At 68.4% G+C, this 55,632-nt stretch carries 56 protein-coding genes and 1 tRNA gene (2 of these 57 cut by a window edge); 33 read left to right on the top strand and 24 right to left on the bottom strand.

The annotated features are described in order from the left end of the window. The 4 genes from G6N35_RS14410 to G6N35_RS14395 form a co-directional block, all read left to right on the top strand. Positions 1-1,227, top strand: the 3' portion of a protein-coding gene (locus tag G6N35_RS14410) for a HAMP domain-containing sensor histidine kinase (protein ID WP_163804871.1). Its footprint begins 315 nt before the window's first position; only the last 1,227 of its 1,542 coding nucleotides appear in the window; the start codon falls outside the window, past its left edge; its stop codon occupies positions 1,225-1,227. A gap of 62 nt (positions 1,228-1,289) precedes the next feature. Continuing rightward, positions 1,290-2,789, top strand: a complete 1,500-nt coding sequence (locus tag G6N35_RS14405; protein WP_163804870.1) for a S1C family serine protease — start codon at positions 1,290-1,292, stop codon at positions 2,787-2,789. Between the two features lie 23 nt (positions 2,790-2,812). Then, positions 2,813-3,367 (top strand): MogA/MoaB family molybdenum cofactor biosynthesis protein, encoded by a 555-nt coding sequence (locus tag G6N35_RS14400; RefSeq protein WP_163807680.1) that lies wholly within the window; start codon positions 2,813-2,815, stop codon positions 3,365-3,367. 681 nt (positions 3,368-4,048) lie between these two features. Further along, positions 4,049-4,687, top strand: a complete 639-nt coding sequence (locus G6N35_RS14395) for a porin MspA (RefSeq protein WP_163804869.1) — start codon at positions 4,049-4,051, stop codon at positions 4,685-4,687. Positions 4,688-4,767: 80 nt separating this feature from the next. On the opposite strand, the gene mscL is transcribed toward G6N35_RS14395, so the two are convergent. Continuing rightward, a complete protein-coding gene (mscL, locus tag G6N35_RS14390) occupies positions 4,768-5,223 on the bottom strand; it encodes a large-conductance mechanosensitive channel protein MscL (RefSeq protein ID WP_163804868.1) in 456 nt (151 codons plus the stop codon). Between the two features lie 105 nt (positions 5,224-5,328). On the opposite strand from mscL, the gene G6N35_RS14385 reads away from it, so the two are divergent. Further along, positions 5,329-5,541 (top strand): hypothetical protein, encoded by a 213-nt coding sequence (locus tag G6N35_RS14385; RefSeq protein ID WP_163804867.1) that lies wholly within the window; start codon positions 5,329-5,331, stop codon positions 5,539-5,541. Here G6N35_RS14385 and G6N35_RS14380 read toward each other — a convergent pair whose 3' ends face one another. Further along, positions 5,542-6,195: an SAF domain-containing protein gene (locus G6N35_RS14380; protein WP_163804866.1), complete on the bottom strand. Its 654-nt coding sequence runs from the start codon at positions 6,193-6,195 to the stop codon at positions 5,542-5,544. A 180-nt stretch (positions 6,196-6,375) separates the two neighbouring features. Between G6N35_RS14380 and G6N35_RS14375 the strand changes: the two genes are divergently transcribed. Continuing rightward, positions 6,376-7,539: a sensor domain-containing phosphodiesterase gene (locus G6N35_RS14375; RefSeq protein ID WP_163804865.1), complete on the top strand. Its 1,164-nt coding sequence runs from the start codon at positions 6,376-6,378 to the stop codon at positions 7,537-7,539. Here G6N35_RS14375 and G6N35_RS14370 read toward each other — a convergent pair. After that, positions 7,536-7,862, bottom strand: a complete 327-nt coding sequence (locus G6N35_RS14370; RefSeq protein WP_163804864.1) for an FmdB family zinc ribbon protein — start codon at positions 7,860-7,862, stop codon at positions 7,536-7,538. The genes G6N35_RS14375 and G6N35_RS14370 overlap by 4 nt on opposite strands. 171 nt (positions 7,863-8,033) lie before the next feature. Further along, positions 8,034-8,648, bottom strand: a complete 615-nt coding sequence (locus G6N35_RS14365) for a 5-formyltetrahydrofolate cyclo-ligase (protein WP_246224309.1) — start codon at positions 8,646-8,648, stop codon at positions 8,034-8,036. Between the two features lie 44 nt (positions 8,649-8,692). Between G6N35_RS14365 and G6N35_RS14360 the strand changes: the two genes are divergently transcribed. From G6N35_RS14360 to G6N35_RS14340, 5 genes are all read left to right on the top strand, one after another. After that, on the top strand, positions 8,693-9,616 hold the full coding sequence (locus tag G6N35_RS14360) for a UTP--glucose-1-phosphate uridylyltransferase (protein WP_163804863.1): 924 nt from the start codon (positions 8,693-8,695) through the stop codon (positions 9,614-9,616). A gap of 47 nt (positions 9,617-9,663) precedes the next feature. Next, a complete protein-coding gene (gene glp, locus G6N35_RS14355; protein WP_163804862.1) occupies positions 9,664-10,911 on the top strand; it encodes a molybdotransferase-like divisome protein Glp in 1,248 nt (415 codons plus the stop codon). 5 nt (positions 10,912-10,916) lie between these two features. After that, positions 10,917-11,570 carry a GNAT family N-acetyltransferase gene (locus G6N35_RS14350; protein ID WP_163804861.1) on the top strand — a complete coding sequence of 218 codons (654 nt, stop codon included), beginning with the start codon at positions 10,917-10,919 and terminating at the stop codon, positions 11,568-11,570. A gap of 145 nt (positions 11,571-11,715) precedes the next feature. After that, complete coding sequence (gene sepX / locus G6N35_RS14345) at positions 11,716-12,843, top strand: divisome protein SepX/GlpR (protein WP_163804860.1); 1,128 nt, start codon at positions 11,716-11,718, stop codon at positions 12,841-12,843. A 52-nt stretch (positions 12,844-12,895) separates the two neighbouring features. Next, positions 12,896-12,968: transfer RNA gene (locus tag G6N35_RS14340), tRNA-Ala, on the top strand. 47 nt (positions 12,969-13,015) lie between these two features. Here the strand turns inward: G6N35_RS14340 and G6N35_RS14335 are convergent. Continuing rightward, positions 13,016-13,498, bottom strand: coding sequence for a hypothetical protein (locus tag G6N35_RS14335; protein WP_163804859.1), 483 nt, complete (start codon positions 13,496-13,498; stop codon positions 13,016-13,018). Positions 13,499-13,533: 35 nt separating this feature from the next. Beyond that, positions 13,534-13,992 carry a hypothetical protein gene (locus G6N35_RS14330; protein WP_163804858.1) on the bottom strand — a complete coding sequence of 153 codons (459 nt, stop codon included), beginning with the start codon at positions 13,990-13,992 and terminating at the stop codon, positions 13,534-13,536. Between the two features lie 410 nt (positions 13,993-14,402). Here G6N35_RS14330 and G6N35_RS14325 point away from each other — a divergent pair, with 410 nt between their 5' ends. Both G6N35_RS14325 and G6N35_RS14320 read left to right on the top strand, forming a co-directional pair. After that, positions 14,403-15,656, top strand: a complete 1,254-nt coding sequence (locus G6N35_RS14325) for a cytochrome P450 (protein ID WP_163804857.1) — start codon at positions 14,403-14,405, stop codon at positions 15,654-15,656. Further along, complete coding sequence (locus G6N35_RS14320; protein WP_163804856.1) at positions 15,649-16,323, top strand: TetR/AcrR family transcriptional regulator; 675 nt, start codon at positions 15,649-15,651, stop codon at positions 16,321-16,323. The genes G6N35_RS14325 and G6N35_RS14320 overlap by 8 nt, the downstream gene beginning before the upstream one ends. On the opposite strand, the gene G6N35_RS14315 is transcribed toward G6N35_RS14320, so the two are convergent. The 3 genes from G6N35_RS14315 to G6N35_RS14305 form a co-directional block, all read right to left on the bottom strand. Then, positions 16,277-17,482 (bottom strand): cytochrome P450, encoded by a 1,206-nt coding sequence (locus G6N35_RS14315; protein ID WP_322790607.1) that lies wholly within the window; start codon positions 17,480-17,482, stop codon positions 16,277-16,279. The two genes, G6N35_RS14320 and G6N35_RS14315, sit on opposite strands and share 47 nt — an antisense overlap. Positions 17,483-17,545: 63 nt before the next feature. Continuing rightward, the gene (locus tag G6N35_RS14310; protein ID WP_163804855.1) at positions 17,546-18,388 is read right to left on the bottom strand and encodes a pyridoxamine 5'-phosphate oxidase family protein; all 843 of its coding nucleotides are present in this window, start codon (positions 18,386-18,388) and stop codon (positions 17,546-17,548) included. Between the two features lie 29 nt (positions 18,389-18,417). Continuing rightward, the gene (locus tag G6N35_RS14305; RefSeq protein WP_163804854.1) at positions 18,418-18,987 is read right to left on the bottom strand and encodes a TIGR03086 family metal-binding protein; all 570 of its coding nucleotides are present in this window, start codon (positions 18,985-18,987) and stop codon (positions 18,418-18,420) included. Between the two features lie 102 nt (positions 18,988-19,089). Between G6N35_RS14305 and G6N35_RS14300 the strand changes: the two genes are divergently transcribed. Next, positions 19,090-19,686 carry a CGNR zinc finger domain-containing protein gene (locus G6N35_RS14300; protein ID WP_163804853.1) on the top strand — a complete coding sequence of 199 codons (597 nt, stop codon included), beginning with the start codon at positions 19,090-19,092 and terminating at the stop codon, positions 19,684-19,686. 116 nt (positions 19,687-19,802) lie between these two features. Next, positions 19,803-20,411, top strand: a complete 609-nt coding sequence (locus G6N35_RS14295) for a hypothetical protein (RefSeq protein ID WP_407664622.1) — start codon at positions 19,803-19,805, stop codon at positions 20,409-20,411. Positions 20,412-20,413: 2 nt separating this feature from the next. On the opposite strand, the gene G6N35_RS14290 is transcribed toward G6N35_RS14295, so the two are convergent. After that, positions 20,414-21,148: a GAF and ANTAR domain-containing protein gene (locus G6N35_RS14290; protein ID WP_163804851.1), complete on the bottom strand. Its 735-nt coding sequence runs from the start codon at positions 21,146-21,148 to the stop codon at positions 20,414-20,416. A 189-nt stretch (positions 21,149-21,337) separates the two neighbouring features. Here G6N35_RS14290 and G6N35_RS14285 point away from each other — a divergent pair, with 189 nt between their 5' ends. Beyond that, positions 21,338-22,813, top strand: coding sequence for a multicopper oxidase family protein (locus tag G6N35_RS14285; protein ID WP_163807677.1), 1,476 nt, complete (start codon positions 21,338-21,340; stop codon positions 22,811-22,813). Position 22,814: 1 nt separating this feature from the next. On the opposite strand, the gene G6N35_RS14280 is transcribed toward G6N35_RS14285, so the two are convergent. Together G6N35_RS14280 and G6N35_RS14275 are read right to left on the bottom strand one after the other, a co-directional pair. Beyond that, positions 22,815-23,180 (bottom strand): heme-binding protein, encoded by a 366-nt coding sequence (locus G6N35_RS14280; protein WP_163804850.1) that lies wholly within the window; start codon positions 23,178-23,180, stop codon positions 22,815-22,817. Positions 23,181-23,277: 97 nt separating this feature from the next. Then, the gene (locus tag G6N35_RS14275) at positions 23,278-23,865 is read right to left on the bottom strand and encodes a hypothetical protein (RefSeq protein WP_163804849.1); all 588 of its coding nucleotides are present in this window, start codon (positions 23,863-23,865) and stop codon (positions 23,278-23,280) included. A gap of 200 nt (positions 23,866-24,065) precedes the next feature. Here G6N35_RS14275 and G6N35_RS14270 point away from each other — a divergent pair, with 200 nt between their 5' ends. Next, positions 24,066-25,364 carry a histidine phosphatase family protein gene (locus G6N35_RS14270; protein ID WP_163804848.1) on the top strand — a complete coding sequence of 433 codons (1,299 nt, stop codon included), beginning with the start codon at positions 24,066-24,068 and terminating at the stop codon, positions 25,362-25,364. A gap of 64 nt (positions 25,365-25,428) precedes the next feature. Here the strand turns inward: G6N35_RS14270 and G6N35_RS14265 are convergent, their stop codons facing one another. Then, positions 25,429-26,181 (bottom strand): O-methyltransferase, encoded by a 753-nt coding sequence (locus G6N35_RS14265; RefSeq protein ID WP_163804847.1) that lies wholly within the window; start codon positions 26,179-26,181, stop codon positions 25,429-25,431. A gap of 44 nt (positions 26,182-26,225) precedes the next feature. On the opposite strand from G6N35_RS14265, the gene G6N35_RS14260 reads away from it, so the two are divergent. From G6N35_RS14260 to G6N35_RS14235, 6 genes are all read left to right on the top strand, one after another. Further along, the gene (locus tag G6N35_RS14260; protein WP_163804846.1) at positions 26,226-26,969 is read left to right on the top strand and encodes a methyltransferase family protein; all 744 of its coding nucleotides are present in this window, start codon (positions 26,226-26,228) and stop codon (positions 26,967-26,969) included. An 81-nt stretch (positions 26,970-27,050) separates the two neighbouring features. Further along, positions 27,051-29,345, top strand: coding sequence for an MMPL family transporter (locus G6N35_RS14255; RefSeq protein ID WP_163804845.1), 2,295 nt, complete (start codon positions 27,051-27,053; stop codon positions 29,343-29,345). 31 nt (positions 29,346-29,376) lie between these two features. Continuing rightward, a complete protein-coding gene (locus tag G6N35_RS14250; RefSeq protein ID WP_163807676.1) occupies positions 29,377-30,447 on the top strand; it encodes a type III polyketide synthase in 1,071 nt (356 codons plus the stop codon). A gap of 10 nt (positions 30,448-30,457) precedes the next feature. Then, entirely contained in the window at positions 30,458-30,967 is a 510-nt protein-coding gene (locus G6N35_RS14245; RefSeq protein WP_163804844.1) for an isoprenylcysteine carboxyl methyltransferase family protein, read from the top strand. After that, positions 30,964-31,980, top strand: a complete 1,017-nt coding sequence (locus tag G6N35_RS14240) for an NAD(P)/FAD-dependent oxidoreductase (RefSeq protein WP_163804843.1) — start codon at positions 30,964-30,966, stop codon at positions 31,978-31,980. Before G6N35_RS14245 ends, G6N35_RS14240 begins: the two co-directional genes overlap by 4 nt. Before the next feature lie 20 nt (positions 31,981-32,000). After that, the gene (locus tag G6N35_RS14235; RefSeq protein ID WP_246224308.1) at positions 32,001-32,834 is read left to right on the top strand and encodes an SDR family NAD(P)-dependent oxidoreductase; all 834 of its coding nucleotides are present in this window, start codon (positions 32,001-32,003) and stop codon (positions 32,832-32,834) included. Position 32,835: 1 nt separating this feature from the next. Here the strand turns inward: G6N35_RS14235 and G6N35_RS14230 are convergent, their stop codons facing one another. Further along, entirely contained in the window at positions 32,836-34,326 is a 1,491-nt protein-coding gene (locus G6N35_RS14230; protein WP_163804842.1) for a cellulase family glycosylhydrolase, read from the bottom strand. 158 nt (positions 34,327-34,484) lie between these two features. On the opposite strand from G6N35_RS14230, the gene G6N35_RS14225 reads away from it, so the two are divergent. Beyond that, the gene (locus G6N35_RS14225; protein WP_163804841.1) at positions 34,485-35,531 is read left to right on the top strand and encodes an acetyltransferase Pat; all 1,047 of its coding nucleotides are present in this window, start codon (positions 34,485-34,487) and stop codon (positions 35,529-35,531) included. Position 35,532: 1 nt separating this feature from the next. Next, entirely contained in the window at positions 35,533-36,354 is an 822-nt protein-coding gene (locus G6N35_RS14220; protein WP_163804840.1) for a shikimate 5-dehydrogenase, read from the top strand. 9 nt (positions 36,355-36,363) lie between these two features. On the opposite strand, the gene G6N35_RS14215 is transcribed toward G6N35_RS14220, so the two are convergent. The 3 genes from G6N35_RS14215 to G6N35_RS14205 form a co-directional block, all read right to left on the bottom strand. Next, positions 36,364-37,692 (bottom strand): HNH endonuclease signature motif containing protein, encoded by a 1,329-nt coding sequence (locus G6N35_RS14215; RefSeq protein WP_163804839.1) that lies wholly within the window; start codon positions 37,690-37,692, stop codon positions 36,364-36,366. A gap of 76 nt (positions 37,693-37,768) precedes the next feature. Next, positions 37,769-38,584, bottom strand: a complete 816-nt coding sequence (locus tag G6N35_RS14210) for a hypothetical protein (RefSeq protein ID WP_163804838.1) — start codon at positions 38,582-38,584, stop codon at positions 37,769-37,771. 10 nt (positions 38,585-38,594) lie between these two features. Continuing rightward, positions 38,595-39,293 carry an envelope biogenesis lipoprotein LpqN gene (locus G6N35_RS14205; RefSeq protein ID WP_163804837.1) on the bottom strand — a complete coding sequence of 233 codons (699 nt, stop codon included), beginning with the start codon at positions 39,291-39,293 and terminating at the stop codon, positions 38,595-38,597. A 298-nt stretch (positions 39,294-39,591) separates the two neighbouring features. On the opposite strand from G6N35_RS14205, the gene G6N35_RS14200 reads away from it, so the two are divergent. The 5 genes from G6N35_RS14200 (at position 39,592) to G6N35_RS14180 (ending at position 44,594) form a co-directional block, all read left to right on the top strand. Then, on the top strand, positions 39,592-40,998 hold the full coding sequence (locus tag G6N35_RS14200) for a PE-PPE domain-containing protein (RefSeq protein ID WP_163804836.1): 1,407 nt from the start codon (positions 39,592-39,594) through the stop codon (positions 40,996-40,998). A 76-nt stretch (positions 40,999-41,074) separates the two neighbouring features. Then, positions 41,075-41,551, top strand: coding sequence for a TspO/MBR family protein (locus tag G6N35_RS14195; RefSeq protein WP_163804835.1), 477 nt, complete (start codon positions 41,075-41,077; stop codon positions 41,549-41,551). A 64-nt stretch (positions 41,552-41,615) separates the two neighbouring features. After that, positions 41,616-42,242, top strand: coding sequence for a DUF5642 family protein (locus tag G6N35_RS14190; protein WP_246224604.1), 627 nt, complete (start codon positions 41,616-41,618; stop codon positions 42,240-42,242). A gap of 30 nt (positions 42,243-42,272) precedes the next feature. Further along, positions 42,273-42,941, top strand: a complete 669-nt coding sequence (locus tag G6N35_RS14185; RefSeq protein ID WP_163804834.1) for a DUF5642 family protein — start codon at positions 42,273-42,275, stop codon at positions 42,939-42,941. A gap of 198 nt (positions 42,942-43,139) precedes the next feature. Beyond that, positions 43,140-44,594, top strand: coding sequence for a DUF7159 family protein (locus tag G6N35_RS14180; protein WP_163804833.1), 1,455 nt, complete (start codon positions 43,140-43,142; stop codon positions 44,592-44,594). Positions 44,595-44,596: 2 nt separating this feature from the next. Here the strand turns inward: G6N35_RS14180 and G6N35_RS14175 are convergent, their stop codons facing one another. Both G6N35_RS14175 and soxR read right to left on the bottom strand, forming a co-directional pair. Beyond that, positions 44,597-45,190, bottom strand: a complete 594-nt coding sequence (locus G6N35_RS14175; protein ID WP_163804832.1) for an alpha-ketoglutarate-dependent dioxygenase AlkB — start codon at positions 45,188-45,190, stop codon at positions 44,597-44,599. Between the two features lie 34 nt (positions 45,191-45,224). After that, a complete protein-coding gene (gene soxR / locus G6N35_RS14170) occupies positions 45,225-45,656 on the bottom strand; it encodes a redox-sensitive transcriptional activator SoxR (RefSeq protein WP_163804831.1) in 432 nt (143 codons plus the stop codon). 45 nt (positions 45,657-45,701) lie between these two features. Here soxR and arcA point away from each other — a divergent pair, with 45 nt between their 5' ends. Further along, a complete protein-coding gene (arcA, locus tag G6N35_RS14165; RefSeq protein ID WP_163804830.1) occupies positions 45,702-46,910 on the top strand; it encodes an arginine deiminase in 1,209 nt (402 codons plus the stop codon). Between the two features lie 15 nt (positions 46,911-46,925). Here the strand turns inward: arcA and G6N35_RS14160 are convergent, their stop codons facing one another. Beyond that, positions 46,926-49,229 carry a CaiB/BaiF CoA-transferase family protein gene (locus G6N35_RS14160; protein WP_163804829.1) on the bottom strand — a complete coding sequence of 768 codons (2,304 nt, stop codon included), beginning with the start codon at positions 49,227-49,229 and terminating at the stop codon, positions 46,926-46,928. A gap of 180 nt (positions 49,230-49,409) precedes the next feature. On the opposite strand from G6N35_RS14160, the gene G6N35_RS14155 reads away from it, so the two are divergent. After that, positions 49,410-50,339: an LLM class F420-dependent oxidoreductase gene (locus G6N35_RS14155; RefSeq protein ID WP_163804828.1), complete on the top strand. Its 930-nt coding sequence runs from the start codon at positions 49,410-49,412 to the stop codon at positions 50,337-50,339. 23 nt (positions 50,340-50,362) lie between these two features. Here G6N35_RS14155 and G6N35_RS14150 read toward each other — a convergent pair whose 3' ends face one another. Beyond that, a complete protein-coding gene (locus G6N35_RS14150; RefSeq protein WP_163804827.1) occupies positions 50,363-51,913 on the bottom strand; it encodes a dolichyl-phosphate-mannose--protein mannosyltransferase in 1,551 nt (516 codons plus the stop codon). 24 nt (positions 51,914-51,937) lie between these two features. Here G6N35_RS14150 and rsmI point away from each other — a divergent pair, with 24 nt between their 5' ends. Continuing rightward, the gene (gene rsmI / locus G6N35_RS14145; protein WP_163804826.1) at positions 51,938-52,777 is read left to right on the top strand and encodes a 16S rRNA (cytidine(1402)-2'-O)-methyltransferase; all 840 of its coding nucleotides are present in this window, start codon (positions 51,938-51,940) and stop codon (positions 52,775-52,777) included. Here rsmI and G6N35_RS14140 read toward each other — a convergent pair. The 3 genes in view from G6N35_RS14140 to G6N35_RS14130 are tightly spaced (at most 42 nt apart) and all read right to left on the bottom strand, a layout consistent with a single transcriptional unit that may run on beyond the window. Next, positions 52,699-53,979 (bottom strand): aminodeoxychorismate synthase component I, encoded by a 1,281-nt coding sequence (locus tag G6N35_RS14140; RefSeq protein ID WP_163804825.1) that lies wholly within the window; start codon positions 53,977-53,979, stop codon positions 52,699-52,701. The two genes, rsmI and G6N35_RS14140, sit on opposite strands and share 79 nt — an antisense overlap. Before the next feature lie 42 nt (positions 53,980-54,021). After that, positions 54,022-54,915 (bottom strand): RNA polymerase sigma-70 factor, encoded by an 894-nt coding sequence (locus G6N35_RS14135; RefSeq protein ID WP_163804824.1) that lies wholly within the window; start codon positions 54,913-54,915, stop codon positions 54,022-54,024. Next, positions 54,912-55,632 carry the 3' portion of an NAD(P)/FAD-dependent oxidoreductase gene (locus G6N35_RS14130; RefSeq protein WP_163804823.1) on the bottom strand. 473 nt of this gene lie beyond the right edge of the window, so 721 of the gene's 1,194 nt are visible here — the last part of the coding sequence; the start codon falls outside the window, past its right edge; the stop codon is at positions 54,912-54,914. Before G6N35_RS14130 ends, G6N35_RS14135 begins: the two co-directional genes overlap by 4 nt.

Below are 55,632 nucleotides of genomic sequence, written 5' to 3'. Positions count from 1 at the left end.
AATCAGCAGGGCCAGACCCTGCCCGTCGGACAGCCGGAGAAGGCGGTGATCCGCGGTGAGTTGTTCATGTCGCGGCGCACGGTCTCCAACCAGCGGGTGCTCGCGGTCCATCTGCCCAACGGCAGCTCACTGCTGATCTCCAAGAGCCTGGCGCCCACCAACGCGGTGATGACCAAACTGAAATGGGTGCTGCTCGCCGTCGGCGGGATCGGCGTGGTGGTGGCCGCGATCGCCGGTGGCATGGTGGCCCGGACCGGGCTGAGACCGGTCGGGCGGCTCACCGAGGCCGCCGAGCGGGTGGCCCGCACCGACGACCTCCGGCCCATCCCGGTGTTCGGTAGCGATGAGCTGGCCCGGCTCACCGAGACGTTCAACACGATGCTGCGCGCGCTGGCCGAGTCCCGGGAGCGCCAAGCCCGTCTGGTCGCCGACGCCGGCCACGAGCTGCGCACGCCATTGACGTCACTACGGACCAATGTCGAGCTCCTGATCGCGTCGTCGACGCCGGGCGCCCCGCAGTTGCCGGACAACGAGATGACCGATCTGCGTACCGACGTCATCGCTCAGATCGAGGAATTGTCCACTCTGGTAGGCGATCTGGTGGATCTCACCCGTGATGATGCCGGCGGCGTTGTCCACGAGGCGATCGACATGAGCGAGGTCATCGACCGCAGCCTGGAGCGGGCCCGCAGGCGGCGCAACGATGTCCAGTTCGACGTCGACGTGATCGGTTGGCAGGTATTCGGCGACGTCGCCGGGCTGTCCCGTGCCGTGCTCAACCTGCTCGACAACGCCGCCAAGTGGAGTCCGTCGGGCGGGCGTGTGGGGGTGCGGCTGCGTCAGGTCGACGCCGCGCATGCCGAACTCGTGGTCTCCGACCAGGGTCCTGGGATTCCGCCCCAGGAGCGGGGGCTGGTGTTCGAGCGGTTCTACCGTTCGGCCTCGGCGCGTGCGATGCCCGGTTCAGGGCTGGGACTGGCGATCGTGAAGCAGGTCGTGGTCAAACACGGCGGCATGATCCGGATCGCCGATACCGTCCCGGGCGGACAGCCACCGGGTACCTCGTTCTTCGTGCTGCTGCCCGGCCAGCCGATCGCCCCGTCGACGTACCCGGACTCCGCTGAGAGCGAAATCACCAGCCGGATACCGAATCCGAACGGCCACATGGGCGCATCGGAGAAAAAACCCTCGACTGTGCCGAGTGTTATCTCAGTCGATTCTCAGTAGTACAAGGCAAGCTGAGAACAACGTTTTGTGCGTCTCGTGAAGAGAAAGAGCGACCTGACATCATGACCGACCCCTCGAGGTACACGCCGCAGCAGCAGCCCGGCCACACGACGCCGAATCCGCATGCGGCCCCTGGGTATTCCCAGGCACCCCAGGCCGGTTACCAGCAGCCCTACGACTGGCGTTACGCGACGCAGCAGTCGCACCCGCAGTACCGCCAGCCCTATGACCCGTATGCCGCTGCGCGCCAAGGAAACCCGGCTGGAAACCTGGCTGGAAACCCGGCCGGTGGCCCGGTGCTCATTCCGCCGCCCCCGCCACGTCAGCGGTCGCGGGCAGGTGCCCTGACCGCCGGTGCACTGGCGATCGCCGTGGTGTCGGCCGGAATCGGCGGCACCGTGGTGCTGCTGGCCCACCCGGACCACCAGCCGGTCACCAGCATCACCAACGCTGGACCCAATGGCCCGGCCAACGTCCCCGCCGCCAACCTGCCTGCCGGTTCCGTCGAACAGGTCGCCGCCAAGGTGGTGCCCAGCGTGGTGAAGCTGGAGACGGAGTTCGGCCGTCAGTCCGAGGAGGGCTCCGGCATCATCCTGTCCTCCGACGGCCTGATCCTGACCAACAACCACGTTGTGGCAGCGGCCGCCGACAAGGGCCAGGGCGGCGCCCCCGCCGCCCCGCCGGTCATCCCCGGCCTGCCGGGTGCGCCCGGCGCCCCCGGTGACCCCGGTATGCCGGGAGCCCCCGGCGGTTCGGGTGGCCCCGGCGGTCCGGGAGGGCCCGCTGGTGCGGGCGGTGCCCCGACCACCACGGTCACCTTCGCCGACGGACGTACCGCACCGTTCACCGTGGTGGGCACCGATCCCGCCAGCGATATCGCGGTCGTGCGGGTGCAGGGCATCTCCGGTCTGACCCCGATCACCCTGGGCTCCTCGGCGAACCTGCGGGTCGGCCAGGACGTGGTCGCCGTCGGGTCGCCGTTGGGTCTGGAAGGCACCGTCACCACCGGCATCGTCAGCGCGCTCAACCGTCCGGTGGCCACCGGCGGCGACGTTAAGAACCAGAACACCGTGCTCGACGCCATCCAGACCGACGCCGCGATCAACCCCGGAAACTCCGGTGGTGCGTTGGTCAACATGGCCGGTGAACTCGTCGGCGTGAACTCGGCGATCGCCACCATCGGCGGCGACTCACCGGATGCCCAGAGCGGTTCGATCGGGCTCGGCTTTGCCATCCCGGTGGATCAGGCCAAGCGCATCGCCGACGAACTGATCAGCACCGGTAAGGCCTCCCATGCCTCGCTGGGCGTGCAGGTGAGCAACGACGCCACCACCCACGGGGCCAAGATCGTCGACGTCACCAAGGGCGGGGCGGCCGACACCGCCGGTCTGCCCAGCGGAGTGATCGTCACCAAGGTCAACGACCGCATCATCGGTAGTGCGGACGCCCTGGTGGCTGCCGTCCGATCGCGGGCGCCCGGCGACAAGGTCACCCTGACCTACACCGCGCCGTCCGGCGGTGACAAGACGGTGCAGGTCACCCTGGGCAAGGCGACCCAGTGATCCGCGTCGTGGGTGAACTTCCGATGACGCTGGCCGATGCGGGTGCCGCGATGTCGGCCGCCGGATATACGGTGAGTTCCATGGAACAGCCAGGGGAGCTGGTGGGCCGTGCCCTCGTCGTCGTGGTCGACGACCGCACCGCGCACGGCGATGAGGAGGACCACAGCGGACCGTTGGTCACCGAGCTGCTCGCTGAGGCGGGCTTCGTGGTCGACGGTGTCGTGGTGGTCGCGGCCGACGAGGTGGAGATCCGCAACGCCCTCAACACCGCCGTCATCGGGGGTGTTGACCTCGTGGTGTCGGTCGGCGGCACGGGGGTGACCCCCCGCGACGTCACTCCGGAGGCCACCCGCACCATCCTGGACCGCGAACTCCTCGGGATTGCCGAGGCGCTGCGGGCCTCCGGGCTGTCGGCGGGCATCACCGACGCCGGCCTGTCCCGCGGGCTGGCGGGCATCTCGGGCAGCACCCTGGTGGTCAACATCGCTGGGTCCCGCTACGCCGTCCGCGATGGCATGGCGACGCTCAACCCGCTGGCCGCCCATGTCATCGGCCAGCTGTCCAGCCTGGAGATCTGACGCGCCGTTTGGCCATTCCACGGTTGCCGCTCGTTCGGCGTACCGTTTCTTAAGGTTGTTCCAATCCGCTGGGAGCTCTTGTGTTACAAGTCTGTGAACTGCGCAAATGGGCCGATTGTGATCTTAATCACAAATCTTGCGGGCTGTGATGGGTGCCGGACGCCGCGACCGCGACACAGTTAACAAGATCTTCGGTACCGAACTCCCGCAGGAGTCTTCTGACGAACGGGATCCGAACGACCGGCGGGACGACTCGGACCGCGATCAATGGCTTCGGGACAACGTTCCGCCGCATCATCAGTGACGGCTTGCCGGTGGTAACACGGGAGCTCATTGCTTCCAGCTGCACTCGGGGTCGCGGGCGCCGCTCATCAGGTCTTGGTGTGGATGGTGGGGGTGGATCGGCACCCCTGCGGATTCCGACGGTATGAACCCCGGCGTCCAGCAAACTTTGTCTCGCGGATCGGCATTCGACGCACCGCGCTTCTATGCGTTGCCGCCTCGATGCGGTGCCGTTATGTTCCTCGTGTCAACGATGAGCAAAGCGTAAGAGCAGAGTGTGAGGACTCTCATTTGATCTGCTCCACGCAGTGTCCGGTGTCAGCATGTTGTGACCCCGCGCACGGACCACACATTCGGTGATCCTTCTCCGGGGTCATCGACGACATAGCTAGGGAGAACATGAAGGTAATCGGTCGGGTACTGGTGGCCCTCGTCGCCGCCGTCGCGGCGATGTTCGTCGGGACAGGTACCTCTCACGCAGGTTTGGACAATCAGCTGAGTCTGGTCGACGGCGGTGGCCGCACGTTGACGGTTCAGCAGTGGGACACCTTCCTGGACGGCGTGTTCCCCCTGGACCGCAACCGGCTGACCCGGGAGTGGTTCCACTCCGGCAAGGCTGTCTACAGCGTCGTCGGCCCCGGCGCCGACGAGTTCGCGGGCACCTTGGAGCTGGGCTACCAGGTCGGCTTCCCGTGGTCCCTCGGTGTGGGCATCAACTTCAGCTACACCACCCCCAACATCCTGCTCGACGACGCCAACATCTCCCCGACGGGCTTCAACCCGCTGGGCTCGATCATCACCCCGAACCTGTTCCCGGGTGTGTCGATCAGCGCTGACCTGGGCAACGGCCCCGGCATCCAGGAAGTGGCCACCTTCTCGGTGGACGTCTCGGGCCCCAACGGCTCGGTCGCCGTGGCCAACGCCCACGGCACCGTGACCGGTGCGGCCGGCGGTGTGCTGCTGCGTCCGTTCGCCCGCCTGATCTCCAAGGCCGGTGACTCCGTCACCACCTACGGCGAACCCTGGAACATGAACTGACTCCCTGAGCACGTCAACACAATGGCCCCCGGCGCTAGCCGGGGGCCATTGTGCATGTGTGGAGAGGGTGTTCCGGTGCGTCAGTCCCGGTCGGCGCTGGTGTGGGTAGCGGTATCGGGGCTCGGGCCGGTGCCGGGGCCGGTGACCTTCTTGGTGGCGCCGTTGGCGTCGGCGAGCAGATCGCGGATCTCGGTCAGCAGGCTGAGCTGGGTATCGTCGGCCTGTTCGACCTCGCCCTTCTTGCGCAGCCGGTTGTAGGGCACCACGACGAGGAAGTACACGACGGCGGCGACGAGCACGAAGTTGATGGCCGCCGACAGCACGACGTTGAGGTCGATCGTCTGACCGCCGCCGATCCCAATCTGCAGAATGCCGTACTCGGTGTTCTTGTCCGCCCCGATCCGATTGATGAGCGGCTGCAGGATGCTGTCGGTGAACTTGGTGACCAGCGCGGTGAACGCGGTACCGATCACCACCGCGACCGACAGGTCCACGATGTTGCCGCGGGCGAGGAACTCCTTGAAGCCTTTCAACATGAGCGTTGCCTTTCTGGTGGCGAGGGTTTTCGACGAGACCTCGAAGGGTAGTACCTGCTAGCTTGGCCGCAGCAGACCAATAGCCGAGTTCAGCGGAGGTTTTCCATGCGCAGCTGGTGCCGTCAGGCCGGTCTGGTCGCCGGCTCGGCCGCCGTCGTGCTCGGGCTCGCCGGCGCAGCGCACGCCGCACCCACGCCGGCACCGGCACCCGGTCCGCCTGCAACGTCGAGCACCGACGAGATCACCGACATGGTGATGGGTGCGATCGCCCGCTCGGGCGCCCCGAGCACCACACCGGTGCCCGCGCCGCCGGGCTGACTAGTGGATCGTCAGTGTGACGGCCTGCACCAGCGTCGCACCGGCCAGCGCGGTGGCCGCCGGGGCCGGTAGCGCCACCAAGACCACCCGGTCGTCAGCCGAACCCACACCCTTCGGTTTCGGGGACACCAGCACCACGATGGCGCCGGCGGCGACCATCCGTGGCTGGGAGTCCGGTTCTGCCGACACCGCACCGAGTACGTCGACCACATCGCCGGGCCGGATCAGGTCCAGGACCGCCGCGTCGGCCAGGTGCAGGGGGACCACCCTGGCCTCAGGTCCGGCCGTCAACCCGGCCAGTCGCGACCCCAGCACCCGCACATCGGTGAGAACCTCGCCCCGACGGACCGGGCCGGCCAGTGTGGAGCCGACCAACTCGGTCATGGCCCGCTGATAGCCGTCGGGAAGTGATGCCGCAGAACGGCTTTCGACCCTCATGTCATCGGCGGTCAGGGTGATGCCGGGGCTGAGGTCATGGGCCGCGACGAGCACGTCGGTGTGGGCCCGACCAGGGTCGGGCCGCAGGGCTGCCACGCCCGCCAGCACTACCAGCACCGCGGCGGCAATGCGGCGGGCCAGGACGGTGCGCGCGAAGTCGGGTCGCAGCGCGCGGGAAAGACGGTCCAGCAGTGTCGGATTGAGCGACTCGCCCATGCCGTCACGGTAGGTGCAACGCGCGCGGCCGTGGGCTCAGCACCAGCCGGCGCTGTGGATAACTCGCTGACAGTGATGACATTTTTGTTCGTTTCATGGCTACCCCCGCATCCCGGAGGGTACGTTGAAGCCAGGATAAGCGGGCTTATGGACAGTCCCGCGATGCCGGAGGGGGGTGCTGTGACCGCTGACAAACTGCTCGCGGAGCAGCTGTCGACCGCCCTCACCGTCGGTCACGTGGAGCCGTTCTTCCAGCCGATCGTGTCGCTGACGGACGGCCGCATCGTGGGCTTTGAAGTCTTGGCCCGGTGGTTCGACCCGGTTCGCGGCCACATCAGCCCGGAGCAGTTCATCCCGGTCGCCGACCGGTTCGGTCTGCTCGACCGGCTGCTGGATCAGCTGATGCGCTCGGCGTTCGTGGCCGCCGTCGAGTGGCCGCACACGATTTTCCTCGGGTTCAACGTGTCACCGAGTCAACTGCGCGACGACGATCTGGCGACCCGGGTGGCCGCCGCGGCGACGGATTCGTCGTTCCCGCTGAGCAGGGTCCACATCGAGGTCACCGAGAACGGGTTCATCGACGATCTGGACCAGCCCCGGCGCACGCTGGAGCGGTTGATGAACCTCGGCTGCATGATCTCGATGGACGATTTCGGCACGGGCTACTCGAGCTTGACCTGGCTGAGCACGCTGCCCTTCTCCAAGCTGAAGATCGACGCCAGCTTCGTCTCGGAGATGGTCCGGCATCGGCAGAGCCGCAAGATCGTCGCGGCTGTGGTCGGGTTGGGGCACAGTCTGGGACTGGCGGTCGTGGCTGAAGGTGTCGAGACCGCCGAGCAGGTCGACGCGCTTCGGGTGATGGGCTGCAACCTTGCCCAGGGCTTCCTGTTCGGCCGGCCCACTCCCGCCGGTGCGGTGCCGGCCGTGTTGGCTGGACAGCCGCAGGCGATGGCGGACTTCACTGGGTCAGTGCCCCGGCTCACGGAGTCGCTGTCGGCTTGGCGCGCCGAGGGGTGTGCCCAGGAGGTCGCGATCGCCTTCATTGATCCGGCGGGCACGGTGGTGGCGTCGAGCGCCTTGTTCGACCGGGCGCTGGCGATCCCGGCGGGACAGGCGACCGGACGGCACATCGGCGAACTCGTCGGCTTCACGCCGGAGACCTTCGCCGAGATCCGCGCGACTGACCTACTCGGCCAAGCCTTTTCGGTGTTCGAAGAGTCGAACGGGAACGGCGACGTCACCCCGGTGGTGATCCGGCCGGTCAAGGATTCCAGCGGCGAGCTGCTGGGCTACACCGTCGAGTATGGTGACCCGGCCCCGGTGGTGGCTGTTCCGCGCAACTAGCTCGACGCTGCCGCGGCAGGTGTCGACGAGCTGGAGCTCGAACTCGAGCTGGACGACTCGCTGCTGCTGCTCGAGGACTTCTCCGAACTCGACGACGAGGACGACGAAGACGACGAGTCGGACTTGCCCGAGCTCTTCGAGGAGGAGTCGCGGCTGTCGGTGCGGTAGAACCCGCTGCCCTTGAAGACCACGCCGACCGAGTTGAACAGTTTGCGCAACCGACCGGAGCACTTGGGGCAGGTGGTCAGCGCATCGTCCGTAAAGGCCTGCACAGCATCGAAGCGGTTGTCGCACTCGGTGCACGCATAGCTGTAGGTCGGCACATGAACCTCCGGGAAGTAACCAAAGCCTGTTAGCACTCTACCGTGCCAAGTGCTAGAACCGCCATCCGGTGGGTATCATTCCCCTCACGCCGCGCACGGGGAGTGGACGTGGTGAAATGCCGCGAAAGCGGTCCAGGGGGGAGCCCACCGGTGCAAGGTATGTGCGTGGTGTCAGGACCCTGCGGCAAGGGTGACCAGGCCGCCCCGCGGCGTGAGCGCGTGCGTCATCCGCACGTCGTGGGGTTCGCTGGGCAACTCGTCGACCAATTCCTCGTCGCGGACCACCGCCACCAGCCGCGCGCCCGGCGCGCGCAGCGGCAGCGAGCGGTCGTAATACCCGCCGCCACGACCCAGTCGCACGCCGCGCCGGTCGACCGCCAGCGCGGGCACCAACACCACTGCAGCCTGGGCTATCGCCTCGGCGTCGAGCCACGGCCCGGCCGGCTCGAGCAGGCCGAACCGGCCGTCGACCAGCGCCCCGGGCCGGTACTCGCCCCACAGCAGCGCCGCCGGATCACCGGGGCGGGTCACCGGCAGCAGAACCCGCGCGCCCAGGTCACGCAGCCGGTCGACGAGCTCTGGGGTGCCGGGCTCGGGACCCACCGGGACGTACGCACACACCGTGTCACCGGGTCCGGCCACCGCGGCGAGGTGGCTGCACAGCGCGCGGGCCTCGGCGGCGCGCACCGCAGGGTCGGCGGCGCGGCGCGCGGCCGACAACGCGGCCCTGTGTTCAGCTTTCGTTCCGGCGAGCACGACGTCCACCATGACAGTGGGCGCAGCCATTGCGCCATAGGGAAGGGCCACCACGTGCGGATAGGGTGTGAACGATGACGACGCCGCCTGAGATCCCGATTCCCCGCACGGCCATTGTGCCGGCGGCGGGTTTGGGGACGCGTTTTTTGCCGGCGACCAAGACGGTGCCCAAGGAGTTGCTGCCGGTGGTCGATACCCCCGGCATCGAGCTGGTGGCCGAAGAGGCTGCCGAGGCTGGTGCCGAGCGGCTGGTGATCGTGACGTCCGAGGGCAAGGACGGGGTGGTCGCGCACTTCGTGGAGGACCTGGTCCTGGAGGGCACCCTGGAGGCCCGCGGCAAGAAGGCGATGCTGGAGAAGGTGCGCCGTGCCCCGGCGCTGATCAAGGTCGAGTCGGTGATCCAGCACGAGCCGCTCGGGCTCGGGCATGCGGTCTCGTGTGTGGAGCCGGTGCTCTCGGCCGACGAGGACGCGGTGTCGGTGCTGTTGCCCGACGACCTGGTGTTGCCCACCGGTGTGCTCGAGACGATGGCCAAGGTGCGGGCCAAGCGGGGCGGCACGGTGTTGTGCGCGATCGAGGTCGGGCCCGACGAGGTCAGTTCCTACGGTGTCTTCGACGTCGAGACGGTTCCTGATGCGGTCAATCCGAATGTGTTGCGCGTCAAGGGGATGGTGGAGAAGCCCAAAGCCGAGGATGCGCCGTCGCTGTTTGCCGCGGCCGGCCGCTACCTGTTGGATCGGGCGATTTTCGATGCGTTGCGCCGGGTCGATCGTGGGGTGGGTGGCGAGATTCAGCTCACCGACGCCATCGAGCTGTTGATCAAAGAAGGCCATCCGGTGCATGTCGTGGTGCACCGAGGGTCTCGACACGACTTGGGAAATCCCGGCGGCTACCTCAAGGCTGCGGTTGACTTTGCGTTGGATCGTGACGACTATGGCCCGGACTTGCGGCGATGGTTGGTCGCGCGGCTGGGCCTGACCGAGAAGACCGAACAGTAGGAGCTGCGGCGGGCCCGCGATCGGGGCTCGAGGCAGAAAGGCGCGCTGTGCGTTCGGTAGAAGAACAGCAGGCCAAAGTGGCGGCTGCCGCGGTGGCGCCACGCCCGGTTCGGGTCGCCATCGCCGAGGCGCAGGGGTTGATGTGCGCCGAGGAGGTCATCACCGAACATCCGCTTCCCGGCTTCGACCAGGCCGCCATCGATGGATACGCGGTGCGCAGCGTCGACGTGCTGGCCGTCGGCGACGACGACGAGCAGGGTGGCGAGATCAGCCTCCCGGTGATGGGTGTCATCGAGGCGGGCACCCGCACCCCGAGCCGGCTGCAGCCCAAGCAGGCCGCGCGGGTGCAGACCGGGGCGCCGATGCCCACGCTGGCCGACGCGGTGCTGCCGCTGCGGTGGACCGACGGGGGCCAGAACCGGGTCCGGGTCCTGCGCGGGGTCCGCTCCGGCGCCTACGTCCGGCATGCCGGTGACGACGTGCAGCCCGGTGACGTAGCGGTGCGGGCGGGCGCGATCATCGGTGCCGCGCAGGTCGGTCTGCTGGCCGCGGTGGGGCGCGAACGGGTGCTGGTGCACCCGCGGCCGCGCGTGACGATCATCAGCGTGGGCGGTGAACTCGTCGACATCAACCGCACCCCGGGCAACGGTCAGGTCTATGACGTCAACTCCTACGCCCTGGCGGCGGCCGCCCGTGACGCCGGTGCCGAGGTCAACCGGATCGGCATCGTCACCACCGAGCCCAAGGAACTGCGCGAGGTGGTGGAGGGCCAGCTGAGCCGGGCCGAGGTGGTGGTGATCGCCGGTGCGGTCGGTGGCGCGGCCGCCGAGGGCGTGCGCACGGTGCTGTCCCAGCTCGGTGACATGGAAGTCAGCCGCATCGCCATGCACCCCGGCTCGGTGCAGGGCTTCGGCCAGCTTGGCCGCGACGCGGTGCCGACGTTCCTGCTGCCGGCCAACCCGGTGAGTGCGCTGGTGGTGTTCGAGGTGATGGTGCGCCCGCTGATCCGGCTCTCGCTGGGTAAACGGCAGCCGATGCGGCGTGTCGTGCAGGCTCGGGCGTTGTCCCCGATCACCTCGGTCGCCGGGCGCACGGGATTCCTGCGCGGGCAGCTGATGCGCGACCAGGACACCGGCGACTACCTGGTGCAGGCCCTCGGTGGTGCGCCGGGCGCTTCCAGCCATCTGCTGGCCACGCTGGCCGAGGCCAACTGCCTGGTGGTGGTCCCCACCGAGGTGGAGCAGGTGCGCACCGGTGAGCTCGTCGACGTCGCCTTCCTGGCTCAGCGCGGCTGAGCGCGGTGAACCTGTGGCGCAGCAGTTCGCTGCATCCGGGCTGGCCGACCCCCGTCGGCCCGCTTCGGGTGCCCGCCGGTCTGGTCCGGCTGCGGCCGGTGCGGATGCGCGACGCCGCCACGTGGAGCCGGATCAGACTGGCCGACCAGGCCAAGCTCGAACCATGGGAACCCACCGCTGAGGTGGATTGGACTGTGCGCCATGCAGTTTCATCCTGGCCGCCGGTGTGTTCGGGGCTGCGGGCCGAGGCACGCAAGGGTCGGATGCTGCCCTACGTGATCGAGCTCGACGGCAATTTCTGCGGTCAGCTGACCATCGGCAACGTGACGCACGGTGCCCTGCGCTCGGCCTGGATCGGCTACTGGGTGTCCAGTACGGTGACCGGCGGGGGGATCGCGACGGGGGCCCTGGCGCTGGGACTCGATCATTGCTTCGGGCCGGTGACCCTGCATCGGGTGGAGGCCACCGTACGGCCGGAGAACCTGGCCAGCCGGGCGGTGCTGGCCAAGGCCGGGTTCCGCGAGGAGGGGCTGCTGAGGCGCTACCTCGATGTCGACGGGGCGTGGCGCGATCACCTGTTGGTGGCGATGACGGTCGAGGAGGTCGAGGGCTCGGTGGCGGCCCGATTGGTCGACCGGGGACTCGCCCGCTGGAGCTAATTGCCGGGTCGCCTGTTACTAATGTGACATTTGTGGCTGTTGGTGCTTGTCATGGCCTAATTACACGTGTGTAATTGAGTCCGGCGCGCCGTCGCGGGTTGCGTAGGTCACGGACCTAGCCTGGACGGGAAAGGAGCAGGCCACCATGCCCAGCATCCCCCAGTCATTGCTCTGGATCTCACTCGTGGTGCTCTGGTTGTTCGTGTTGGTGCCGATGTTGATCAGCAAACGCGACGCCGTGCGCCGCACGAGTGACGTCGCACTGGCCACCCGCGTGCTCAATGGCGAGGACAAGTCGCGTCTGCTCCGGCGCAAGGGCCGCCCGGCGGCCGGTCACCACCACGATCCCGACTGGCAGCGCGCCGACGACGAGTTCGACGACTACGACGAGTCCGACGAGTTCGACGAGGATTCCGAGGCTGTCGCCGAGCCGGTCCGTGCCCGCACGATGGTCGTGATGGCCGCTGTCACCGAGGAGATCCGGCCCGAGCCGGACTACCTCGACGTCGACGTCGTGGACGAGGATTCCGGAGCCCTGCCCGTCGGTGGTGGCACGCTGCGTGCCGACACCGCCCAGCCGACGTTGTTCGACGACACCGCCGAGCCGGTGGCGCAGCCCGCTGAGGCGGCCAAGCCGGCGGCCAAGGCCGAGCCCGCGCCGGAAGTGGCCCCTGCGCCCGAGCCCGAGCCGGTGGCCGAGCTCGACGCCACCCAGGAGTTCGACGCCGTCGCCGACGAGCAGGACGACCCGCAGGACGGCACCGCCGACGAGTACGAGTACGTCGATGACACCTCCGGCCTGGAGGCCGAAGGCGAGCCGGCCACCTCGGCGACGCCGCGGGCGATGCGTTCGCGCCGGCTGGAGTCCAGCACCGCCGCGGCGGTAACGGCACGCAAGTACCGGTTCCGCAAGCGCATGCTGACCGCGATGTCGGCGATCATGATCCTGACCGCCCTGCTGGCCTTCACGGTCAGCCGCGACCTGTGGTGGGTGTGCGCCAGCACCGCGGTGGTGACCATCCTCTACCTGGGTTACCTGCGCCGTCAGACCCGCATCGAGGAGCAGGTGCGCCGTCGTCGACAGCAGCGCATGGCGCGGTCGCGACTTGGCGTGGAAAACACCGAGGACCACGAATTCGACGTGGTGCCCTCGCGGTTGCGCCGGCCCGGTGCGGCAGTGCTGGATATCGACGACGAGGACCCGGTCTTCGAGCACCTCGACGAGGTGCCCTTCGCGCGGCACTACGACCTGCCGCGCGCGGCGGGGCAGTAGAGCGGGCGGTTTCAGCCAGCGGGCGTTCGACTGATAACCTGCTAGCGACCAAGGGGCTATAGCGCAGTTGGTAGCGCGTCTCGTTCGCATCGAGAAGGTCAGGGGTTCGATTCCCCTTAGCTCCACTCAGTTTGACCGGTGAACACCGGTTGACCAGTGAACGCGCGTGCGTTCACCGGAACAGCGGGATCAGTGCGCCGGGATCTGTCTCCCACATCATCGTGCGGTCGTCGGCCTTGACATGGACCGTGATCTCTTGAGGATCCCCACCATTGGCAGTCATGGTCGCCATGCCTTCGTACTGGTTCTCGGCGCTTTTCACCAGCCCGACTTTGAGCACCTTGATGCCCAGATCGACCCTGTGGTTGGCGGGATCGTCGAAGAAGTCCTGCATCGACCTTTGCACTTGGATTTCGAGGTCCGCGAGGTTGGCAGCTTCTTCGGCGGCTTTGCGGTCGGCCGCAGCGGCGGCAACAGCGTTCGGATTTGCGGTCGGCATGCCGGTGATCGCGGACTCGGTGGTCAGGTGACCACTCGCGGCCAGCGACCCGACCGTGGCGGCAATGCACAGCAGGCCGGCGCTTGCGAGCAGGATCAGAGTGGGCTGTGGCCGCGACGGTCGTGCCGCTGGACGAGGTCCTTCAGTGATGTCCATGTCGATTCCTCGGGACCGAAGAACGTGCGCGCCACCTAGCTGTTCTTCGCAAGTTTCATCCTCACTCCGCAGTAGCTGCACTCCATGCTGGGGACATCGGGCACAACCTGGACTTCTCGGCAGTTGAAGCACCGGACTTTTCGGGTGCTTGTCGTCATGGGCGCCGCAGGCTGCGCCTCCCACTGTGCTAGCGCCTGAAACGCCGGTTCGAACCCGGGCGCCGCGTTGGTGATGTGGCACTGCCAGCACTGGTATCGCGGTTGCCCCGCCGACACATTTTGTACTGCGTTACAGCGTGGGCATTGCAGGGCGATCATCCCGGGCGGGGCTTTGGGCAGCTCGCTGGGCAGGCACACTGTGATGACAAGACCGATGATCCCCAGCAGGCCGCCCAGTGCCAACCCCTCACCAACGTTGCGGTTCTTCGAATGGCAGATTGCTGCGCCGATGCCAGCGCACACGATCCAGACGATGACCGCGAAACTCCAGCTCATGTCCGCAGACCGCCCATCCGGCGTGCTACTTCGGGGACGCGAACACACGGTGGGAGGATGCGGGATCCTACTGACAACAATGAGCTGCCTCTCGTTTCATGCCTGCTCAATGACCATTGGTGCACTTCAGGGCGTTAGCCGACGCGGGCAATACCGCGATATTGTCGAACCCGTAAGCAGCATTCTCAAGAGATTCCCAGGAATGCGCAAGCGGGAGGCCCGGTGTAAGGGGCCGGCATGGACTCGGCCAGCTTTCGGTCGGAGGAGCCAGCCAGTGTTTACGCTTCTCCTCAATTTGTATGACCACGACATGCTTCCAGCGAGACATATTGACCGATGGCGATCAATGGTCATACGCTCGGTGCATAGACGTCTAACCGCGGATTCAGTCCATCCGAGAGGACAAGCCGATGACGATCACCAGCGCCGCCCGGAATATTTTTGACGCCGGGCTGCCCACGTTCAGCTACGGCCTCGACGCCACCCCGCACGACGTGATCGACGATCTCCGGCTGGCCCAGTCGCAGGCGCCGATCGCCATCGGGCCACTGGGCCCGGAAATCCTGTCCTACGAACTGGCGCGGGAGATGCTGCGGGACAACAGGTTCCGCATGCCGCCGGGAATCACGCTGGCGGCTCAAGGCATCACCTCCGGTCCGCTCTACGACAAGCTGATGAGCAGCCTGCTGGGGCTCGACGGCGCACCGCACATACGGCTGCGCAAGCTGGTCTCCAAGGCGTTCACCCCCCGCGCCACCGCACGTCTGCACGACACCATCCACGAGGTGGTCAACGGCCTCATCGACCGGCTGCCCGACGCCGGCCGGTGTGACGTCGTCACCGATATCGCGCGCCCGTATCCCACCCCGATCATCTGCGCGCTGCTGGGCGCCCCGAGCGAAGACTGGCAGCTGTTCTCCGACTGGACCGAACAGGTCTTCAAGGCCTTCAACTTCCAGCCCGACGCCACCTTCGACGAGTCGGAGATCCTGCGGGCATGGGGTGAACTCGACGACTACGTCGACGACATGGTGGCAGCCCGCCGCGCCACCCTCACCGATGACCTGCTCTCCGAGCTGATCCGCGCCGAAAGCGACGGAGACCGGCTCGATCTCGACGAACTGCGCAGCCTGGCCGCCGGCTTCCTGATGGCCGGCACCGATACCACGCGCAATCAGCTGGCAGCGTCGGTCCAGGTGCTCTGCGAGCATCCCGACCAGTGGGCGGCCCTGCGCGACCATCCGGACATGGCGATGCAGGCGGTCGAGGAAACCATGCGTCACTCACCCGCGGCCTGCATCGTGCCGAGGGCCGCGATCGAGGACGCCGAGTTCGGCGGCTATCTCTTCCCGGCCGGAACCTTCGTCCTGGTCAACACCTTTGCCGCGAACCGGGATCCGGCCATCTACGACGATGCCGACCGGTTCGACATCTCACGCAAGGACGTTCCACCCATTCTGACCTTCGGCGGTGGGGCGCACTACTGCCTCGGGGCCAACCTGGCGCGGCGCGAACTCGCCGAGGCGCTCGTGGTCCTCACCCGCCGCCTTGCCGCCCCGCACCGCGCCGGGCCGGCCCCCTGGAAGTCCCTACTCGGAATGACCGGTCCCACAACGCTTCCGATCGAGTTCACCAGTGAGAGCCTGGTGACGACGGATGCGTAGCCGTGGCTGGGCGGGTTCGACGCCGTCGTCGGACGAGGACGCCATCGCGCGGATCCTGACCGCGGTGGACGAGGAGGTTGCCGAGCACGGCGCGGCCATCCGCCTCGCCGATGTCGCGCGCAGGCTGGGCGTCACCCGCCAGACCGTGTACCGCTACTTTCCCAACGCCGACGCTCTGCTCATCGCCAGCGCGATGCGAGCGGTCAACGGATTCATCGACCAACTCCTCGACCATGTCGCCGGCGTCAAGGACCCCGCCGTCGCGGTCGTCGAGATCGTGTCGTTCGGCATCGAGAATCTGTCCGGTGATCCGCAGCTGGAGAAGTTGCTGACCCGCCGGGACGACGGCGACGCCGTCGCATCGCTGACCTCCGACACCGCCATGACGTTCTGCTTGTCGGTGTTCCGCCGCCTCGACGTCGATTGGGGCCTGCACGGTTTCGACGAGGACGGCCTTCGTGATCTCGCCGAGATCACCACGCGCACAGTGCAATCCATGTTGACCGATCCGGGACCGGCGCCGCGCACCGGAACTGCGCTGCGCGGCTTCGTCGCGCGCTGGCTCGGTCCGGCCATCGTCTACCCGCGCTGGGCGACGCTGTCTGGCATTGCGGCGAAGACTAGGCCGCGACGAGCCGAATCGGCAGGTGCTCGTGGCGTCGAATGATGTTGTTGTGGATCCACGTCGGGGCGCCCGCCGGCTCCAGGCGCTTCACCCGTGCCATCAGGGCGCGGAGGAACGCCGTGGCCTCCAGCCGGGCCAGCGCCTGGCCGGCACACGCGTGCGCGCCCTGCCCGAAGCCGAGATGACGCCCGGCGTCGCGGGTGATGTCGAAGGTGTCCGGGGCTTCCCACTCCCGTTCGTCCCGGTTCGCCGAGGCGTACATGACCAGGACCTGGGAACCGGCCCGTAGGGGTGTGCCCGCGATGTCGGTATCGACCGCGACGCGGCGGGCGAACGCGCGGATCGGTGACTCGAAGCGCACGATCTCGTTGACGGCGTTGGGCAGCCGGTCGGGTTCCTCACGTAGCAGCTGCCATTGGTCCGGGTGCGCCGCGAACAGGCTGAGCGCGTTGGAGATGGCACTGATGGTGGTGTCCAGCGCAGGGCCGAGGTAGTCGACCAGCAGCGCCGGGCAGTCACTTCGGTCGATCTCGCCCTTCTCCGCCGCGTCGAGCAGTTCGGCCGCCATGCTGCCGGGCAGTACGTTGCCCTCACGGACGATCCGCCGGGCGAACAACAGCATCTGCACAGTGCGGGGCGCGGCTCGAACCGACCGCCCATTGAGCGGGCCCAGACAATCGAATGTCGCTGCGGCCCAGTCCATCAGGTGGCCGCGGTGCTCGACCGGCCAGCCCACCAAGTCCGGGACCAGGGCGAAGGGCAACGCCTCGGCGAGCGCAGCGCCGTCGACTCGCCCTCGTCGCACGGCGGTGTCGATCACCTCGGTGGCCAACGTCTGCACCTGGTCGTTCAGCGCATTGAGCGCGCGGGGAAACATCCGATGTGCCACCAGCTTACGGCGGCGGGAGTGCTCCTCCCCGTCACTGGCGATCGTGGTTCCGGTGGACAACCGGTTGCTGACGGCATTGAGCGCGACGCCGTTGGCCGAGGCGAAGGTGGCGTCGTCACGAAGGACGGCTTTGCATTCGGTGAAGCGCGGGAGTGCATGGACCTTGTGCCGTGCAAGCCACACGACGGGGCCCAGCTGCCGGAGCCTGGCGTAGTGCGGATAGGGATCGAGGATGGCCTCGGTGCGGTAGAGGTCCGCACCATAGGTGGGGGTACCGGGAGCGCGGCTCGCCGGCGACAGACGCGTTCTCACCGTGTGACCTCCTCGACGCCGGACCTCTAATGACGAAATCGTCACACACGATGTAATCCTCAGTCAAGGTGTCCGGGTGACCACCACCCGTTCCGCCGTGAAGCCCACGCCGCGACCGGTGTAGCCATCGTCGGCCGGCTGATCGTCCCAAGTGAGGGCCGCCCGCCCGGAGAGTTGAAGCGTTGTGCCCGTGGTGAAGTCGACGAAGAGCAGGGCGGCGCTCGGGTCGACGGCGATATTGCCCAGGCTGTTGAACAGGTTGTTGCCGGGATAGTCGGGGAACCACACCCGGTCATGGGCGGTGAGGACGAAACCCGGCGACCCGCCCCGGTGTGACGCGTCGGCTCCCGACGCGGGATGCGTCGTCCCCAGGAAGAAGGTGTCGGCGTGCTGAATCAGGCGGCGGTCCTCGGCGCGGAGCCGATCCCCGGTGAAGACCAGCTCGCGGTCCGCCGCGCTGGCACCGGCCGGGCTGTTCGACGTCTGGATGTACTTCGGGCAGTTCCCGTAGGACTGGTCGACCTCGATCACCAGGTTGCCCGCGGGCTCCGTGGTCAGCATGCCGTTGATGCGCCAGCGCCGCCGGGTGGCGAAGTCGATCACGATCGCACCCGCGGGCTGATGGTTCGGCATGGCGTAGAGGGGGTCGGCTTCCGGCAGCGGGCTGTCGAGGCGCAAGGTCGTGGCGTCCGCGGCGGTGAGGAAACCGGGTTCGCCGAACAGCGGCGAGGTCCACAGCCGGCCCGCGGCGTCGCGTGCCGTGACGACGGCCAGCCGGGCGCTCGACAGGAAGTCGGCGGTCGCGGAGCGGAGCTGGCCGCGTGCCACCATGCCGGACAGTCGCCCGGCCTGCCCACTGACTCCGGCCCGGTCCTGTACGGCGAGTTCGCCGCTGTGAAATCCCACAGCGGCGTCCCCGTGCCGGTCGGCCATCATCACAGTGGGTGCCTGCCGGCGAAGGCGACCACCCGCTGGGTCGGCGTTGCGGTTGCGGTGGTGACGATCTCCGGGCCGAAGAGATTCTGCGGCCGCAGGGCCGGGACGAGTTGCGCACCGACGGCCTCGGCCACCGCGGCCTCGGCGGCGTCGAATTCGACGGGCCGGTTCACCGCGATCGCGAGATCCCAGCTGTGCACCAGCGTCGAGTAGGTGACGATCCCGAGGGCCTGCTCGGCGGGCATCTCGCGGAGCACCGTCGAGATCGGGGCCTGCCAGTCGGTGACCGAGGACCACGCGCGATGCGAACGTTCCACCGCGCGCTGCACCACCGCCAGCGGTGCCGCTCCCAGGATGTCGGCACCGCCGAACAGGTCCTCCTCGGTCGGACCGGGCTGACCGTCGATGCCGGCGGCGAAGGCGTCGATCGAGGCCACGGTATGGCTCAGCAGTGATCGGACGTTCCACCCGGCGCAGGGGCTGGGCAGGTCAAGCTCCGCGGCGGTCAGGGCGGCGGTGAGGGCGATGAGGCGCTGATCGGCGCTGGACAGGACGTCGAGGGCGGGCATGGCGGATCCTTTCGAGTGGCTAACGCTTATTACAGCGATTTGACGTTAGGCATCATGCGCACATTCTTCTAACGTTGTCAAGTTCCTGCTATCGTTAGAACGGTGAATCCCGAGTCCCGGCTCCACGACGCCCAGGCCGCCGGCTTCGTCGTCGCAGGGGAGCCGCTCGCGGTGGATCTCGCGGATACATTGATCACCGTCCACAGCCCGCCCACCGACCTCTTGGCCGACGAGCAGACCTGCCGGCTGTGGTGGGAGCTGCAGGCCGATCGGCTGCCGCCGGGAGCGCCGGCACCGCCGCTGGACGCCACGATCGCGGTGCGCGCCGCGATCCGGGGCATTCTCGATGCCCGCCTGGCCGGGGTGCCGCCCGGGGATGCTGCCGTGGACCAGGTCAACCAGATCCTGGCGCGGGTGCCCTCGACGCGTCAGCTGGTCCACGCCGCCTCAGGGTGGTCGATCGTGACCTCCCGGCATGCATCCGCTGAGCGCCCCTATGACCTCGCCCTCGCCGCGGTGGCGGACAGCCTGGCCGACCTGCTGGTCAGCCCCGCCGCCGATCGTCTTCGCCAATGCCAGAACCCGGTGTGCAGCATGCTGTTCGTCGCCACGGATGCGCGCCGCAAGTTCTGCACCCAGAACATCTGCGCCAACCGGACCCGGGTGGCCCGGCACTATCGCCGTCATCGCGCGGATTGATGCTCGCCAACATCCCGCCAACATCTCTGCGCGCGTTGTCGTTCTGGCACCCGAACGTTATGACTTTCTGCTCGTTGCGGTGATCCGGCCGTGTCAAGGTCTATGCCGTGGCTTTCATGGACCCGATGCGGATCGACAACCGCCTGTCCGCGCGCTGTGCAGCGGTCGCGTCGATCGGTGCAGCTGTCATCCACATCGGCGTCGCGCCGGTGCATTGGCGGGATTGGGCACCCTCGGGGGTGTTCTTCGCCGCGATCGCGGTGTTCCAGCTCGTGTGGGGATTCCTGGCCTGGTCGCGCCCGACGGCGATGGTGCTCAGCGCCGGAGTCGCGGCCAACGCCGCCCTGGTCGGGCTGTGGATCGTCTCCCGCACCGTCGGACTACCGCTGGGCCCCAATGCCGGTCAGCCGGAAGCGGTGGAGGCCGCCGGGATATGTGTACTGCTGCTGCAGTGTTACGTGATCATGGGAGCGACCTGGACCTGGCTGAAAAGCTCACGGGCGCAGCAGGTTTCCGGTAAGGGGCGCGTGCTGGTCCTGCTCGGCGCCAATGCGGTGATGGCCGTGGCGGTGACGGTCGGCCTGGCATCGGGCCTGCAGGGCCACCGTCATCACCCCGAGTCGCTGGCCATCCCGGGGGTGCCGGCCACGCAGGAGGACGCTGAGCAGGCGCAACCGGTGACCACCATGGGTCTGCACACCGGCGCCCACCACGACCACCCCTGAGCTCAGAGCGTCGGGTGTTTCCCGCGGCTTGCGATCACGGCCTTGGCCACATCGGTGAGCTTGATGTTGAAGTCCTGCGAACTGCGCCGCAACACCTCGAACGCCCGCTCTTCGTCGATGTCGTTGAGCACCATCAGCATGCCGACGGCCTTACCGATCTCGCGGTTGCTCTGCAACGCCGACCGTAGCCCGAGTGCGTCCTCCCCGCGGGAGGCCGCCGCGGCGGCGACGCTGGCGAACGACGCCATGATGATCGCCCGCCCGGCCGCATCGGTGTCGAAGGCGCCCGGAGTGTCGGAGAACAGGTTCAGGGCCCCGACCTTGTGCTGGTCGACCATCAATCGGAACGCCATCATGCCGCGCACCGGTGTCTCGGCCAGCAGCCGCTTGGCCAGGGTCGGCCACTGACTGAAGGTGCCGAGGTCGGGTTCGATCTGGGCGGATTCTTCTTCGATGGCATCCACGCAGGGGCCTTCGCGGATCTCCCGCTCGAAGTCGTCCACCCGCTGCGCGACGGCATCGGTGGCGGCGACGGTCACGTATTCACCCTTGCGCTTGAGCAGGATGCTGGCGTGGTCGCAACCGGGGACGATCATGGTGGCTGCGATGCAGATGGCGGGATGGACCTCGTCGAGGCCGGAGCCCTGGTAGACGATGTCGGCCAGGTTCGCGAAGACCGCCCTGGGTTCGACCGTGGTGTCGGCCGCCGAGACGTCGTCGGATTCTCTGGTCGTCATGCCACAAGCATCTCCGACAGACCCGGTACTGGCAAAGGACTGCCATAGTCGGGCCCGCCGGCATCACCTTCATCGAATCTTCACCGAACGACTAGCAGAGCCGTATCGAGCCACGGAACCCTGGTAGATGCAGGTCACCCAACAGATTGATGGGCCGAGGAGGTAGCGGTGAACAGGCCAGTGCCGGGCATGACCCGGCGGGGATTCCTCGTCGCTGGGCTGCTGGGCGGGGCGGTATTGGCCGGCTGCGGCCGGCTTGCCGACTGGACCGCTGCCGGACCGGATCTGTCGGGTGCGATCACGGCCGCCGAGGCCGCCCGGCCGCATACCGGCAAGACGGTCAGCGCACGGTTGTCCGCCGGGCCCGCCGAGGTCGACCTGGGCGGCATCACAGTGCGCACCTTCGCCTACAACAGCCGGCTGCCGGGACCGGTGATCAGGGCTGGGGTCGGTGACGAACTGGCGATCACCGTCGACAACGGGCTCGATCACCCGACTTCGGTGCACTGGCATGGCATCGCCCTGCGCAACGACATGGACGGCGCGTCGCCGGCCACCTCTCCCATTGCCGTCGGCGCGAGCTTCACCTACCGATTCACCTCGCCCTACCCCGGCACCTACTGGGCCCACCCGCACACCGGGCTGGACACTGATTACGGCCTGTACGTGCCGGTGATCATCGATGACCCGGCTGAACCGGGGCGTTACGACGCGGAATGGATCGTCGTCCTCGACGACTGGACCTCCGGCGTCGGGCGCAGCCCGAAGGAGATCTTCGACGGCCTGCGCTCGTCGGGAATGGGCGGCATGGGTGCAATGGGCAACATGCCGGGCATGGGGAGCATGGGGCCCGGCGGCGGCCTGCTCGGCGGGGACGGCGGCGACGTCAGCTATCCGTACTACCTCGTCAATGGTCGAATACCTTCTGCAGCAACCACATTCAGCGCCAAGCCGGGGCAGCGGATCAGGCTGCGCATCATCAATGCGGGTGCGGACACCGCCTTCCGCGTCGCTCTGGCCGGTCACCGGATGACGGTCACCCACACCGACGGGTTCCCCGTCCAGCCGGTCGAGGTGGATGCGGTTCTGCTCGGCATGGGGGAGCGCTACGACATGGTGGTGACCGCCGGCGATGGCGTGTTCCCCTTGGTGGCCGCGGCCGAGGGCAAGAAGGGCGTCGCCCGCGCGCTGCTGTCCACCGGCTCGGGGTCGGCGCCCGAAGCATCCTTTCGGCCGCCCGAGCTCGCCGGCCGGGTCGCCGTGGCCGAACTCCTGCGCGCCACACCGGATGTCGAACTACCCCCGGGCGGCGATGTCCGACTCCAGGCCCGGTTGTCCGGCGGGATGATGCGCTACGACTGGATGATCAACGGCCGACCGTTCGACCAGACTGTTCCGCTGACCATCCGGCAGGGTCAACGCGCCACCCTCGAGTTCGTCAACGACACCATGATGTGGCACCCGATGCACCTGCATGGCCACACCTTCGAGGTGATCAGGCCCGATGGCAGCCTCGGGCCGCGCAAGGACACCGTCATCGTCAAGCCCATGCAGACCGTGGCGGTCCGGCTGCTCGCCGACAACCCAGGGGTGTGGATGATGCACTGCCACAACGGCTATCACATGGACGCCGGGATGATGACGATGCTGGATTACGGCAACTGAGCTACTGGCCTGGCGTGACGTCGGGCACCGCGACGTCGCAGCGGGCACGGAAATCCTGCGTCGGCTGCCGAATGTTCTGCAGGTCGGCCTTGACCTGCGGATTGGCGTCCAGGTACGCCTTCGCCTGGGCGCGCTTCTGCTCCATCGGCAGGTCTTTGAGGCTGGTGAAGAACTGGTTTACGTCGGGGTGGGTGAACAGGTAGCCCGACAGGGTGAACCCGACACCCGACATGACACCGGCCAGGTCGGCTGAGGTGCAGTTGGCCGGGGGATCGGCTGCGGCAGGCCCGGCGGCACCGAGCAGCACCGCGCCCGCGCCGAGTCCGACCGTGACCGCTCGCCGCATCGAGTGCACTAGGGGTGACATATCGCTCCTCAGGCGTGCCGTGGACTCACGCTGTGCCCGAAGAATATCTGCACACCCCTGAGTCGCGGGCGGCCTTGGCGGTCACCCGAAAGGAGACCTAGGAGCGGCTGCCGCCCACCTCAGCGGGCAGTGGCGGCGGTAACGGTGTGGTCGACGTGGGTGTGGTCGGAGCCGGCGCTGCCGAGGTCGTCGCGGTCGCCGTGCCCGAGGTGCTCGGTGCCGAACTGGTCGACGAACCGGTCGAGGGCTTGCTCGACGATGACGCGCCCGACGCGGGGGACTGCGGTCCGTGGAAGTCCACCCACGATTCGCTGCGGATGGTCTTGCCACCGGAATTCACCGTCAGGGACTTGGCGTCGACCAGATAAGTGATGCCGTCGTTCTCGGCGTCATAGGCACCGTTGCCGTAGGCCGAGGCCGACAGGATCAGCTTGGCGCCGTCGCGCAGGCGGACACCGCGGTACTCGTACTGACCGCCGGAGTCCTTGCAGATCGCCACCCGCGAGGTATCGGTACTGCCGAAGAGCACCGCGGTATCCGAGGCCGCGCAGCGTGCCGTCGAATCGACATACCCCTGTGCGTCGTAGGCAGGTGCGGCAGCTGCCGTCGGCAGCGCGGTGACAAACATCGTCGCGCCTGCCGCGACCGCTGCCAGTCGGGCGGTACGGATCCATATCCGAGACATCACTTGATCCACGACACCATGGGCCCGGGCCGGGTGCGACCGTCGATGCCGAGAAAGTACGAGATCGTTAGTGTCCCGATACCGGGCGGACCGCTGCGCCGTATCGGCGTGAACAGATTTCGGATCTTGTACAGTGTCGGAGCGCACAGTCGTCCTTGGTTGTGAGCAACAGCACAGTGGGGGTCACGGATGGAGTTTGGATGCGAGATCACACGGTTCGGGCCCGGCTGATGGGCAGGCGAGCCTTCAAGGCGGTCATGACGATGCTGGCGGCCGTCGCCTTGTTCATCACGTCGGCGCTGCCGGCTTGGGCGGCCGACTCGGTCACGGTGACGTTCGTCCGGCATGCGCAGTCCGAGGGCAACATCCCCGGCGCCGGCATCGACACCCAGGTGCCCGGCCCGAGCCTCACCCCGCTTGGTGTCCAGCAGGCCGCCCAGATCGCTCCCACCCTGGCGGCAAACAACTACTCCAAGGTCTTCACCTCGACGATGGTGCGAACCGGGCAGACCGCGGCGCCGATGCTGGCCATCAACGGGCAGACGGCCACTGCGAATGCCGGCTTCAACGAGATCAGCGCCGGCATCTTCGAGGGCGATCCCATCGACAGCGGTATCGGGCGCGTCTTCTACTTCCTGATTCCGCTCACCTGGACGCTGGGCCTGCGCTCGCTCCCCATCCCGCTCGGGGAGGGCGGCAACGAGTTCGAGGCCCGGGTCAACGGAGCGCTCGACTCGGCCCTCGCCACCGGCGGCAGCGATCCGGTGATCTTCTCGCACGGCGCGACGATCATGATCTGGACGATGATGAACGTCGACAACCCCGACATCGGCCTGCTGCTCAGCCACCCGCTCGGCAACACCGAGCAGGTCGTCATCAAGGGCAACCAGGAAGACGGCTGGACGCTGGTGAGCTACGCCGGTATCGCGGTCAACCCCAACCCGGGGCTGGCCACCCAGCTGTTCGTGAACTTCCGTGACCTGGCGGTGGCCCCGCAGACCGCGATCTACAACGTCGTGCAGGCCGTCAAGACACTGAACCTGTCAACCATCGTCAACGCGATCGCCACCGGTGTCGTCGACGTCGCGAAGGCCGGTGTCCAGTTCGTCACCAAGTCGGTCGGCGACATCGTCAACGCCATTGTCGGCGCACTGCCAGGCGGGGCGCAGGCCAGTGCCGCAGCGACCAAGGCTACGGCGGTCAAGGCTGCCGGTGCGGCGACCACCTCGCTGGTGGCGGGCACCGAGCCCGGCACCGAGCCGGTCAAGCAGCCGGTGAAGGACACCCCCGACAGCACCGAAAGTGGCAACGGCGCAACCGATCTCAGCGACGGTAACAAGGTCGAGCCGGGCAAGTCCGGCTCGGCCCGACATACCACGTCGGTGCAGTCGGCGTCGGACAAGGCAGACGGCAGCTCGGCGTCGGCCGGTGATTCCGGCGGCTCCGCCGCGAAGTCCACCGGCGGCAGCAAGCGGTCCAGCCAGAAGGCTGCTGCCTGATCCCGGCCTGATCCACCGCTGACGACTCGGCCCCCGGCACACCGGAGGGGGCCGAGTCGTCGCGTCAGCCGAGGTACTCCGATTCCAGCACCAGGTCGGGTACCAGCTTCTGGTACTCCATGTGCGCACGGTGCTCCACCGTCGTCCACGACCGGCCCTGCTGTTCGGTCATGTAGGCGCGGTACTTCGGCGAGCCTGGGAAACCGACGTTGTCAGCGACGGCCACTGTGCCGGGATGCAGCCAGCCCCGCCCGGCGACGGCGAGCAGATCGGCCAGGTAGGCGTTCTTGTCGTGGTCGATGAACAGGAAGTCGACGCTGCCCGGGCCGAACCCGTACTCGTCGCGCAGCCGGTCGAGGGTGTTGCCGTTGTCGCCGATCGTCCCGACGACGCACGTGATCCGGTCGGCGACCCCGGCGTGTTCCCAAATACGCCGGGCCACATCGGCATTGGCGTGGGCGAGCTCCACCGAGAACACCTGCGCCTGCGGGGCGGCGCGGGCGATCCGCAGCGCGCTGTACCCGCAGTAGGTGCCCAGTTCCAGCACCCGCCGGGGCGCCACCCGCCGTACCGCCGCGTCGAGCAGCTCGCCCTTCTCGTCGCCGACGTTCACCAGGAACGACTTGGCGTAGGCGTACTCGTCGAGGGTGGCCAGCACGTGGTCGACGTCGCCGCGCCGGGCGTTGGACTCGACGTAGTCGGCGGCCGCCGCCTCCCGGCCGTCGCCGATCTGCCCGGTCCTGGTGAAATTGCGCAGCCCGATCCCGGTCCGCACCACCGACCACCGCAACAACGGCAGACGCCTGCGAAGATTCATGCCCTCACGCTACGTTGTGCCCACGGGGGTCACGCGGAGGTTTTGTGCAGGTAAGCGGCGGCCGGACAGCCGTGGCGCTGAGTTACGGCATCAGCTGCCACACGTTCTTCGCCATCGGTGTGGGCACCATGATGGTGGCGATGTTCTTCGGCATGAGCCGGTCGCTGGGCACGCTGGCCGCGCCGTGGAGCCCGATCGCCAACGCCGCACTGCTGCTGCAGTTCCCGGTCTCGCACTCGCTGCTGCTCACCGGTTCGGGCCGAAAGCTGCTGGCCCGCCTCGCCCCGCGCGGCACCGGCACCACATTGGCCACCACCACCTTCGCCGCGATCTCGGCGATGCAGGTGTTCGCGCTCTTCGCGTTCTGGTCGCCCAGTGCCACGGTGTGGTGGCAGGCCCGCGGCGCGGCGCTGGTGGCGATGACCGGACTGTACGTCGCCGCCTGGCTGCTGTTGGGCAAGTCGATGGCCGACGCCGGCCTGGCGCTGCAGACCGGCAGCCTCGGCTGGACCGCACTGCTGCGCGGACGCCCGCCGGCCTACCCGCCGATGCCGACCACCGGGTTGTTCCGGCTCACCCGCCAGCCGATCTACCTGGCCTTCACCCTGACGCTATGGACCGTCCCGACCTGGACTCCCGACCAGCTGGCCGTTGCACTGACCCTCACCGCCTACTGTCTGATAGCGCCGCGGTTCAAAGAGGCGCGGTTGCGCCAGCTGCACGGTCCGGCGTTCGACGACTACGCCCGCACCGTGCCGTATTGGCTGCCGTGGCCCCGCAAGCCGTGATGAACCGCTAGCCCTGATGAACCGCAGCGCCATGATGTACGTATCCGCATCAGAGGTCGCCGATCACCGAAGGATGAGATATTGCTGTCAGCAATCGCCCGGCTGGCCATCGCGGCGCCGCGGCGGGTGATCGTCGGCGCCGTCCTGGCCATGGTGGTCATCGGTATCTTCGGGGTCCCGGTGGCCACCCACCTGTCCCCGGGCGGTTTCTCCGATCCCCATGCCGAGTCGGCCCGGGCGGCCACACTGCTCACCGAGAAGTTCGGCCAGGGCGACGTCCAGCTGCTCGTCGTACTGACGGCGCCTGACCGCTTCGACAGCCCGCAGGCCCGCGCCGCGGCCACCGACGTCATCGACCGCCTGCAACGCTCGGGTCGGGTGGCCACCATCAGCTCGCCGTGGACCTCGCCACCTCCGGTGGCCGCCGGGCTGATCAGTACCGACAAGAAATCCGGCCTGATCGTCACCGGCGTGGTCGGCCCCGAGGACAAGCTGCAGAGCTACACCAAGACGCTGGCCGCCGATATCGCCAGGGACTCCGACGGCATCGTCGTGCATTCCGGCGGCACCGCGATGGTCAACCTGCAGATCACCGAACAATCCCAGCACGATCTGCTGCTCATGGAGTCGATCGTCGTTCCGCTGAGCTTCCTGGTGCTGGTGTGGGTGTTCGGCGGGCTGTTCGCCGCGGCACTGCCCGTCGGCGTGGGGTTGATGGCCATCCTCGGTGCGCTGGGCGTGCTGCGGGTGACGACGTTCTTCACCGACGTCTCGATCTTCGCGCTCAACCTCACCACCGCGATGGGGCTCGCGCTGGCCATCGACTACACGCTGCTGATGATCAGCCGCTACCGCGACGAACTGGCCGACGGGGCGGCCCGAGAGCTGGCGCTCACCCGGACCATGCAGTCGGCGGGCCGCACGGTGCTGTTCTCGGCGACCACGGTGGCGCTGTCGATGGCCGTCATGGTGCTGTTCCCGATGAACTTCCTACGCTCGTTCGCCTACGCCGGGGTGGCCACCGTGGCGTTCGCGGCGCTGGCGGCGATCGTCGTCACCCCCGCGGCCATCATGGTGCTCGGTGACCGGATCGACGCCCTCGACGTGCGCCGGGGCCTGCGCCGGATCGTGCGGCGCCCCGAGCCGGTGGCCACCCCGGTACAGGAGCAGTTCTGGTACCGCTCAACGACATTCGTGATGAAGCGAGCTTTGCCGATCGGCGTGGCCGGGGTGGCGGTGCTGGTGCTGCTCGGCACCCCGTTCCTGGGGGTGCGGCCGGGTTTCCCGGACGACCGCGTGCTGCCACAGTCGGCGTCGGCCCATCAGGTCGGCGATCAGCTGCGGCGTGATTTCGCCACCAACTTCGAAACCGCCGTGCCCGTGGTGATCCTGGATTCCGGCGGCCTGCCCGACGGCGAGGTCGCCCGCTACGCGGCCGAGCTGTCCACGGTGCCCGACGTGGTGTCGGTGTCGTCTCCGGCCGGGGCCTTCGTCGGCGGCAGGGTGGTGGGCCCGCCGACCTCGGCGACCGCTCAGGCCAAGGGCAGCACGCTGCTGACCGTGGACAGCAGCGCCCCGTTGTTCTCCGATCGCTCCGAGCGCCAGCTCGACGCGTTGCACGCGGTGGCCACCCCGGGCGGGCGCGCCGTGGAGTTCACCGGTGTCGCACAGACCAACCGCGACAGTGTGGACGCCATCACCTCCCGGCTACCGCTGGTCCTCGGCCTGATCGCGCTGATCATGCTGCTGCTGTTGTTCCTGCTGACAGGCAGCGTGGTGCTGCCGGTGAAGGCGCTGCTGCTCAACGTCCTGTCGCTGTCGGCCGCGTTCGGCGCGATGGTCTGGATCTTCCAGGACGGCAACCTCGGGGCGTTCGGCACCACGTCCACCGGGACCCTGGTGGCCAACATGCCGGTGCTGCTGTTCTGTATCGCCTTCGGGTTGTCCATGGACTACGAGGTGTTCCTGGTCTCCCGGATCCGCGAGTTCTGGTTGCAGTCACCCAAGACCGCTGCCGACAACGACGAGAGCGTCGCACTCGGCGTCGCGCACACCGGCCGGGTGATCACCGCGGCCGCACTGATCATGGCCATCTCGTTCGCCGCGCTGATCGCCGCGCAAGTGTCGTTCATGCGGATGTTCGGCTTGGGTCTGACCCTGGCGGTGCTCGCCGATGCCACCCTGGTGCGGCTGATCCTGGTGCCCGCCTTCATGCACGTGATGGGTAGATGGAACTGGTGGGCGCCGAGACCACTGGTCACGGTGCATCAGCGCTTACAGATACATGACGGGGCCGTCCCGCGCGCAGCAAAGACTCCAGCGGCGCAGGATACTGGGCAGAGTGTCGAACAACCGGTCCCCACACCCGATGACTGAACCACCCGACTCCCGGGATCGTGATCCGGATATGTCCCCCAAATCCGTGATCGCCGGAGTGCGCGGTGAACTCCCGCCGCTCCGCTACAGCCAGGCCGAGATCACCGAGGCCTTCCTCGCGCTTCCCGGCTACGGCGAGTTCGACGAGATCGTCCGAAGCCTGCACCGCAGCGCCAAGGTCAACAATCGGCACTTCGTGTTGCCGCTCGAGCGCTACTCGTCGCTCACCGACTTCGGTGAAGCCAACACCCTGTTCATCGAGCACGCCGTCGAACTCGGCTGCGCGGCAGTATCCGGCGCGCTCGAGGAAGCCGGTCTGCGTCCCGAGGATGTCGACCTGATCGTGTCGACCACGGTCACCGGCATCGCCGTGCCTTCGCTGGACGCCAGGATCGCCGGGCGGCTCGGCATGCGGCCCGACGTTCGCCGGGTGCCGATCTTCGGCCTCGGGTGTGTGGCCGGTGCCGCCGGAGTGGCCCGGCTGCACGACTACCTGCGCGGTGCCCCGGACGGGGTAGCGGTGCTGGTATCGGTGGAGCTGTGCTCACTGACCTTCCCGGGCGCCAAGCCGGCGATCGCCAGCCTGGTGGGCAGCGCACTGTTCGCCGACGGTGCGGCCGCGGTGGTCGCCGTCGGCGAGCGCCGGGCCGAGAAGATCGGTGCCTCGGGTCCCGACGTGCTGGACTCCCGCAGCCACCTCTACCCGGACTCGCTGCGGACGATGGGCTGGGACGTCGGCGGGTCGGGCCTGGAGCTGGTGCTCTCGGCGGACCTGCCCGCCACGATCGAACGCTACCTGCGCGACGACGTCACCGAATTCCTTGGCGCCCATGGTCTCACGATGGACGATATCGGTGCCTGGGTCAGCCACCCCGGTGGCCCGAAGATCATCGAAGCCATCGTGGCCAGCCTGGACCTGCCCGACGATGCGCTGGAGCTGACGTGGCGCTCGCTGGCCGAGATCGGCAACATCTCGTCGTCGTCGGTGCTGCACGTGCTGCGTGACACCATCGCCAAACGCCCGCCGAGTGGCAGCCCCGGCGTGATGATGGCGATGGGCCCGGGGTTCTGCTCCGAGCTGTTGTTGCTGAACTGGCACTGAACTGGCACTGATGCTTTTCTACGTGGTCCTGCTCGTCGCGGTCGCCCTCGAGCGGCTCGCCGAACTGGTGGTCGCGCGCCGCAACCTGGCGTGGAGCAGGGAGCGCGGCGGGGTGGAGTTCGGGGCCGGCCACTATCCGGTGATGGTGGTGCTGCACACCGGCCTGCTCATCGGCTGTCTGGTCGAGGTACTCGCCCTGCACCGCCCGTTCGTGCCCGCGCTGGGCTGGCCGATGCTGGCTGTTGTGCTTGCCGCCCAAGGGCTTCGGTGGTGGTGCATCAGCACCCTGGGGCGGCAGTGGAACACCCGGGTGGTGGTGGTTCCCGGGGCGCCCCGGATCACCGGCGGCCCGTACCGGTACTTCTCGCACCCGAACTACGTGGCGGTGATCGCCGAGGGGATCGCCCTGCCGCTGGTGCACAGCGCCTGGATCACCGCGCTGGTGTTCACCGTTCTCAACGCCGCGCTGCTGCGCACCCGCATCCACACCGAGAACGCGGCGCTGGCGAGCCTGACATGATCGATCTGCTGGTCGCCGGGGGCGGTCCGGCCGGACTGGCCACCGCCCTGTATGCGGCGCGGGCCGGCCTGCAGGTCACCGTCGTGGAACGCCGTCCCGGCGCCATCGACAAAGCCTGCGGTGAGGGTCTGATGCCGCACACCGTCGGCCAACTGGACAAGCTCGGTGTGACATTGCGCGGCAAGCCATTTCGGGGTATCGCCTACCTGGATTCGCGCCGCCGGATCGAGGCGCCGTTCCGCTCCGGAGCAGGACTGGGGGTGCGGCGCACCGCACTGCACACCGCGCTGCGCGAGGCGGTCGCCGCGGCAGGGGTGCACGTGGTCACCGCCGACATCGGCGCGGTCAGCCAGGACCACGATGCGGTGTACTGCGGCGAATTCCGGGCCCGCTACCTGGCAGCGGCCGACGGCCTGCACTCACCGATCCGACGCTCGCTGGGGTTGTCCCGGCCCAGCCGCGGTCCGCGGCGGTGGGGGGTGCGGCGGCATTTCCACACCGCGCCCTGGAGCGACACCGTCGAGGTGTACTGGGGCCAGAGTGCGGAGGCCTATGTCACGCCGGTGGCCGACGACTGTGTGGGGGTGGCGATCCTGACCTCGCAGCAGGGCTCCTTCGATCACCACCTGGCGGAGTTCCCGGCCTTGAAGGACCGGGTGGGTAGCCTCGGTCACGGTCGAGACCGCGCAGCAGGCCCACTGCAGCAACGGGTTTCGTCCCGCAGCCGCGGCCGGGTCATGCTGGTCGGCGATGCGGCCGGCTATGTCGACGCGTTGACCGGTGAAGGCCTGGGCATTGCGTTCGGCGGCGCCGAGTTGCTGGTCGACGCTGTGGTGGCCGGCCGGCCCGGCGACTATGACCGCCAGTGGCGGCACATGTCGCGCCGCTACCGGATGCTGACCGCCGGCCTGCTGCATGCCAGCCAGTTGAAGCCGGTACGTTCGGCGATCGTGCCCGCCGCGGTCGCGCTGCCGTCGGTGTTCAGCGGGATTGTGAACCAACTGGCGTACTGACCGGCGTAGGCTGCGCCGCTATGAGCCAGATGCCCGGTGTTCCACCCATCACGGACTGGAATCGCTTGCTGGACGGCCGCGTTGCGGTGGTCACCGGCGGCGGGGCCGGGATCGGCGCCGCGGTTGCCACCTTGTTCGCCGAGCACGGTGCGGTGGTGGAGGTCGCCGAGATCGACCCGCAGCGGGCCGCCGGGATCGCGGCGGACGGGATCCGCAGCCACGTCGTCGACGTCACCGACGACCATGCCGTCGCCCGCCTGGCCGGTGCCGTGCTCGGTGAGCACGGCCGGATCGACGTGCTGGTCAACAACGTCGGGGACTACCGGCCGCTGGTGGCCTTCGAGGAATCCACGCCGGACAGCTGGCAGCGGATGTACGACATCAACCTGCGCCACGTCTTCGCGGTGACCCGAGCCTTCCTGCCGGCGATGATCGACGCGCACGCCGGCAGCATCGTCAACATCCACTCGGTGGAGGGCATGCGCGGATTCCCCCGCGATCCGGTCTACGGAGCGATGAAAGCCGCTGTCGCACATTTCACGACCTGTCTGGCCGTCGACGTCGGCCGCTACGGTGTGCGGGTCAACGGCATCGGCACCGATCTGACCCAGACGCCCCAGGTGGATTACCTGACCGGGTACGAGGATGTCGAGCATCTGTGGCAGTCCTGGGCGCCGGCGGGACGGGTGGGCCGGCCGCAGGATCAGGCCCGGGTGGCGCTGTTCCTGGCCGCCGACCAGTCGGCGTTCGTCACCGGCCACAACATCCCCGTCGACGGTGGGACGAAAGCCGGTGGCGGATGGTTCTTTTCGCCGCGCGCCGGGCGCTTCGTGAACCGTTCCACCCACCTGTAACTCAGCGGCCGGACCGTCCGGTCGAGCCGTGGCCGGCGCGGGTCGGCGACGAACTGTCACTGCTCTTGGCGGCTGTGGCTCGCTTGCGTGCAGTAGGGGCGGGTACCGAGGAGGCGGCAGCTGCCGTGACCGATTGTGTTGCAGTCGGTTTGGCGACAGCCCTGGCAGAGCGGCCGGTGGCCGATGCGCGGGTGGGTTGCTCCGTTGCGCTGGCCGCCGACGTACGCACCGTCGCCGCCGCGGCGGCGGAGCTCTGCCCGGTGACGGCCTTCACCACCGACGTCACGAAACCGACCACGGCCTGGACGATCATCCTGGGAACCAACAGAAACTGCTCGATGAGCTGGCCGACGAAGATCCCGACGGCTTGCAGGAAGCCGTTCTGCGGCAGGTAGGGAGTGACGTCGAACGGGGCGACGGTGCCATCGGTCAGCTGGGAGATCAGCGCGGCGACGGTCTCTGCGGCCGGCTTTTCGGTCCAGTTGGTGGTGAAGATGCCGAAGTTGTTCTCGGCGCCGAACGCGCCGGTGGCCGTGTCTCGGGTGGTGTGGATGAACATCGGACCGGCGCCCTGGACCTGCTGCCAGGCCACCACGAAGTCGTGGATGAAGGCGGCCTGCTGGGCATCCGAGATCCCCCAGGTGGTGGGCAGCCCGTATTCGGTGGCCCACAGTTTGAGCGCACCGTCGCCGGCGGCCGCCATCAGCGCGCGGATGGCCTCGGTCTGCATCAGTGGGGAGTCCGGCACGGTACCCAGAGAGAACGGGGTCGTGTACTGGTAGGGGTGATAGGACAGCGCGTCGAAGAACCCATGGGCGCCATCGGCATACATCTGCGTGACGAAGGTGACCGGGTTGACCGTGATCCCGGGGACGGTGCTGACGGCGCCGAGGACGCCGGCGATCACCGTGGCGTCCGGGTCGGCGGCCTTGATGGCGGGGTAGGCCGCCTTGAGCAGTTCGGTGTAGGACGCGGCGTCCGGCGGCGACCAGAACGTGGCGCCGTTCGGTTCGTTCCACACCTCATAGGCGGAGATCTTGCCCTGATAGCGGGTGGCGACCGCCGAGGCGAAGCTGGCGTAGGCCGTCGGGTCGGGGTGGCCGACGAGCAGGGTGCCGGCCCACGGCGGGGTGGCGTTGATGACACCGAGCACCCCCATGTCCCGGGCGGTGGCGGCGTCGATCACCGCGTCGAGCTTCGACCAGTCGTAGGTGGTGGCGTTGTAGGGCTGCACCGCGGCCCACGGGACGGCGACGCGGATATCGCTGACGCCCAGCGCTTTCAACGTGTCCAGTGTGGTGGCGATCTCGGTGGGCGAGAGTTGGTAGAGGTTGGGGTCGGAGATACCCAGGGTGGTCGAGGAGTCGGCGATCGCGGCGGTGAGCACGACCGGAACGTGAATCGGGCCGGGCGACAGCGGAGTTGCGCCGGCGACGTGCGGGCCGGGTGTGAGAGTTGCCGCCGCGAGCACCACCGCTGTGCTCGCGGTCACGGCTCGTCTGGTCCAGCGTAAAGACATCGGCTCTTCCCCCCAGGCCATTGCTTTGCGTTGCTGTCGACAGTAGTGCCAACGGCCGGGCTGTGTGCCGAAACACCCCGTTGTGTCTCTTCGGCCTGGGTACCCTCGGTGGCGATGACTACGGAGTTGGCATGACGGCGGAGGGCGGCGAGAGCGGCCTGGCTTCGGCGTTGGGCGCCACACCCGAGTTGATTGCGCTGCGGGCTGCGGCACTGGCCGAGATGGAGGTGTTCGACGGCTGTCCGGCGGACGAACTGCAGACGTTGGCCACTCTGCTGCGCCCGTTGCAGGCGCCGGCCGGCCGGGTGCTGATGCGCCAGGGCGAGCAGGCGGTGTCGTTCCTGCTGATCCAGTCCGGTCAGGCGCAGGTGCGCCACGTCGGCGATGACGGTGTGGTGATCCTGGACCAGGTGTCGGCCGGGGTGATCGTCGGCGAGATCGCGCTGCTGCGCGACAAGCCGCGCACGGCGACCGTCGTCACCACCGAACCGCTGGCCGGTTACATCGGCGACGACGTGGCGTTTGCGGTGATGGCCGAGATGCCCGGCGTCAGTGAGCGATTGGTGCGCACCGCCCGTCAGCGGCTTGCGGCCTTCGTCACACCGATCCCGGTGGTGCTCAAGGACGGCACCGAACTGGTGCTGCGGCCGGTGCTGCCCGGCGACAGCGAGCGCACCGCCCGCGGGCCGGTCCAGTTCTCCACCGAGACGCTCTACCGCCGTTTCATGTCGATGCGTGCGCCGAGCACGGTCTTGATGAACTACCTGTTCCAGGTCGACTACGTCGACCACTTCGTCTGGGTCCTGGTCGACGGGGTCGACGGGCCGGTAGTGGCCGATGCGCGGTTCGTCCGCGACGTGGTCGACCCGTCGGTCGCCGAGATCGCGTTCCTCGTCGGTGATGCCTACCAGGGCCGGGGGATCGGGAACTTCCTGATGGACTCGCTGGTCATCGCCGCACACGTCGGTGGGGTGCAGCGGTTCACGGCCCGGGTGCTGTCGGACAACCTGCCGATGCGAACCATCCTGGATCGCTTCGGCGCCCACTGGCAGCGCGACGAACCCGGGGTCGTCACAACGGCATTCGACGTCCCGAAACTGGACACGCTGAAGATCGACCCGGCATTGGCCGTGCAGATCCGGGACTCGGCCCGCCAGGTGATCCGGGCGGTGAGCTGACATGGCCAGACCGCCGCTCACCAAGGACACCACGCTGTGCATCTCGCTGGCCGCCCGGCCCAGCAATATCGGCACCCGGTTCCACAACTACCTGTACGACGAACTCGGTCTGGATTTCCTCTACAAGGCCTTCACCACAACGGATATCGCGGCCGCGATCGGTGGCGTTCGGGCGCTGGGGATCCGGGGATGCTCGGTGTCGATGCCGTTCAAGCAGGATGTCCTGGCTCTTGTCGACCACGTCGAGGAGTCGGCGCGCGCCATCACCGCGGTCAACACGATCGTCAACGACGGCGGGGTGCTGACTGCATCCAACACCGATTACATCGCGGTGCAGCGGCTGATCGCGTCCTATGGGCTTGATGCCGCGCAGCATGTGGTGATCCGCGGTAGCGGCGGGATGGCCAGTGCGGTGGCAACCGCATTCCGTGACCACGGATTCGGTGCCGGCACGATCGTGGCCCGTAATGCCGAGACGGGCAGGCAACTCGCCGACCGGCTCGGCTACGGCTGGCAGGCCGAGGTGGGTGATCTGCGGGCACCGGTGGTGGTCAACGTCACGCCGATCGGGATGGCGGGCGGGCCGGAGATGCGCGAGCCGGCTTTTGATGACGACGTGATCGCTTCGGCGCGAACGATTTTCGACGTCGTCGCGTTGCCGTCGGAGACCCCGCTCATCATGGCGGCGCGGGCTGCGGGTAAGCAGGTGATCACCGGTGCCGAGGTGATCGCGCTGCAGGCCGCCGAACAGTTCGAGCGCTACACCGGGGTGCGCCCGACCGCCGAGCAGGTGGCGGCGGCGTCGGCGTTCAGCCGCGCCTAGTCACGGTCCTCACGGGTCGTCTTCGAGGTCATCGTCTTCCTCGTCGTCGCGTAGGAGGCGTTCGGGGTGGTGGTAGGTGTTGGTGCCGCCGATGAGGGGGACGTTGGGTGGGGGTGTCCATTCGGTGTCGCCGTTGGGGAGTTTGTGGGTGTTCCAGCCGTCGTTTTCGGCGTGTAGGTTGTCGCGTTTGCAGGCCAGGGTGAGGTCGTCGATGTTGGTGGTGCCGCCGTGTTTCCAGTCGGCGGTGGCGTGGTGGACTTGGGTGTGATAGCCCGGCACGCTGCAGCCGGGGGCGGTGCAGCCGCGGTCTTTGGCCAGCAGCATGATGCGTTGATCGGCGGAGGCCAGGCGTTTGGTGCGGCCCAGCCACAGGGAGCGGCCGGTGACGCCGTCGAACACCGCCAAATAGTGGTAGGCCGGGGCGGCCATCCGGATCAGGTCGGTCATTGGCACCATCGTGCCCCCGGCGGTGAGCCCGTAGCCGGCTTGGGCGGCCAGATCCTGCAGGGTGGTCGTGACGATGACAGTGACCGGAAGACCGTTGTGTTTGCCCAGTTTTGGATCCCCGAGATGCCGGCGGGCCAGTTCGGCCAGTGCGTCGTGCTGGCGTTGCCCGAGCCCGCGGGCGTCGGCGTCTGCTCCGGCACCGTCGGTGTGGCACTGTCCTGGGGCGGCGAGTTTGGCGAACAACGCCTCGATCATCGCGCGTAGCTCGGGGGTGGCGGTGAGTTTCCCGACGCTCATCCCGTCAGGGCGTTGTCCGCCGCACCAGGTGAAGCCGCGTTGGCGGGCGCGGTCGGCGTCGGAGAACACCCCGTCGGGGTTGAGGTAGGTGGCCAGCCGGGCGGCGACTTTCTCCAGCTGGTCGGGGCGTAGGTGCTGGGCGTGTTCGGCCAGTGAGCGTTCGGCGCGGGCCTGCTCGGCCGGGGGCACGTGGTCGGGCAGGTCGCGGAAGAACTTCTGGATGACTCGGATGTGCTCACCATCGAGCAGGCCGGCGTCCCAGGCTTTGGCGGTGGCCGGCAACACCGGCTGCAATGGCTGGCCGGTCAGCGCCAGCCGGGGGGCCAGCTGTTCGGCGTCGCGCAGGCGGCGTTTGGCCGCGCTGCGGCTGATCCGCAGGACGTCGGCGAGCACGATCGGGATCGGTGGGCAGCCCTCGTAGGGCTCGAGGTGGGTGAGCTGCTCGGCCGAGATCGCGACCTGGCGGCGCATCAGGGTTTCCAACCGCTCCAGCACGGCGAACCGGTGTCGGGCGGGCAGCTCGGCGATATCGGCCGCGCCCAACTGTTCGACCGCGGCATCGAGCGCATCCAACGCCTCGACAATCGCAACCATGTTCGAAACGCTACGCCGGGGCACCGACAGGCGCCGCCCCGTCAACCCACGCTGTGCATCAACCCGGGACTGTGGATCAACTCGGTGCGTTCACCACGACGACGGGCTTGCGCACCCGCTCGGCGGTGCCGGCGTAGCGCAGCTCCGCGGTGATCGCCCACGACATCGACGAGTGCACGGCCGCAGCCGTCGGCGCGGCACCGTCGGGCAGCACCACCTCGAATGGCACCGTGACCGATTTGCCCACCCGCAATGGAATTCCCTTGCCCAGCGCGATGTTCGGGCCGTCGACCGGTGCCGTCTCGCACGGCGTGCGGGCCAGCGGATGCGATTCGCGATGGGACTGCCAGCGAACCGAGAGTTCGCCGTCGGGCAGGTCAGTTGCCGGCGCCAGGGTGATCTGTCCGGTCACCGCCTGGCCCGCGGCATAGACCGGTGAGGGCAGTGCGATGTCGATGACGGTCCGGCCGGCCCCGTCGTACCGTTCAACGGGTTCGTCGCCGGCGTAGGCATCCTGCGGGCGCGCGACGACGGTGAAGTCGCCGCGGGCCTGTTCATCGCGTCCGTCCCGGTCCACCGTCAACCGGCAGGACCACCGGGCGATTTCCGTCGACGACGGCGGCGCCCACGACGGGATCCGGAAATCGTAAGGGCCACTACTCAATTCGCCGTCAGCGATCGGTACGTCGGCCACCACGACACTGACCCAGTCGTCGGATTCGCCGTCCGGACAACAGAAGAAGTTGGTGTAGCCCCAGTCGAGCTTGGCCGAACGCACCTGGCCGGCGGATCCGGTGACCAGCGCGGTGACGGTCTGGCGGGGGACGACGACGGCAGGCGTCACGCTCACCCCGAGTGCCGGCGCGTCGGGTGTCAACGCGCCGGCAGCCACAGGCCGTCGATCATGGCGTGATCGTGGTCTTCTCGTCGATCACGCTGGTGGCCTCCATCAGGGCGCCCTCCTGCCCGTCGAGCGCGTCGGCGTTGAGCTGCAGTACGTAGAGGCCGTCGTTCGTCGGGATCACGACGGTCTTCTGCGCGATGATGCGTTTCTTGCCGTCCTTGACGTAGTTGCCGCCCAGCTGCACCGCGTCGAATCCGCTCAGCGTGCTCTTGTTGTCGTCGCCGAGCGGCTGGTACTGGGGCAGGTTCTTCAACTCGCCGGGGGCCAGTTCCAGAATCTTGGCCGGGTCTACATTGCCGGTCAGCTTGGACACGATCGCGATGATGCTCGGCGGATCGTTCGGCGTCTCGGGCTTGTCGTAGACGATCGCACCGTAGGCCCAGTCCGGAGTCTGCGGCCCGGCATCCGACCAGTCCGGCGGGAAGGGCAGGTCGATGTTCGGCGCACCCGCATCGCCGCGCTTGATCGCCGTCTCCTGGATGTTGTTCTGCTTCAGGTAATCCTGAATGGTCTCGTTGGGTCCCTTGGACTCGCTCGGGCTCGCCGATGCCGCGGCACTGGTCGACGTGGTCGTCGAGGTTGACGTCGTGGTGGACGTCGTCGTCTTGGTCTCGGTCTTCGAACCGCAGCCAACGAGCGCGACACTCAGCGAAATGGCGGCCAGGCCTGCCGTCGCAACCGCCGTGATTTTCTGCATCGAACGAACTTCTCCTTATTGATGGTGGCCGACCGTCGCCGGCCTGCCAAATTCGCTTATCGAGCTTAGTGCTGAAAATGGATCCGCGAACGAATTCCTGTGAATGAAAGCGGGCAGTGCGCTTAGCCAACCCTGGCCTATGCGACACGCGGCTGGTTAATACCGCCGATGTTGCCCGCCCGGCCGTTGTGCGGGTGCACCATGCAGGTGGACTGCGAAGACGCAGACGTAGCGCATCTCGCGGCGGTGGGTCGGGCGAAGCCACCATCAGGCGTTACGCATAGGGCAAAGGAGCGCTGTGCGTTCTGGACTTCGTCGACTCCGGATGGTGCTCGCGGCGACGTTGGTAATAGCCGGCTACCTTTCGTTGTGGCCGTGGGAAATCGGCGTTCAATTGACGGCAACCACCGCGCTCATAATGGGTGGCACCATGCACCCGCTGGTGCGCGGCACCCTCGGTGGTTTGTCGCAGAATCCGGCCGGTCAATTGGCCTCCTATCCGCTCGCCGAAGCGCCTTCCGTGGTCGCGACCATCGTCAACCAGGCCATGGACTACTTCGTCGGACCAACCGGCGCCGGCCGGGGTGGCGCGGCCGGCACCGACCAGTACAACGTGGTCGCCCTGCAGACACCGGAGGAATTCTGGCCGCTCTACGGCACGCTGGGTTTCGACGCGTCGGTGGCGGCCGGGGTGGCCAATCTGTCCAACTGCCTGCAGGGCAGGCTGTCGTGCAAGGGCCACTACTTCGACAGCGCCCCCGAATTGACCTCCGACTACGTCGCCTTCGGGTATTCGCAGAGCGCCGTCGTCGCCAGCATCGCCAAACGCAACCTCATCGACCAGTACCGCAACGCCGACGGCAGTTGGCGGCCGCTCGTCGACTCCAACGGCACCCCGTTGGACGTGTCATTCGTCGTCATCGGCAACCCGAACCGGCCCAATGGTGGCTTCCTGCAACGCTTCAACGGCTCCTACATCCCGGTGCTGGGCATCAGCTTCGACGGCGCCACGCCCACCGACTCCTGTGATGCCGACGGCGGAAACTGCCGATTCCCGACCGCCGACATCGCCCGCCAATACGACGGCTGGGCGGATGCTCCGGTCCGCCAGCTCAACCTGGTCGCCGACCTCAACGCGCTGCTGGGCATCGCCTACCTGCACTACTTCTACGACTCGCCCGTCACCGCCGCCATGTACCAGGGCACCATGGGCGACACCACCTACTACCTGGTGCCCACCGAACGGCTGCCGCTACTCATGCCGTTGCAGCAGATCGGCGTTCCGGCCCCGATCCTGGCCGCACTGGATGCGCCGTTACGCGTGATCGTCGAATGGGCCTACGACCGGGCCATCAATCCCGGGACACCCACGGCGATGCAACCCGCCGTGCTACCCGACCTGGCCACCGGCGTGCGAAACCTGCTCGCCGCCATCCCCACCGGTCTCGACGACGGGCTCCAGGAAGCCGGGCTCGGCCGCCCGTTCGGCACCACCCGCGCCGGGATCTTCGGTGTCGGCGGCCCGGTAGCGCCTGCTGCTCCACCGGGCGCCGCTGCGCCGCCGGCACCGCACCAGCAGTCGGCCCGGCCGGCCGGGGTGGGCAAGGCCAAGCCCCGTGCCGCCGCACAGCGCACCAAGGCGACGGCTCCGACGTCGGATCCCGCGCCGCACCGCACTGTCGGTGGCCATCGGGCGCGGAACTGACGACGCGGAACTGACATCACTGTGACGCGCCGCCCGGTCGGGATTGGGCCGCAGGCTGCTCGGGTACGTTGGCGGCATGCGGAAGACGATCGTGGGAACAGCGTTGGCCACCGCCGCGGCAGCAGTCGTTGGCAGTGTGTCGAGTCGGAAGAACGTGGAAACCTGGTATCCGACCCTGAAGAAGCCGCCGTTCAATCCGCCGAACGCGGCGTTCCCGATCGCCTGGACCACGTTGTACGCCGATATCGCCGTGACCTCGGCGGCCGCCATCGACCGGTACCGCGCCGACGGTCAGGACTCGAAGGCCAACGCCTACATCGCCGCACTGGGTACCAACTTGGTGCTCAACGCCGGCTGGAGCTGGCTGTTCTTCGGCAAGAAGAAGGTCGGCGCCTCGGTTCTCGGAGCCGGTGCACTGGCCATCAGCAGCGCCGACCTGGCCCGCCGGGCCGGTGGCGCCGACCCGAAGCTCGGTGTCGCGCTGGCCCCCTATCCGCTGTGGTGCTCGTTCGCCACGCTGCTGTCCAGCGAGATCTGGCGGCGCAACCGCTAGGCCCATTGTGAATTGCCTTGCGGGCCAAGGTGTCCTGAGGCGGCTCACCGTCCTTCTGTTGTCGGTGCCCGGGCTGGCCGCGTGTGCGGGCAGCCCCACGCCGTCGGCATCGCCCGCATCCCCGGCTCCTTCGGCATCGGCGGTCATCAATCCGGCCGCTATCAAGCGGATTCGGCCCCTGTTGCCGCCCGACTACGAGATCGCCGACGTCGTCGGGCCGGTCAGTATTGCCGGGCAGTGGGGATTCGGGGCGGGCTGGACTGCCGACCCGCCATCGTGCGGGCCCTTGGCCGACCCGGCTCCCGCCGATCCGCACGCCAGCGGCTATTCGGCCTCCGGCCGGGGCGGAACGATCTACGTCGTCGTCGCCGCGGCCGATGCCCCCGGTGCCGGACTGCTCGGCGACTGTGGCCAGTGGAGCATGGCCTTCGGCCACACCACCGGCACGGTCGTCCTCGCCGACCCGCCGCCGGTCGACGGTGCCGCCACCGTCGCGATGACGGTCACCACCCGCACCGTCGTCGAATCCGGTTCGGAAACCAACGGCCAGGCCGCCACCGCGCAGGCCTACCTCGACGGGCACGTCGTCGCCGTCACGCTCGTCACCGATCCCGGATCGGCACACCCGCCGCTGGACGCCGTGTTCGTCGACGATCTGCTCAACAGGTCGGTGGCCGCCTTGCGCGGCTGAGCGCCGCACCGTTGGGTACATTTGGCGGCGATGTCGAACCCGAGAACTGTGGTCGCCGTGTTGTGCGCTGCCTTGTTGACCGCCTGCGCAACGGGTTCCGGCCCGCAGGGCGCCGACATCTCCAAGGTGTCCACGCTGAAATCGAGCTTCGGTCCGGAGTTCAAAGTCACCGAGGTGGCCAAGACCGGGATCGATCCCAAGCTGCTCACCGGTCAGAAGCTGCCTGACGGCCTGAAGTTCGACCCGGAGTCGTGTGCGAAATTCGCCACCGGCCAGTTGGTGCCGCCGGGTACCCAGGGCAACATGGCGGCCATCTCCGCCGAAGGCCAGGGCAACCGCTTCATCGTCATCGCCGTCGAGACCAACACGCCGGTGCCGGTCACCGAGCCCGGCGCCGACTGCAAGAAGGTGTCGTTCAGCGGAGGTGCGCTGCGCGGCACGGTCGAGGCCGTCGACGCCCCCGCGATCGACGGCGTGCAGACGCTCGGTGTGCACCGGGTGTTGCAGACCGTGATCAACAACCAGGCCCGCACCGGCGAGGTGTACAACTACTCGGCCCACTTCGGCGATTACCAGGTGATCGTCACCGCCAATCCGCTGGTGCTACCGGACAAGCCGGTGGCTCCGGTCGACACCAAGCGGGCCGGCGATCTTCTGGTCGCCGGGGTCAAGGCCATCCGCAACTCAGCGCAGTCGTGACGTAGCTCACCTTGGTGGGTGCCACTGCCGGTGTGCTGGCCGAGACGTCGGCATTTGCGGAACGTGTTGATAATTCCCTTATCTCGCGCACAGGCACGCTTAACAAACGCTGAGCAAGCGTGCCGGGTTCTAACAGTTTCACTGGCTAAGCTTTCGGCCCGACGGCACCGGCGGACGATCGAGGTAGGAACTGAGCGGATGGACATCGTCCTTGGCGTAGCGCTGACTGCCGATAGTGTGCGGTTCGTCCTGGTGAGCGGACGGCACGGCGACGGCGACCTCGTCGGGCAGGACTCCTTCTACGTCGATCGGCGCGGCGGCATCGAGCGCGCCAGCGTGGTGGAGCACGTCGTGAACGCCGTCCTGGGCACCTACGCGGTGGCGACAGCCAACGGCAGAACCATCCGGAAAGTCGCGGTCACCTGGACCGACTCGGCGGCCGTCGAGGCCGGCCTGCTGCTCGACGCGCTCGATGAGGTGGGGCTGCCCGGCGTGGCCCCGGTGACGGGCTGCGACGCGGTGGAGAGTTTCGCGGCGCTGTTGTGCACCCAGGACCAACGCGACAGTGTGGCCGTCTGTCTGGTGGAGGGCCGCCGGGCGCCGACGGCGTTGATCGCCTGTGTCCACAATGCCGACGGCATCCGCCGTACGCGTAGCCGCACCGTGCCCGCCGACGATCTTCACCAGCTGGCGCTGTCGGTGCACGGGGCGTGCGCGGAGTTCGACGGCGCCGACCTGGCGGTGGTCGCAGCCGGCTCAGGTGAGGTGGTGGGACAGCTTGCCGCGCAGCTCAATTCGTTGCTCGCCGCGCCGGTGGTCATCCCCAGGGACGCCGGCTTCGCCTTCGCGCGCGGGGCGGCCCTGGCCGCCTGCCGAACCGCTCTGCGGCTCGGCGAGGCCATTGTGCTCGACGCCGACCCCGACGACGCCGTGGCCCGGCCGCCTGCCCCTCTGGTCTTCGTCCCGCGGACCGCCAAGCTGATGGACATTCCGGTGGAGATTCCCCGCGGCGCCGGCGGTGCGCACCGCAAGCCGGCGTCCCGGTCGGCGCGGCGGCTGACGCTGGTGGTCGCCGGCGGCGCGGCGGTGTTCATCTCGTCGATCTCCATGCTGCTCGGCGGCGAGCTGTTCGGCGGGCGTGACACTGCACACGCCAGCCCGCACACCGGTGCGTTGGAGCTCTCGGCCGCCTCGGCGGCCCCGGTGAACGGCCCGCCTGCGGCGCCGCCACCTGCCGAGCAGCCGGCGAGCCAACCCCCACCCGCGCCCGCTGCCGCGCCCGCTCCCGCGGCCGCGCCTTCGCCCCCGGCTGCACCCGGCCCGCCCAACCCGCTCCAGGTGCTGGCCACACTGGCCGGTCCGCAGCTGGCGGCGATCAACCAGGCCGGGCAGGGCAACCTGCCCCCGCTCAACGATCCCGCGCTCAGCGCCGCCGCCCTGCAGGTGGCCCAGGCCATCGCGGGCCCCGCCGTCGACGGCGCCACGCAGCCGGTGAACGTGCCCGCCGTACCACCGGTGACGGATCAGCCCGTCACCCTGCCGCCGATCAAGGACGTCGTCGACAGCGTCCGCCCCGACCGCCAGGGCGAGGACCAGCATTTCGGCGACATCCCCGAGCCGAGTACGCCGTACTACCAGCCGCCGGCCCCGTAGCCTCAACGCACGTCGCGCGGCCGGAACTGGATGCTGATCCGCGGCCCTTTCGGCAGCGCGGTCTTGGGGACGGCATGCTCCCAGGTGCGCTGGCAGGAGCCGCCCATCACCAACAGGTCGCCGTGATGCTGCGGCAGCCGCAACGACGGTCCGCCGCCGCGCGGCCGCAGTGCGAACACCCGGGTGGCGCCGAGGCTGACGATGGCCACCATGGTGTCCTCCGTGCTGCTGCGCCCCACGGTGTCGCCATGCCAGGCCACGCTGTCGGACCCGTCCCGGTACAGGCACAGGCCCGCTGAGGTGAACGGTTCGCCCAGCTCTCCGGCGTAGATGTCGTTGAGCCGGCGGCGTAACCGGGTCAGCGCCGGATGCGGCGCGGGCCCAGCGGTCAGATCGTGGAAACTGCACAGGCGGGGAACGTCGAGGACACGGTCATACATCTGCCTGCGCTCGGCTCGCCACGGCACCGCGGCCAGCAGCTCGGAGAACAGCATGTCGTCGTCCACCCACGACGAGCGGACATCGAGCCACGCGCCGGCACCGAGGTCACGGCGCTGACTGTGCTCGAACAAGGCGCCCTGAACAGACACAGACACGCTCCCGAGAATATCGCACGTCTGTTCGAATCGGCTAGAGCTTGGCCGCTCCCGGGCCCTCGGCGGCCAGCACGTCCGCCGGGTTGGACAGGGCGCAACTGCGCAGGCTCAGGCAGCCGCATCCGATGCAGTCGGCCAGGTTGTCCCGCAATCGCTGCAGGTGCTCGATCCGCTCGTCGAGGTCTACTCGCCAGCCGGCCGACAGGCGCGCCCAGTCCCGGCTGCTCGGTGCGCGGTCGGTGGGCAGCGTGGCCAGTGCCTCGCGCACCCGGGCCAGTGGAATACCAAGGCGCTGAGACATTCTGATGAAGGCGACCCGGCGCAGTGTCTCGCGCGTATAGCGGCGCTGGTTGCCCGACGTGCGGCGGCTGCGGATCAATCCTTCGCGTTCGTAGAAGTGCAGTGCCGAGATCGCCACCCCGGCCCGGCCGGCGAGTTCACCGGGCGTCAACTCCTGCTCGGTCACACGGCAACGATAGTTCAGTCCCGCCGAGGCGATACGGTGCTAGGTGTGACTGCGACGGTGCTGGGCTCCAATTCCGAGGTCGGGACGCTGCGCGTCGTCATCCTGCACCGCCCCGGCGCCGAGCTGCAGCGGCTGACTCCGCGTAACAACGACAAGCTGTTGTTCGACGGCCTGCCCTGGGTGTCCCGGGCCCAGGAGGAACACGACGCATTCGCCGAACTGCTGCGCTCCCGCGGGGTCGAAGTGTTGCTGATGGCGGACCTGCTGACCGAGGCACTGGCCAGCGGCGCCGCCCGCATGCAGGGCATCGCCGCCGCCGTCGACTCGCGGCGGCTGGGACATCCGCTGGCCCAAGAGCTTTCGGCCTATCTGCGCGGCCTGGCACCCGCTGAGCTGGCGCATGTGCTGACCGCGGGCATGACGTTCACCGAGCTACCGACCGGCGCCAACGCCGACACCTCACTGGTGCGCCGCATGCATCACGGCGGCGACTTCGTGATCGAGCCACTGCCCAATCTGTTGTTCACCAGGGACTCGTCGTTCTGGATCGGGCCGCGGGTGGCGATCACCTCGCTCGCGCTGCCCGCCCGGGTCCGGGAAACCTCGCTGACCGACATGATCTACGCCCACCACCCGCGGTTCCTCGGGGTGCGGCGGGCCTACGAATCGCACACCGCCCCGGTGGAGGGTGGTGACGTGCTGCTGTTGGCGCCCGGGGTGGTGGCCGTCGGAGTGGGGGAGCGGACCACGCCCGCGGGCGCGGAGGCGTTGGCGCGCAGCCTGTTCGACGACGACCTGGCTCACACCGTGCTCGCGGTGCCGATCGCCCAGGAGCGCGCGCAGATGCACCTGGACACCGTCTGCACGATGGTCGACGTCGACGCCGTGGTGATGTATCCGGCGATCCAGGATTCGTTGTCGGCGTTCACGATCAACCGCACCCCGACCGGGGTGAAGATCCATGACGAGGCGCCGTTCGTGCGGGCGGCCGCCCAGGCCATGGGCATCGAGCGGCTGCGGGTGATCGACACCGGCCTGGACCCGGTGACCGCCGAGCGTGAGCAATGGGACGACGGCAACAACACCCTGGCGTTGGCGCCCGGCGTGGTGGTGGCCTACGAACGAAACGCCGAAACCAATGCGCGACTGGCTGATTCAGGTATCGAGGTGCTGCCCATCTCGGCATCCGAACTCGGCACCGGGCGAGGCGGCCCGCGCTGCATGTCGTGTCCGGTCGCCCGGGACCCGCTGTAACCGGACTGCGGACCGCTACAAGTCCTTGGGCCACGACCCGATGACACCGTCGGCTTCCAGGTCGGCCAGCTCCTGAGCCGTCAATCCCAGCAGGCCGCCGAGGATGTCGGTGTTGTGCTCGCCAAGCAGCGGTGCAGGTGTGCTGACGAAATCGCCGGTCACCGGTGGTCGCGGGTAGGGCAGTGGACCGCAGAGCGGATGCTCGCGGCTCTGGAAGAATCCGCGGGCCTGCAGAGCAGGGTTGTCCAGGACGTCGGGTGGTTGCAGCACCGGGGCGGCGGGCACACCTGCGGCCAGTAGTGCGGCGACCGTCGCATCGCGGTCGCGGTTGACCAGCCAGTCTGCCAGGCGGTCGTCGATCAGATCGGCGTTCTCGTCGGCATAGTCCAGCTCGGCGGCCCACCGGGGTTGTCCCAGAACGCGTTTGACGCCGCTCCAATCATCTTCGTCGCGGATGCTGATGGCGATCCACTGTTCGTCACCGGCGCATGCGTAGACGTTCTGCACGGCGAACTCGTGCCCGCGGTTGCCGCGTCGGTTCAACAGCACACCGGTGGCATCGTGCTCGATGACCTGCAGCGCGCTGGCGTTGAGCACCACGTCGATCATCGGGACCTCGACGAGCTGTCCCTGGCCGGTGCGGCGGCGATGCTCCAAGGCCGCCACCGTCAGGAACGCGGCGTGCACACCGGCCAGTGGATCGCAGGCCCCTCGTGGTGCGGTGGGCAGCCCGTCCGGATAGCCGGTGAGCCAGGCCAGGCCGGCGAGTTGTTCCATCGTCATGGCGAATCCGACGCGGTCGCGCCATGGTCCGTCGAGCCCGAATCCGGGCATCCGCACCTCGATGATCCGGTCGTTGAACGACCGCAGTGTCTGGTAGTCGAGGCCGAAATTCGCCATGACCCGCGGGGTGAAGTTCTCGATCACCACGTCGGCACCGGCGACCAGTCGGCCGAAAAGTTCTTTGCCCGTGGCAGTTTCGAGGTCCAGCGTGATGGATTTCTTACCGGAGTTGACCCCCTGGAACACCCAGCTGTACTCCCACCACCGCTGCACGTCGGCGCGGAATCCGCCGGCGAAGCGCATCCCGTCGGGGCGCTGTACCGATTCGATCTTCACGACGTCGGCCCCCAACATGGCCAGCAGGTGGGTGGCCGACGGACCGGCCCAGAACGCGGTCAGGTCGACGACCCGGATGCCCTGTAGGGGCAGACCGGACTGTGCGGTGGTGCGCTCCCGCCGCGGCCAGTGCACGTCCCCGGTGTCACCGGGGTGGGGTGGCAGTGCCGGCGGCAGCGGACTGGTGTCGCTCATCCGCCACGGCGGCACCGGCGAGCGGAACCCGCAAGGGTGGTGTTCGAACGAGCCGCGTTGCACGAAATGGTCCATCCTGGGCAGGGTTTCGCCGTTGCCGATCGCGGCCATCGGGATACGGAACAGGGCCGCCAGATCGACGATCTCCTCGACAGTCCGCGAGCCAAACCATTGCGCAGTACGGGCCCGCAGCAGATCCCGCTGTTCCCAGCGGCCCATCTGGAAGCGGAGTTCGGGGATGTCGGCAAGGTCAGGGCATTCCACCATCGTGCAGAAGTCCTGCCACTGCTGCCCAGTGGCCATCGAGATGCCGACATAGCCGTCCTGGGCCAGTTCGACCGAGGGCACCTCCGTGGAGCGGCCGACCACCTCCAGCAACATCAACTCCTTGCGCAACCACGAGAACACCTGCATCGACACCGTCATCGCCTCCAGCACGGACAGGTCGAAACGCCCACCACCGCCGTAATGGGCGGTCAACCCGAAGAACGCGGCGTAACTGCCCGCCACGAACTCGCCGAGATCACCCGACACCGACACCGGCGGGCGGTCCGGCTCGCCGCGCGACCCGGTCGACCCACACCAGCCCTGCAGGGTGAACTCGGTGGCCGGCCGGCCGACCCACGGGCCCGTCCACCCGAAATCCGACACGGTGATCACCGCACACCGCGTTGCCAGGTCACGAATTTCGTCGTCGCCGAGCCCGAGGCGGGCAGCCTGTTCAGGGGACGCGCCCAGGACCACGACGTCGGCGCCGTCGAGCAGGTCGGCGGGAACGCAGTCGGCGGCGACGCTGTGCTTGCCGCCGGCCAGGAAGGCGAAGAACGGGCTCTCGTGCTCGCGGGGCGGGACCCCAGCCGGCCGGTAGCGGCGCAGCCGATGGCCCGCGACTGGTTCCACCATCACCACCTCGGCTCCGGCGTCGCGCAACAGCTTGCCGGCGTAGGCGGTGGCCAGCCGGTCACCGATCTCGACCACCCGAAGGCCTGACAGCGGAGAAGGCATGCTGCTCACGCGATCGCGCCCCAGCTCCCCATGGGTGCCGACATTACGGGGGAAAAGCGGCTACCCGGTGCGAGATCTCACTGTGGGCGCCCAGCGGTCACCATGTTCCCGAGGTATTCCCGAGTTCGCCACGAGGGAAACGGAGCGTATGCCCCGGTTATCCGGGTTACGTTTCCACCCATGGCAATCAAACTTGGACTGCAGATCCCGAATTTCTCCTACGGAACCGGTGTCGCCGAGATGTTCCCGACGGTCGTCGCGCAGGCACGAGAGGCCGAAGAGGCCGGCTTCGACTCGGTGTTCCTGATGGACCACTTCTATCAGCTCCCCGGTCTCGGCGCGCCCGAGGAGCCGATGCTCGAGGCCTACACCGCGCTGGGCGCACTGGCCGCGGCGACGCAGAACGTCCAGCTCGGCACCCTGGTGACCGGCAACACCTACCGCAACCCCACCTTGCTGGCCAAGGCCATCACCACGCTGGACGTGATCAGCCAGGGCCGTGCCATCCTCGGTATCGGCACCGGCTGGTTCGAACTCGAGCACGATTCGCTGGGCTACGAATTCGGCACCTTCACCGACCGGTTCAAGAAGCTCGATGAGGCACTGGAGATCATCTTGCCGATGCTGCGCGGGGAGCGGGTCAGCGTGGATGGCGCGTACTACAAGACCCAGGAGGCCTTCGCCAATCCGCGCTTCCGCGAGCACATCCCGCTGATGATCGGTGGCAGCGGTGAGAAGAAGACCATCCCGTTGGCCGCCCGCTACTTCGACCACCTCAACATCATCGCCGGATTCGACGAGCTGGCGCGCAAGGTGGGCGTGGTCCGCGACCGCTGCGAGGACATCGGCCGTGACCCGGCCACGCTGGAGACCAGCGTGCTGGCCATCGCGATCATCGACGAGAACGTCACTCCCGATTTCATCCCGGAGGAATTCCGGCAGCAGGCGGTCTACGGCGGCCCGGAGCAGATCGCCGATCAGGTCAAGACCAAGATCCTCGATGCGGGTGTGGACGGCGTCATCCTGAGTCCGGTCACCAGCATCGACGGCTACCACCCGGGACGGGTCACCGCCGTAGCCGAGGCACTCAAGCCGGCTCTGGGACTCTGAGACCCGCTGGCTGCCCGGCCGGCTCACCGCCAGCTGGGCAGCCAGATCTCCATGTTCCACGTCGCCTGCGAGATGGGAATCCCGGTCAGGATCGGATACAGCCAGGCGAAGTTGGTGATCACCACCGCGAGGTACCCGCTCACCACGATCAGGCCAAGGGTGCGTCGTTCCGCGTTCTGCCGCGGCGCGTACAGGATGTCACCGAGGATCAGCGCGATCATCATGACCAGGAACGGCGCCATCGGCACCGCGTAGAAGAAGTACATCTGCCGGTCGATGTCGGCGAACCACGGCAGGAATCCCGCGCCGTACCCGGTGAGTGCCACCGCGTAGCGCCAGTCGCGGCGCACGAACATCCGCCATGCCGCGTAGAACACCACCGGAACCGCCAGCCACCACATGGCCGGGGTGCCGACGAGCATCACCGCCTTGACGCACGATGCCGCGCCGCAGCCCGGGACGTTCTGGTTGTCGATCGCGTACAGCACCGGCCGCAGCGACATCGGCCATGTCCACGGCTTGGACTCCCACGGATGGTGGTTGCCGTTGGCGTTGGTCAGCGTGGAATGGAAGTGATACGCCTTGTAGGTGTAGTGCCACAGCGAGCGGATGGCGTCCGGCGGCTGATACCACTGCCGCGGGCCGATCGACTGGCCGACCTCGTACCGGTTGACCGCGGTCTCCGAGGAGAACCACGGCGCATACGAGGCCAGGTACACCGCGAACGGAATCAGTAGGAAGACGTAGCCGGTGGGGCCCAGATCGCGCCGGATCGTGCCGAACCACGGGCGGGGCACCCGGTAGGCGCGGCGCGCGGCGACGTCGAACGCCAGCGACATCGCACCGAAGAACACGATGTAGTACAGGCCCGACCACTTGGTGGCCAACGCCAGGCCCAGCAGCACGCCCGCACCGAACCGCCACCACCGCACCCCCAGGCGTGGACCCCACGGCGTCTCGGCGATCCGGCCCTCCAGCAGGGCGTTGTGCATCCGCTCGCGCATCTGGTCGCGGTCGACGATCAACGCGCCGAACGCCGCCACCACGAAGAACGTCAGGAAGGCGTCGAGCAGGGCGGTACGGGCGGCGACGAAGCTGACACCGTCGGCGATCAGCAGCAGACCGGCGATCGCCCCGATCATGGTGGAGCGGGTGATCCGGCGCACGATCCGCACCACCAGCGCTACCAGGATGACGCCCAGCACCGCGCTGGTGAACCGCCAGCCCACGCCGTTGTAGCCGAACAGCGCCTCACCGATGGCGATCATCTGCTTGCCGACCGGCGGGTGCACCACCAGGCCGAAGCCGGGGTTGTCCTCCACACCGTAGTTGTGCAGCATCTGCCAGGCCTGCGGCGCGTAGTGCTTCTCGTCGAAGATCGGGGTGCCGGCGTCGGTGGGCGAGCCGAGGTTCATCAGCCGGGTCAGCGCGGCCAGTGCGGCGACGACGGCGGTGGCCGCCCATCCCTCGATCCGGTCGAGCGGTCCGAAGTCGGCGACCGGTACCAGAGGCCCCGGGCTGATGACGGGTGCGTGGCGCGCAGGCGCGACCAGGTCATCAGTGGTGGCAGTCATCGGTGTCGATCGTAGGCTGTGGGCGTGACGACCGGTCGACTGCTGCTTGGTGCCACGCCGTTGGGCCAGCCGTCGGACGCCTCGAAACGGCTGGTCGACGCACTGGCCAGCGCCGACATCGTCGCCGCCGAGGACACCCGGCGGGCCCGCACACTGGCCCAGTCCCTCGGTGTGACGATCGGCGGCCGGGTGGTCAGCCTGTTCGACCAGAACGAGGCGACCCGGGTGCCGGGGCTGATCGACGAGATCAAGGCCGGTGCCACCGTGCTGGTGGTCAGCGACGCCGGGATGCCGCTGATCAACGATCCGGGGTACCGGATGGTGACCGCTGCTGTCGAGGCGGGGCTGGCGGTGACCTGCCTGCCCGGACCGTCGGCGGTCACCACCGCGCTGGCCGTGTCCGGCCTGCCGTCCGATCGCTTCTGCTTCGAAGGTTTCGCGCCGCGCAAACAGTCCGCGCGCCGGGCCTGGCTGGCCGGGCTGGCCACCGAACAGCGCACCACGGTGTTCTTCGAGTCCCCGCGCAGGCTGGCCGAGACGCTGCGCGACGCGGTCGACGAGTTGGGCGGGCAGCGTCGCGTGGTGGTGTGCCGCGAACTGACCAAGACGCATGAAGAGGTGCTGCGCGGGTCGCTGGCCGAACTCGCCGACTGGGCTGATGACAAGGTGCTGGGCGAGATCACCGTGGTGCTCGACGGCGCCCGGCCGGTGGCTGATGTGGCGACGCTGGTCGCCGCGGTCACCGCTCTGGTCGAGGACGGGATGCGGGTCAAGGACGCCTGCGCTCAGGTGATCGACGCCCACCCGGGTGCGCCGTCGCGGCGCGAACTGTACGACGCGGTGCTGCGCTCACGCGAACCGTAGATCACCGGGGCGGCCTTGTGCAGGCACTCCTGCCATTCCGCCAGCGGGTCGGAGTCGGCGGTGATCCCCCCGCCCACGCCCAGTACGGCGCCGCCGGCGGAGTCGAATTCGACCGTCCGGATCGCCACGTTCAACTCGGTGCCTGCGATCGGGGAGGCCATCCCCACGGTGCCGCAGTACACGCCGCGGCGGTGCGGCTCCCAGCGCGAAAGTAGTTGACGGGCCCTAGTTTTCGGCGTTCCGGTGACCGAGGCCGGCGGGAATGTCGCGGCCAGCACCTCGGCGGTGGGCAGGTCGGCGGGTACGGCGGCGCGCACCGTGGACACCAGGTGCCACACCCCGGGGGCCGGATGCACGGCCAGCAGTTCGGGCACACCGACGGAGCCGACCTCGGCCACCCGGCCGAGGTCGTTGCGCACCAGATCGACGATCATGATGTTCTCGGCGACGTCCTTGGCCGACGCCCGCAGCGCGGCCGGGTCGGCGTGCAACGGCAGCGTTCCCTTGATCGGGCTGGACACCACCCGACTGCCGCGACGGAGCAGGAACAGCTCCGGTGACAACGAGGCCACCGCGCCCCAGTCGCCGGAGACGTAGGCCGCGCGGGCCGGTGTGGTGCGGCTGACCGCCTCGGCGAAGAACTCCAGTGGCGAACCGGTCGCGGTGCCGGTGAACTGGGTGCACACGCAGGCCTGGTACACCTCGCCGGCGGCGATGGCATCCAGGCACTGCCGCACCCCGTCCTGGTGGGCGGCGAAATCAGGCGTGGCCCAGTCGATCTCGCAAGTTCTGGGCGGAGCCGGCCGGGTAAGGGCGTCGTGCACCCAGGATGCAACCGTTGCGCCGCTGAGGCTTTCGTGCCACCAGTCACCGTCGTGGTCCAGCCGCAGCACGCAGTCGGTCCAGCCGCCGGCGGCCTCGGGGATCCGGGCGGGGCTGCCGTCGGCGGCTGCGTCGGGATACGACAGGTACCCGATCCAGCCGCCGCCGACGGCGTCGGTGCGGTGACCCGGGGTCACGGCGAAGACGTCGTCGGTGGCGACGGCTCGGATCGGTACGCTCGGGGCGATCACTGCCGCCGCGCCGAACCAGTCACCGGTCAGCGCCGCCGGGCCGGGCAGGCCGCGCCGGGCGGTGGCGTCGGCGAGCATCCGCAGCACGTCGGGCGCGGTGCCGATGTCGCCGAGCCGCTCGATGCGCATCGGCTAAGCCTGACGGCTGGGCCGAGCAGACGCAAAGTCGCGCTAGCGGCTGATCTCGCGGGGCACCGTCACCGACGCCAGCTTCTCCGGGTTGCGCATCGCGTAGAAGTTGGTGATCTTGCCGTCGATCACCTCGATCATGAACACACTGTCCGGCCGGTCGTCGCGGTAGACGATCGCCGCCGGCGCGCTGTTGTAGGACGCCAGTTCCACCCGGTATTGCGCGCCGGCCCGGCTCATCAGACCGATCAGCAGCCTGGCCACCTTCTCGGCCCCCAGCACCGGCCGCCGTGCCGCACTGACCTTTCCGTCGCTGTCGGAGGTGAACACCACGTCGGGGGCCAGCATCGCCATCAGCCCCTGCAGGTCACCGGTGGCCGCCGCCACCAGGAACTGGGTGGTGATCTGTTCGGACTTGCCGGGGTCCACCGGCTCGAAACGCCTGCGCCGTGACTGCACGTGCTCGCGGGCGCGGTGCGCCATCTGACGCACCGCGGCCGTGGATTTGCCTACCGCCGAGGCGATTTCGTCGTGACTGAACCCGAACACCTCGCGCAGCACGAACACTGCGCGCTCATCGGGGCTCAGCGTCTCCAGTACCACCAGCATCGCCATCGACACCGACTCGGCCAGCACCACATCGCTGGCGGCGTCCGTCTCGTCGAGCAGCAGCGGCTCCGGCAACCACGGCCCCACATAGTCCTCGCGCCGGCGGGCCTGGGTGCGCAGGGTGTTCAGCGCCTGGCGGGTCACCAGCTGCGCCAGATAGGCCTTGGTGTCGCGCACCTGGTTCAGGTCCACACCCGACCAGCGCAGGTAACCGTCCTGCAGTACGTCGTCGGCCTCGGTGGCCGAACCCAGGATCTCGTAGGCGATGGTGAACAGCAGCGGCCGCAGCGCGGTGAACCGCTCGGCGTGCTCGTCGGCGGCCGTCACGGGGCCGGCACCGTCTGGGCCGCCGGCCGCTTGCCAGCCTTGATCCAGATGTACGACCCGGGCTTGCGGGCTTCCCGGCGCAGCCCGCTGATGGTGGCCGTGCAGATAGCCTCCTTGATCCGTGCGGCCAACCGCCCGCCGATGTAGAGCGGCAGCGCGGTGTCGTCGGGGCGGGCGATCTGGATGGTGCCCGCCGCGCGGCCCAGGCTGATGCACTGGCCGGTGAAGGCCTGCTTGATCGCGGCCGGCTGCTCCCCGTCGATGCGGGCGAGCACGGTATCGGCAGCCTGGGCGCCCAGCGGCAGCGCGGCCTGGCAGCTCATCCGCAGCGGCTCGCCCGACGGGGCGGCGCAATCGCCGGCGGCCGCCACCCGCGGATCGTCGATGCTGGTCAGCGTCTCGTCGGTGAGCAGCCGCCCGATCGTGTCGGTTCGCAGTCCAGACCTGGCCGCCAGGTCTGGCACACCGAACCCGGCACTCCAGATCGTCACCAGACTGCGGACCTGCCTGCCGTCGGCCAGCACCACCGCGTCCGGCTCGACTGCCGCCACCCTGGCTCCCGGCCCGTCGATGATCTGCACGCCCAGCCTGCGCAGCCGCTTGGCCACCGACCGGCGCCCTGGCGTGCTCAGGTAGGGCCCCAGCACCGGCCCGCACACCAGGGTCACCGCGCGGCCCTGCTCGGCCAGTTCGGCGGCGGTCTCGATGCCGGTGGGC

The sequence above is a fragment of the Mycolicibacterium anyangense genome, from assembly GCF_010731855.1.
Taxonomy (GTDB): Bacteria; Actinomycetota; Actinomycetes; order Mycobacteriales; family Mycobacteriaceae; genus Mycobacterium; species Mycobacterium anyangense.
The sequence above is the reverse complement of the archived record's forward strand: the minus strand, read 5'-3'. Positions and strand labels throughout refer to the sequence as shown.

Coding starts and splice junctions, on each gene's coding strand:
- G6N35_RS14335 (WP_163804859.1), bottom strand. CDS start 13,498: ATGGACATCACTGAAGGACCTCGTCCAGCGGCACGACCGTCGCGGCCA.
- G6N35_RS14240 (WP_163804843.1), top strand. CDS start 30,964: ATGATCGATCTGCTGGTCGCCGGGGGCGGTCCGGCCGGACTGGCCACC.
- G6N35_RS14380 (WP_163804866.1), bottom strand. CDS start 6,195: ATGGGCGAGTCGCTCAATCCGACACTGCTGGACCGTCTTTCCCGCGCG.
- G6N35_RS14320 (WP_163804856.1), top strand. CDS start 15,649: ATGCGTAGCCGTGGCTGGGCGGGTTCGACGCCGTCGTCGGACGAGGAC.
- G6N35_RS14395 (WP_163804869.1), top strand. CDS start 4,049: ATGAAGGTAATCGGTCGGGTACTGGTGGCCCTCGTCGCCGCCGTCGCG.
- G6N35_RS14150 (WP_163804827.1), bottom strand. CDS start 51,913: ATGACTGCCACCACTGATGACCTGGTCGCGCCTGCGCGCCACGCACCC.
- G6N35_RS14215 (WP_163804839.1), bottom strand. CDS start 37,692: ATGGTTGCGATTGTCGAGGCGTTGGATGCGCTCGATGCCGCGGTCGAA.
- G6N35_RS14305 (WP_163804854.1), bottom strand. CDS start 18,987: ATGCCCGCCCTCGACGTCCTGTCCAGCGCCGATCAGCGCCTCATCGCC.
- G6N35_RS14270 (WP_163804848.1), top strand. CDS start 24,066: ATGCGAGATCACACGGTTCGGGCCCGGCTGATGGGCAGGCGAGCCTTC.
- G6N35_RS14225 (WP_163804841.1), top strand. CDS start 34,485: ATGACGGCGGAGGGCGGCGAGAGCGGCCTGGCTTCGGCGTTGGGCGCC.
- G6N35_RS14365 (WP_246224309.1), bottom strand. CDS start 8,648: ATGGCTGCGCCCACTGTCATGGTGGACGTCGTGCTCGCCGGAACGAAA.
- G6N35_RS14140 (WP_163804825.1), bottom strand. CDS start 53,979: ATGCGCATCGAGCGGCTCGGCGACATCGGCACCGCGCCCGACGTGCTG.
- G6N35_RS14195 (WP_163804835.1), top strand. CDS start 41,075: ATGCGGAAGACGATCGTGGGAACAGCGTTGGCCACCGCCGCGGCAGCA.
- G6N35_RS14405 (WP_163804870.1), top strand. CDS start 1,290: ATGACCGACCCCTCGAGGTACACGCCGCAGCAGCAGCCCGGCCACACG.
- G6N35_RS14360 (WP_163804863.1), top strand. CDS start 8,693: ATGACGACGCCGCCTGAGATCCCGATTCCCCGCACGGCCATTGTGCCG.
- G6N35_RS14325 (WP_163804857.1), top strand. CDS start 14,403: ATGACGATCACCAGCGCCGCCCGGAATATTTTTGACGCCGGGCTGCCC.
- G6N35_RS14235 (WP_246224308.1), top strand. CDS start 32,001: ATGAGCCAGATGCCCGGTGTTCCACCCATCACGGACTGGAATCGCTTG.
- G6N35_RS14250 (WP_163807676.1), top strand. CDS start 29,377: ATGTCCCCCAAATCCGTGATCGCCGGAGTGCGCGGTGAACTCCCGCCG.
- G6N35_RS14220 (WP_163804840.1), top strand. CDS start 35,533: ATGGCCAGACCGCCGCTCACCAAGGACACCACGCTGTGCATCTCGCTG.
- G6N35_RS14275 (WP_163804849.1), bottom strand. CDS start 23,865: ATGTCTCGGATATGGATCCGTACCGCCCGACTGGCAGCGGTCGCGGCA.
- G6N35_RS14330 (WP_163804858.1), bottom strand. CDS start 13,992: ATGAGCTGGAGTTTCGCGGTCATCGTCTGGATCGTGTGCGCTGGCATC.
- G6N35_RS14295 (WP_407664622.1), top strand. CDS start 19,803: ATGGACCCGATGCGGATCGACAACCGCCTGTCCGCGCGCTGTGCAGCG.
- G6N35_RS14280 (WP_163804850.1), bottom strand. CDS start 23,180: ATGTCACCCCTAGTGCACTCGATGCGGCGAGCGGTCACGGTCGGACTC.
- G6N35_RS14290 (WP_163804851.1), bottom strand. CDS start 21,148: ATGACGACCAGAGAATCCGACGACGTCTCGGCGGCCGACACCACGGTC.
- G6N35_RS14185 (WP_163804834.1), top strand. CDS start 42,273: ATGTCGAACCCGAGAACTGTGGTCGCCGTGTTGTGCGCTGCCTTGTTG.
- G6N35_RS14285 (WP_163807677.1), top strand. CDS start 21,338: ATGACCCGGCGGGGATTCCTCGTCGCTGGGCTGCTGGGCGGGGCGGTA.
- G6N35_RS14155 (WP_163804828.1), top strand. CDS start 49,410: ATGGCAATCAAACTTGGACTGCAGATCCCGAATTTCTCCTACGGAACC.
- G6N35_RS14180 (WP_163804833.1), top strand. CDS start 43,140: ATGGACATCGTCCTTGGCGTAGCGCTGACTGCCGATAGTGTGCGGTTC.
- mscL (WP_163804868.1), bottom strand. CDS start 5,223: ATGTTGAAAGGCTTCAAGGAGTTCCTCGCCCGCGGCAACATCGTGGAC.
- G6N35_RS14245 (WP_163804844.1), top strand. CDS start 30,458: ATGCTTTTCTACGTGGTCCTGCTCGTCGCGGTCGCCCTCGAGCGGCTC.
- G6N35_RS14265 (WP_163804847.1), bottom strand. CDS start 26,181: ATGAATCTTCGCAGGCGTCTGCCGTTGTTGCGGTGGTCGGTGGTGCGG.
- G6N35_RS14160 (WP_163804829.1), bottom strand. CDS start 49,229: ATGCCTTCTCCGCTGTCAGGCCTTCGGGTGGTCGAGATCGGTGACCGG.
- G6N35_RS14385 (WP_163804867.1), top strand. CDS start 5,329: ATGCGCAGCTGGTGCCGTCAGGCCGGTCTGGTCGCCGGCTCGGCCGCC.
- G6N35_RS14205 (WP_163804837.1), bottom strand. CDS start 39,293: ATGCAGAAAATCACGGCGGTTGCGACGGCAGGCCTGGCCGCCATTTCG.
- sepX (WP_163804860.1), top strand. CDS start 11,716: ATGCCCAGCATCCCCCAGTCATTGCTCTGGATCTCACTCGTGGTGCTC.
- G6N35_RS14400 (WP_163807680.1), top strand. CDS start 2,813: ATGACGCTGGCCGATGCGGGTGCCGCGATGTCGGCCGCCGGATATACG.